Below are 56,243 nucleotides of genomic sequence, written 5' to 3'. Positions count from 1 at the left end.
TCGATGAGCGGCCCTGTCGCCTATTGCATTTCCATCATTGCTATTGGCGCTGCCGGTGCAACATTGGTCTGGGGCGGTGAGATTAGCGAAGTAACGAGGCGTCTTGTTTTCCTTGTTCTCGTTATCTCATTGATCGCTCTCGCTACGTCCGTTTACAGCACGATATTCTCTGCTGGTGCGGTATTTTGAATGTTGCGTTTTACGCCAATGTATCGGGCGCTTCATCGCCCGAACTTGCTTATGGGTGGAGAAAGAAAGCCGGTTCTCCTGCTTATAATTGTTACAGTAGGGCTTTCCGTTTCTTCTCTTAATGTCGTCGCTTTTCTCGTTTCGGCGCTGCTCTGGGTCGCCGGAATATTCTATCTGAGAATGATGGCAAAAAACGATCCATTTCTTATCGGGGTCTATATCCGGTCCCTGAAATACAAGGGCTATTATAGCCCGAGATCAAAATTTAGCTGCAAACTATAAAAGTATTAGGGTGTCCAACATGCTAAAACTACAGGAATTTCGCAGCAAAGCGAAAGGTCTTGCTGACCTGCTTGCTTGGGCAGCCCTTGTGGACGATGGGATAGTGCAATGCGAGGATGGGTCATTGCTGGCGGGATGGTCCTACAAAGGTGAGGATATGGGGGCCGCCAGTCCGGCAGAGCGAAATTACCAAACCAGTATCGTCAATGCGGCGCTTGCTCGCTTGGGAAGCGGGTGGGCTTCATGGGTTGATTCCGCTCGTGTGCCTGCCCCGCACTATCCTGCGCAGGAAGACTCATTCTTCAATGATCCCGTATCCTACGCTATAGATGAAGAAAGAAGACGACAATTTGAGGAAAACGGAACTCTATATATATCTGAGCAGGTAATTATAGTTCAATACAAGCCGCCTCTAAGAAGAAACCTAAAGGTGGTGGATTATATTTATAGCGACGACTCCAAGGAAGATAACCCCGGAAAGAAGCTGATCGAACGTTTCAAGCAAAGCCTTCAGGAAATAGAGGGCTCTTTATCTGTTCTGAGAATGAACAGATTGAGGAGCTATGAGACAAGCATTTATGGAGGCCGTACCGTATTCAGAGACGAACTCGTAAATTACCTATCGTTCTGTCTTACCGGCGATACGTCTCCGGTTAATGTACCGCCTTTTGGCGCGTATATGGACACGTATATTTGCAGCGAAGAGCTTTGGCCGGGCATAACTCCCAGAATTGGACAGAATTATATCTATTCTGTCGCCTTAGAAGGTTTTCCAGCCGAAAGTTATCCTGGGCTTTTGAACAGTTTGGAAGGTATGGCGATCTCGTTTCGCTGGTCTAGCAGGTTCATCTACCTCGATACGCATCAATCGGTGGCCGAGCTGAACACATTTCGAAAATCGTGGAAGATGAAAGAACGGGGCTTCTTCTCGCAAGTCTTCAAGACCCGCACAGGCCCGGTGAACGAGGACGCATTGTTAATGGCGTCAGAGGCACAACAGGCTTTGGCTCAGGCTGAAGGCGGTCTTGTGACTTATGGGTACTATACGCCGGTCATCATTCTCATGGGCAAGGACCGCGAAGAGGTCGAGAATTCGGCCACGAGTATCGTCAACATTCTCAAACGCAGCGGAGTGCGAAGCCGAATTGAGACGGTGAATTCTGTCGAGGCTTTCCTTGGGTCTTTGCCTGGACACACCGACAAAAACGTTCGCCGTCCCGTGGTACACACGCTGAACCTAGCAGATATGTTGCCGCTCGCATCGATCTGGCCCGGTCGCGAGTTTAATCCGTGCGATTTCTATCCTCCGGCATCCCCACCGCTATTTTTGGCGGCTACAACCGGCTCAACCCCGTTCCGGTTCAATTTTCACGTCGGTCAGCTCGGACATTCGCTTGTCTTGGGGCCAACACGATCCGGTAAATCAACGTTCCTTGCACTCTGCTTGGCGCAATTCCTACGGTATCAGGGCGCGCGCGTCACGGCCTTCGACAAAGGAAACTCCCTCTATGCGTTAACGCACGCGATAGGTCCGAAATACAACGCCCGTCATTACGAGCTGGGGTCGGACGAGGAACGTCTTGCATTCGCGCCACTTTCTCATCTTGACACGGTTGCGGACCGGCTTTGGGCAATCGAGTGGGTGAGCCAATGCGTCATGTTAAGACGGGGCTCGGGGCCAACGCCAGATGAGGCTTTAGCGATTGAGCGTGCAGTCAATCAGCTTAGCGAGGCACCTCAGGATGCTCGGTCTATCACTGAATTCTGCGGGGCCGTCCAAGACCGCGGCATCCGCGAAATCATGAATTACTACACGCTTTCGGGTCCTGGGGGGCACATCCTTGATGCTCAGATGGATGGCCTTGATGATGCTCAGCTCCGCGTGTTCGAGATACAGCATTTGATGAGCATGGAAAACGCAATATTCCTGCCCGTGATGACCTATATCATCCAGAGGTTCATTTGCTCGCTCAATGGGCAGCCCGCAATGCTCATCATTGATGAAGGGTGGGTATTCTTAAAAGACGCTACCATGCGTGCTAAAGTAGAGGAATGGCTCCGGGTTCTCGCAAAAGCGAATTGCATTGTCGTCTTTGCTACGCAAAGTCTTTCAGATGCGATTAATTCAGGTCTTATGTCGGTTCTCGTTGAGTCATGCCCTACAAAGGTATTCCTTCCAAATCCTGAAGCAAAAAACCCAGCAATAGCAGATATTTATAGAAGTTTTGGTTTCACGGATACCGAACTTGATATTGTCAGTACGGCGGAGCGCCAGAGGCAATACTACGTTAGTTCTCCTGACGGTAAGAGACTCATTGACTTGGGGCTTGGTGAACTGACACTTTCCTTCGTCGGAGCTGGATCGCTCGAAAACATATCAGAGATCAAAAAATTGCGCGTCGAGCATGGTGATAAATGGCCCCTCGCCTGGACGAGGCGGCGGAAATGCTCAGGGATACTAGAGGAAGTATATTCGGTGCTCGATAGGGAGGACGAATCTCGATGAGGTATGGCTTACTCATTGCCCTAACGGCATCCACGTCGATTTTGTGTCTCGGCATGTCCTCGTCCGCCCAAGCGCAGATTATGACTGTCTGCCCCACCTGTACTCAAGAAGTCAGCGAAGCTACGCGCTGGATCACGCAGCTCCGCAGCATGGCCGCTGAGATTGAGACGGTAAAAAGCGTTGTCATGTCGGATATTCAAGGCGTCAAGCAGATCACCAACCTAAGTAGCCTCCAAGGGCTCACCAGCGGCAATCTGGACGGCGTGCTGAACCGGCTTCAATCAGGTCTTGGGAAGGCGCAACAGCTCAACAGCCTGCCACAGACACTATCGAATGATGCCCAGACAATGAGTAGTCAGTTATCAACACTCAAGAGCCTGCTTTCGAGCATCCAATCTCAAAACCAATCAGATGCACAAAGCGTCCAGTCGATTCAAGGGCAGATCGCCACGACTGTAGGAACACATGGTGCGGTGCAGATTTCGAACCAGCTCCAAGCACAGATCGCTCAAGCTCTGATTAAGGTGAACCAGATTGAGGGCGCGATAGCACAGCAGTTGGCCACACAGGCGGCAATAGAAAATGATCGTGAGAACGCTGCCGACCAAGCCCATAATGCGATGCTGGTTGACCAATCATCTATTAATGTTGACGCGGGGGATCAGTATTAGGCCATGATCAAGGCACGAATCATATTGGCAATTATAGTCGTGATTGCCGGTGTAGGTGTATTCTTGATTTCAAAGGATTTGGACGGAAACAAACACGTCGCACGTTCGGAGAAAGCCGAAGAAATACATACGGTCGATCCTAAGAGCATAAATACCGACGCGGGAGGACGGTATTGATACCTCATCTAAGAAAGACGATTATTCTGACCGTAATCGCGATAGCAGTAACGGAAATCCCAAATGCTTACGCGGACGGACTGATAGATAGTATCGTCCAGCCATATAAGTCAGCCAGCGCCAGCACTGCCGCCAGCCTGCTTCAGTATGCAAGAACCTTATTCTGGTCTCTCGCTGCATTGCAGTTTGTTGGCGGAAGTATCAAGCTCGCTTTGCAGGGTGGCGAGATGATGGAATGGTCTGCACATATTGTTAGGCAGACAATATTCATTGGGATATACGCATGGTTCATGGAGAACAGCTATAAGTTCTCTCTGGATATAGTGGATAGTTTCAGGCAAGCCGGGTCAAACGCCAAGATAAACCCTACAGGTGTATTTGCTGCGGGTGAGTCTATTGCCAACGCAATATCGCAACACTCATCTGCCTTTCATCCATTCGATGCCACGCTTTATTCGATTGCCTGCATTGTTATCATCGTAGCGTTTGCATGGATTTCCGCGCTCTTAATCTTGGCGCTTTGTGAAATGTATGTGCTGATCTCGGCGGGCGTAATCCTCATGGGATTTGGTGGGTCCGAATGGACGAGAGACTTTGCAAACAAAAACCTCATCCTTGCCATGAGCGTAGGAACAAAGATTTTTATCATAGAAATAATAATATCTATTGGATGGCAAATAATAAGATCGTGGTCAACGAAAGCGTATGATAACAATCTTGCTGTATTTGAGGCTCTTGCAGGGTCAATCATATTTGTATTGCTTACATACCACCTACCTAACATGGCGTCCCAATTCATAGCGGGTGCAGCCACGGGCTCGACGGCAGCAGATGGGATCAAAGCGGTAACGCAGGCAGGAGCTGGTGCAGCATTGGCAGCCACAGGTATCGGCGCAGCAGTTGGCGCAGCGGCTTCCGTTGGAGCTGGTGCTAGTGCTGGCGGCGAAGCAGCCTTGGGAGCCTCAGGACAGGCAGCATCTGGCGCCGGTGCCGGAGGGGCTGCTCGGTTGGGAGGGACGCCACAGCCGCAACCTTCATCCGCAAATCAGGCTGGCCAAGCCTTGGGTCGTATCGGACATGCTTTGGCTCAAGGTGTACGGGATGAGGCATGGGGCAGGCTGACAGGGACTGGTATCAAGGGCGGGACAATGGGTGGCCGTATGGCGGCGTATATAAAGCAGAATGCACCGCCTCCACCCCCGCCACCGCAAGAACAGACAGAAAATAGCAGCCGGTCGGGAAGCATAAGCTAAATTTGGGGCAAAGCAGGTCGTCAAGGCTTGTTTTGCTCTTTTTTTTCGTGTCATTCATTATCGAATACGATAACGGTGCATTTATGAAAAACAGTGACGCTTCGAAACGTCCGCCTTCAAAAGCGGACAATCCGTATCTCCATGCGCGAGAAGAATATGCTTCGCGTTACGGTGGCTATGTCGCTGCGGCACGGAATTGGCGATTTGTGGCTGTGGGCTCTCTATTCGTCTCTGTTCTGCTCATTGCGGAAAACTGGCACTTGGCAAATAAGGCGGAAACGACGCCTTATATCGTTTCAGTTGACCGCCTGGGGCAGACCAAATTTGAAGGGGTGCCGTCTCCGGCGAGCGCCGACAATCCTTTGATCATCAAGGGAGCGCTTGAGACATGGGTGCGCAATGCGCGATCGATCATAGCTGATCCCCATGCTGAGCGGCATAATATCGATAGCGTCTATTGCTTTATCAGTAGGGGGTCGCCTGCATACCGCACCCTGACAGATTGGTATTCCACGCGCCAGCCGTTCGAGTTCGCTACCCGCGCAACGGTTGATATCACCAATCTCAACGCCCTGCCGGTCGGAAATGTGACTCAATCACATACCTGGACGGTCACATGGGATGAAACTCAAACTAACGCCGATGGTACGGTCATACCGCCAGCCCATTGGACGGCAAATATCACTTATAGCCGTTCCGCCGTGCATCTGGACGATCCCAGAAGCGCCGTTAATCCCATTGGATTACTCATTACAAACTACTCGTGGGCGAAGCAGTCCTAACATGGCAATTGGAGCCAATCATGCGAGATAAACTCGCCCTTTCGGGTCTCATTCCTGTGCTTGCGCTGCCGGGATTTGCTATGGCGCAGGTAACAGTACCGCCAATCGGGGGTGGGGCAACGCCGCCATATGCTCTCGTCAATCCGCCAACGAGTCAGTCGGTACCGGGTCTTACGCCAACTCAAGCGCCGCAACCGCTCTCAACTGGCGGGCCGTCTATAAATCCTGCGTCGGGCGCTGCGTTCTCCATTACGCCCCCTCCGGTTATAAATCCGATCAATCAGAACCCGGTGCCCTTGACCGATAAGGAGACCGCAGGAAGCAATATCACGACGCATTGGCGCAATGCGCGGTCTATGCCTTCGACTGGCTCAGACGGTGCCGTGGTTTTCTCTTATGGCGCGACACAGCCATCAATCGTCTGCGCACCACTTACGATTTGCCTGCTAAGACTTCAGGTGGGTGAAAGCGTCTTGCAGCATGGCTTGCAGATTGGTGATGGCGCTCGATGGAGAATCACGCCAACCATTGCGGGAAGTAACCAAACCGTCTTGGTAATTAAGCCAACAGATGCGGGACTCAGAACTACGCTTGCAATCATGACTAACAAGAGAGTCTATTCCATAAGGCTCGTGTCCGTTCAGTCTGAGTCTAGGTCAATGGCTATTTCTGAATTCTCGTACCCAGACGAGGAAAAGGCAGCTTGGGCGGAGTATTACGACCAGCAAAACAAGATAAAGGAAAACAACACGCTTCCTACGGGCAAAAATATAGCAAATCTGGACTTCGGATATGTTATTTCGGGTGATAGTCCCTCATGGAGACCAATGCGTGTCTATAATGACGGGGTACATACATACATTCAATTTCCGAATGCTATGCGTTCATCAGATGCACCTAGTCTCTTGACACTGGCGCATGACGGAACTTGGTTCAGCAGCCCCACAAAACAGTTGGTGAACTATAGAAAAGAAGGAGACGCTTATGTTGTTGATAAGGTATTTGATAGGGCTGAGCTAATAACGGGAGTCGGAGGAAGTCAGGAACGTGTTGTTATTGTTCACAAAGGATAATAACAGTGAATAAGAAAACCTGCTCAGCCTTAGTCTCCATATTCTTGCTATGCTCATGCTCCGGGATAGACCCTTCAGCTTCCTATGTGAGCTATAATATCGATCCTCATGTGGTCAATGTCGCCTCGGCAGATATAACGGCGTTCGCTGCGTCCATTCTGCCTCCTGGGAAGGCTACCATTTGGGTCCGGCCAGCGCAGAATGGTAGCAGATGGTTTGCAGAAGCGATTGAAGCTGACTTGCGCAGACGAGGCTTTGCCATAGCGCCATCTTCTAGCGTTCGGCCCTACGGGGCGCACGAGCTGCGCTACCTTATCGACCAAGGAGATATCGGTACAACTGTCAGGGTTTCGATTGATGAAATCAGGGCCGGACGCTTCTATGGCCCTGCACAATCAGGCGTCATTGCGCCCATCGGTCCGCTGACCGCGCTTAATCTGTGAGGGGTAATCATGAACAACGATAGATTAGACCCCAACCAGACCCCAAGCGGCCTTGATACAATTTCTCGGCCTCCAAGGCGCGGGCAAGGCGTCAAACAGGTTAACCGTGTGCCCATCATTATCGGTGGCGCGGTCGCAAGCGTGATCTTGGTAACGGTGCTTTATACGGCCCACCAAAAGAGCGTCCATAAAACGGCAACAACGGTCCCAGAAGCGCAAGAAATCGCGTCTTCAGATGCACCGACCCAGCTTCTACGCCATCCTACACCTGGTCAGATCATCCTACCTGACGGCACGCCAAAGCCACCCTCTGCCAAGCCCTCGGTCGCAGCTCCACCGCCGCCAGCAATGACGCGGGCTGATCCCCCTAATCCATATGCTCAAGAGTGGCAGCAATATCATCAGGATATGGCCTTGCTTCATCAGCAGCGCGTGCAACAGCTTGCAAGCGCCCTTACCGAAGATACGGGCGTCAAGACGAGCGAACCCCTCCCTGCCGCAAGTGTGACAGAGGGTAGAACCAGTGGGGCTGCTTCGAAACCGGTCGATACGGATTATTTGGCAGCATACCGCACGGGTGCGCGCAACGCGCTGGAAGTCAAAGAAGGTACGGCGATTCCGGCTACCCTGATTGGCGGGATTAACAGTGATAAGGCCGGTATGCTCAAGGCACAGGTGCGCCAAAACGTTTACGATAGCGCGACCGGGCAAAAGGTGCTCATTCCTCAAGGTGCATGGGTTATAGGCGAATTCAATAGTCAGGTCGGGTATGGGCAGTCCCGTATAGACGTTGTGTTTACGCGGATCATCTTCCCCGATCAGAGTTCAGTCGATCTTGGCGGAATGGAAGGCGCTGACGTTTCCGGGAACGCCGGATTTGCAGACCGGGTAAATAGTCATTGGTGGAAAATCATGGGTAACGCGCTGATGGCGGCAGCTTTTGGCTCAGCGCTTCAGTTGTCTCAGAACAGCAATACATTCGGCGGGAGTTCAAGTTCGGGCTACGGTGGTTACAATGCTCAACAGATTATCGCTGCACAGCTTGGGCAACAGACCGGCGAGCTGGGGATGGAGATAGCGAGAAGAGGTTTGCAAATACCTCCAACAATAACCATCCGACCGGGATACGAGTTTAACGTCATGGTCAAAAAAGACATGGTTCTACCAGAATATCAGGACCAGTTTGGAAATGGGTCTCTCCACACAACCGATGACGAGTGAGAATATGAAAAGAGGATGCGCGGTTTACGCCAAGGCTACTCTGGTATCGCTGGTAATAGGTGGGCTGATTGTTCCATCAAGCGCCCGAGCTGCCGACCCTTGCACAGTCCTGATGTGTATGTCTGGACTTGTCGGCAATGGTACGCCACCCCCAACCTGCCAGCCCGCCATTGATGTTTATTTCTCGATGATCGTATTTCATATTACCTACGATCCGATTTCCACTGCCGCACTTCGCTTGAAATATCTCGAAACTTGTCCTGGGTGGGCGGCGAATGCTGAGTGGGTTGCCGCGATTCAAGCGACTTGGGGCGCGGTACCCTAGTCGTTTGATTGTTCGCCTTCGTAATTGCTGATGGCTTTTGTCTTCATCAGGCGCTTGGTTCTCTTTTTGATCTCCGCTTCAATCGCCTGACGTACCATTGCATTGCGATCCTCTCCCTCATGAAGAACGGAATCAATACGCTCTTTCGCCCCAGAAGGCAGCGTTAGTTGTAGGCGTTCGGTCCATTGCTTTTTGCGTCCCATACCTCCCGGTAATCCGATAAAACTTGCCCGTCAATTGAGTTTTTCGTGTGTATGATATTGACCGGATATCATACACACGATATATTTTGATACATCACGAATGGATGGGATGTATCACCGTGAAACTTCAGAGAATATTGTATCCGGCTCTTGCGGCATCATCGGTCCTTCTGACCGCATGTGGTGGTGGGAGCACACCGCCCCCGGAACCCGTAATGTTGGGCCAATTCACCAAGGACACGGACCGCTTTGGAGTTGTCAGTACGCTCGGTCGAGCCGATGGGATGATTCATAAGGACGGACGCCCGTGCGACATTTACCGTATCTACACCTCTGGCCTGACCTCCGGCGGTCGCGCCGCCGCTCAAAGCGGGCGAGGTGCTGACCAGTGTTGCCACGCTCGGGTTGGCGCAGGTGATTTGGGCTCCGGTTAAGGCTGGAACGAGGCCGCAACAACACACAGTTCTGTTCTGCTATGGCTCGAATGATCACCTTGTCGATCTCTACGATACTGATCCGACCAGCACACATGAGCAGGATCATAAGATTTTGGATGAGGTGGCTTATGGCCAACCGGTCTCGCTTTCAGCGCCAACAGGTAATACCGAAGGGACGACGCAGCTTCTTCCTGGCGTGAATGCCTCCCCCAATGCTGACCCGAACATGGTGGTTGATGCGCCGCTTGTCTCTGCTCCTTCCGCACAGGTAATTCATGAAAAGGCCGTGACGCCGCTTCCGCCTGCTGAGTCCGGGACCATCAGCCTTGATAATGTGTCGCGAGAAGCGACGAACGGAAGAGCTACTATTTCCACAGGGAACGCAACTGTTTCTCAAGGCGCTTCATCAGATGATTTGAACGATATCAGCGCAAGCAAAGCTGAAAAAGCCAATTCAGTTCTGAAATAGATAAATGGCCTAATATCCATATCAGATAGGAAGAGGCCATTATTTAGGAGGGTCCAATCCGTTCTTGGCGCTTAATGAACCTTTTTCACAAGGGGCGTCAGGGCGGGAGCAGAGTTGGCCCAAACTGTAACGCCAAGAAGACTTGTGATACAAACTGTGTCGGCGCAGATCGCGCCAGTTTCAAGGGAATGATATGATCAAGGCTCTCGCATCACGCAGCGCAATCCTGTGCGCGCCAATGGTATTCCTCGCGGGTTGCAGTGGCCTGGAAGCTGTGTCCAATCATGGACAGCTTAATGTGCATACTCATATGTCCGAGACAGTGTTTTTGGACCCCGTTAGCTCAGCGCAGAAAACCGTATATCTCGGCATCAGGAACACATCGGATTATCCCGATCTTGATATTCGCGCCGCCCTGGCGGCAGCGCTGCAACAGCGCGGTTATACGGTGGTACCTGATGCAACATCAGCTCATTACCTGCTCCAAGCCAATGTGTTGCAGGCAGGCAAGCTCACGAAAGAGCAATCTTCAGCTTTGTTGTCCAGTAACTACGGCCAGCCTTTAGAATCCTTGGCGATTGGTGCTGCGTCTGGGGGATTGGTCGGTGGTCTGACCGACAATGCCGGAGCCGGGTTGGGGGTCGGCCTGGGGCTCGCAGCGGCATCTGCTATTGTGAACTATGCTTATCAGGACGTGACCTACGCTATCACCGTGGATATCCAACTGTCCGAGCGTCCGGCGAGTGGTGGCAAGGTGCATCAGCACACACACACACACAGGGGCACAGGCAGCACTCGTGTTCAGCAGGGGGCATCGGAAGCAACCTACCAGACCTCGGGAACAGCATATTCTGGCGACAGTAACGCAAATGTTCGCACTCAGGATTTCGACGAAGAATCCGACTTCAAGAAATACTCGATCCGAGATATCGCCTATGCGGATAAAGTGAATTTGCGTCTTGAGGAAGCGATGCCGGTGTTGACGCAACGCCTTGCCGTCTCATTCGCCAATCTGTTTGAATAGACTGTCAGACGCGTAATGTCCGTAGGGTCTGGATCGGAAAAGAGCTTGGAAACCGATCCAGACCCGATGAACGATATCACCAATTCTGTGAAACGATAGCGGAGAAATGTGCATGTCCAAAAAAAAAACGATGAGCTGAGCACGTCAGTCTCAAAGTCTGTTTACTACGCCCTTGTATTTACTATTTGTGGCATAATCGGCGGGCTTTTTTACTCCCAATACGGAATTACGAAAGAGACACTGGACTCTTTGGTAGAGTTATATGGAAAGCCCGATTCCAAAATATTCGAGATAGAATTAGAAGCCACTGTGGCCGCGTTGCTTGCTGGATTTATCGGTCTATTGGCAAAGAGATATGGTTACGACACCAAAGCAGATGGTTTTTTTTGGGAAGAACTCCCTTCAATGTGGCGCACGTTGTCTGGTAGCTATCTCGCTCTCGCGGTCGCTTTTGCGATCATATGTCCCATTGCAGCCAAAAACACACATGACGAAACCGCTAAGAAAATACTATTGGGTCAGGAATACTACCTCATTCCATATGCTATTATTTCGGTATTACTCGTTTTCGTTCCAACTCTAGCGTGTTGGCTAGAGCCGTCATTTAGAAATAGGCGCGCTACAAAGCCGAACGCAGCTCAGCCGACCCCAGCTCAGCCGACACCAGCTCAGCCGAACGCGGCTCAGCCGAACGCGGCCAAGCCGGACACCGCTCAGCCGGACGAGACCCAGACTGACGCGGCCAAGCCGGACACCGCTCAACCGGGCGAGACCCAGACTGACGCGGCCAAGCCGGACACCGCTCAGCCGGACGAGACCCAGACTGACGCGGCCAAGCCGGACACCGCTCAACCGGGCGAGACCCAGACTGACGCGGCCAAGCCGGACACCGCTCAACCGGGCGAGACCCAGACTGACGCGGCCAAGTCGGACACCGCTCAACCGGGCGAAACCCAGACCGACACGGCCAAGCTAGACGCGGCACTACGGAATGATCTGACTCAATACCTTCATAAAACACCTTCATAAAGATTTCATTTTGAAAGTGGTTTATGATACATCAGAGCTAAGGCATTTGGGGTGAGGCAAGCCCCTATCATAAACCACCGTTTTCGGAAGGGCGAGGCCGAGTATATTAATCTCATGGGTCCCAACTAAAGAGTGGGCCATTGAATGGAGCTGCATCATGTCCGAGCCGTCAAGCGAAAAGAACACGTCGATCAAGCATCGAACAACGATCAGGGATCAATTGGTCTATCGGACCATTCCCGACATTAAAGAGTTCATGGGGAACTGTTGGCTTTTGCTGCCATTTTCCTTGGCGACACTCATTATATTCACCGTAGCCATTGTTCTCACAAAGTGCGCATCTTAAATAGGAACTAAACGTTGTACCATTACTGATTGTTTTCTGGATAGGTAATGTCATTTGGATAAACAAGAAGTACAGGGATCTATAGAAAATGAAAGACGCACAATCAGCCGACAAAAAGAAGCCTAGCGAACTCTGGATCGATAAGGCACATGAGTTGGCGGCTTTGAAGCCAGACCTTCTTGAACAAACACTCGACGCCATGGAGCCAAATGCCGCGGCATCCTTCCGCGATTACCTGGGACGCAAATCCGGTGATCCTGCAAATGTCACCGCGCCAAAATCCTCCGGGACTCCCGAACTGTATGAGTATCCAAACGGGCTACAATGTGCGGCTTCGGCGGCAGTGGTGAAGCGCTTTGAACGTATAGTCCCGCCGATTTCCTTGGTATTAATGATTTCAGGGATGGCAGTTACTGCGAGTCTGCATTTGGACAACCCTTTTCTTACTATAACACTAATTATGGTTTGGATGACCGCTGTAATTCTGGTTCAGTTCTTCTTGCATGATAAAATATGCAAACCATTGAACCCACTATTTCGTAGAAGGTGACATTAATCTTTACGAGTATTTATTTGAAGAGTGCTAACGTGAGAAGGAGGGCGACAACGCCATGAAATCCAATGACTAAATATAAAGGAAAAACGTTTTGCAATTGCTTCCGGGTGAGCAACCAGCAAGGTAAGATCGATCAAGTCAAGAGATACATGGATAATGCACTTGGCGAGAACTGGAGCTATACGCTGGAAGGCAATGATATATTGGCATGTCATGCTGAAGGCGACGATTTCTCAACTGTCGCAAAGATGGCATTAAGCTAGAGGAAGAAATTATGTCGCTTGCGCCAGCTCAAATCGAAAAGCCTGACGTGATAGTGCCTGATACCGGGCCGCTCATACACTTGGCACAAGCCAACGCCTTGCATTTGCTCCATGAGGTCGGTGGCCGCGTGGTAGTGACTGACATGGTGGCGATTGAAGCAACAGCCAACCTCAAGAAACCCGGAGCCGCAGAGATACAAAACTGGCTCGATAGGGGAGCCTCGTTAGGCTCGAACGCCCCGGTTCTGATTGAGAGGACCGATGTTGGACGCGCCTTCTTGGCGTCCAGACAGGCCGATCCCACGTTCCGTTGGCGCGGGGCAGGGGAGTTGGCGATTGTAGAATGGCTACGCGACAAAGTAGATCATACGGACCAAGCGGTACTGGTCGTCTATGAAAATGGGCGTGTGCCGCGCATGGTTGGTGATTACGGCGTACATGCTGATATTGATGTGGTGACAACCCGCGCCTTCTTGGAGCTGGCGCAGCGACAGGGAATTATCGGCTCTGCCGATGACTACTGGAAGCAGGTTGTTGCGGCGGCTCCCACGGCAAATCCTGATGATGTTGTTACGATGCACCGTAAGCCACGGTCTTGCTGAAATGAGGCAACAACAGTGAAGATAGGCTATGTGCGCGTCTCACGCTCGGAACAGACTCACGCCATGCAGATCGCAGCTCTAGAAGCCGCAGGCTGCGAAAGAATTTTCAACGATACAATCTCCGGGGCCAGAGCGATCCGCCCTGGCTTCTCGGCTCTTCTCGATCATCTGCGCTCTGGTGACGAAGTGATTGTATGGAAAATGGACAGGCTCGCACGCTCTCTTGTGAGTGTGATTAGCATGATCAACCAAATTGCTGAAAAAGGAGCCTCCATAGTCTCTCTGACTGAGCCCGGAATCAATACGACAGGCCCACATGGAAAGCTAATTCTACACGTCCTGGGTGCTGTCGCTGAATACGAACTCGGACTTATCCGGGAGCGCACGCGGGCTGGACTAGAGCAAGCGCGCCTACGAAACGCCAAGCTAGGTCGTCCTCGCAAAATTAGTGCAGGGCAGTCAGTCATGATTGTAGAGTCAATCACCCGTGGTCAGCTCACAAGAGCTGAAGCAGCGCGCCGATTTGATGTGTCGCCAATGACAATCCAACGGATCATGGAACGCGCAAATTAGTGCTCAGAAAAGCACTTTAGAAAGCCCATATATAGGTGCGTATATGGATGCACAAAACAGCACCAAAAATCGCACTTATATATAGATGTTCATTGATGCACTCTATATGATAACAGGAAGGCCCTCTTTGGCTGTCCTATGCCGCCTAGTTTTCAAAGGCGAACTCATCGGAGAATTTTATGTCGATACGGGCAAGACACGCTCTGATTGCCATAGGTGTCGGGTTAACGGTTTGTGGCTCGGGAGAGGCGCTGCGATTGCAAGGCTTCCGTATCAACGCAACCCCGTCCGAGCCTCTGGGCCTTTGGCGTCAGACTGCCCTCTCCAGAATTGCTCCGGGCAAGCTCGTCTCTGCCTGCCTTCCCCTCTCCCCGCAAATTGCACAAGCGCGATTACGTGGATATCTGTTGTCGGGTCATTGTCCGGGGAAGCTCGCGCCCGTTATAAAGTCGATTGCGGCCTTGCCGGGAGATCGTGTCCGCATCAGCGCCTCAGGCGTTTATGTAAATGGGCAACTTCTGTCGAGGACAATGCTATCTCGTGTTGACTCTTTAGGTAGGCCCCTCATTCCGGCCTTTGCCGGTGATCGCCTCATCAGTGCTGGCGAAGTCTTCCTTATCTCAAACTATTCGCCTCGGTCATATGACTCACGCTATTTTGGTGTGATCCCAGTCGCGAATATTCAGGCAGAGATTCAACCTGTTTTGGTCACTAGATGGAAGCCGGAAGGGTTCTAAAATGAAAAGGCAAATCGACTACAATTGGATAATCGCTCAATTTATGATCGGATTGCGGGGATACATCGTATTGGTGAAGTGGACTGCCGTTCTTTTGGGGGTGATAGGAAGAGGCTTGTCTTTTGTAATAGTGAGCTGTTTGTTCTGTGCATTGTCGATCGGCTCTGTGATAACCTTTTTGTCCTGTGCTTTCACAAATCATTTGTTTAAGGGTATCGTCGTATCTGGCGAGCAGATGATTTTGGCGATCTTCTGTGTATCCGTCTTGGCCGCTTTAGGCGGCAAGCGCCTTGCGGACCTGGGACAGAAAATCGAACCACGGGCATTGGATATTTCATTTCGTGAAGTGGACTAACGCGGTTCCATCAAGTTTTTCCGCCTCGATTAGCGTGAGTGCGCGAGCGTCAGGTGATCCAATAGAGCCGTGCCCCAGACAGATGGACTAAACACGCCTGGGCTCAGGGTGTAGGTCAGCAAGCCAAGTATCGCCATTATGATGAGGACAGCAAGGCTCTCTCCCCCGCCTCCCGTCTTCACATTAGGCCAAACCCGGTACCGCTTTAGGCTCAGGGGATAGAAGATAGCACACCCCTCTACGGTAATCAGATCGGCACCAATATGGGCGATAAAGCCAGAGAGGAAGGCCAACCCCATGTATGCTTGCCATGTTTCCAGACCCGCGCTGACGGCCAGTGCTGCCATAATGCCCATAGCAGAGTGGGAGGCGGTTCGATGCCCTACGATGCGGTAAATTGGATGAGCCAGAAAGGGTAGCATTCTACCCATAACTGAGTGTGGCGTATCAACATCAGGCGCAAGACTGCCAAAAACTGCGCCGATGATCTCATATCTTCCCGGTGCTATGACCCCCCCGGCCATCAGCACGCCGCATACGCCAACCCCGATGACGACATGTGATCGACCCATCATTTTCTTCATCTTCCGTAACAAAAAGCGGAAAAACCGTTTCCATAGTCATTACTATATGCGATAACACGTAGTGAGGATGCTACCAACGCACGCTCACTATATGGGCGGCATGTATCGCCATATTTTTTGAAAAGCCGAGGTAATTTCATGCGTTTTTTTTCTGCCGCAAAAGGCAACAAGATCAAAGGCAACACTCAGACGCAGCCTCGGTTTTTCGCTATCGACTCAGCCGAGAAGCCAACAAATCGATGAAAAAGGCCAGCCGAAAAGGTGCGTTCGCACCGGCCCTGTATGTGGGCTTCGCAACGCTTCTATGCGGTTGCGTTTCAAATCTTCCGCGTAACAACTCATATGTTGGCGTCACGAGTGAGTCTGATAAAGCGACCCTCACAAATTCAATTGTTGACTCGCTCGGATCGACTTTTTCCCCGGAAAATACATCGATTTTTCTTCTTCCGGTTTCAGGGCGAGATAGCGAGCGCGTTCAGGCGCAGCTACGCGATAGTCTGCGCCTGCATGGGTTCGGTATTGCTCCAAATGAGGCGGGGTCTGCTGGGACGCATACGGTTGGATATTCGATGACGCCAAGCGGCAAAAACGTGAGGCTCGGCTTATCTGTCGATGATGCGTCTATGGCTTGCGATTATGGCCGGGATGGCTTTGGCGGATTGCAGCTTATCAGCCAATGCATCACTCAACCCGGCGAGCTTGTGACGCTCAAGCCTCCCCACGCGGACCTACTCAGTAAGATCGCGCCGCAAGAACCAATCAAGACCGAACCACTCCCCACGGCGTCCGGCCCGTTGGTTTTGCACCCTCTTGCAGCAGAGACGAGAAGGCCAGACCCAGAGATAATGCTTGCGCCCACGGTGTCGCCACCCGCAGTCCGGCCTATCTCTCCTTCTTCATCCGTTCCCGTAGCACCCTCAGTAGCTCCGGTTGCTCCGGCTCCGGTCGTTGCGCCCGCTAGACCGGTCGAAACATGGCTTCTAGTGGGTGGCCAGCCAATCCGCAGTCAGATGCAAGCATGGGCTGCACGCGGTGGTTGGATATTGATCTGGCCACAGCGTCTAGACTGGATTGTTCCAGCTTCCGCCTCCTTCAGCGGTGACTACGTGGCAGCTTTGACTTCAGTGATTACTGATATTGCGGAAAATGGCCGGTCGATCCGTGTCCGTTTTCATGATCCCAATCGCACAGCCGTTATCACCAATCCGGCCGGAGACCAGCTTCCACAATGAAACGTCTGCCTCTCGTACTCACCGGCCTCGTCTCTTTGACCGCTTGTGGCGACTTCCAAGATGTCACCAAAATGCAGAAAGAGAACGAACAAGCTATCAGTGACGCGAAGCTCCCTGATGCGCCGATTGCTGAGCATGTCAGCCGACCGTGGCTCCTGGGAGATTTGCTTCCAGCTCAGACGGAAGTGCCCGCAGCTCTCCGCCTGCCCGTGAACATGTTCTCTGCTCGACCAATCGGATTGCGCGATGCTGCTCTGATGGCGAGCGCAGAAAGTGGTATTCCGGTCTCTCTCGATGATGATCTGGACAGCGCCGGGACCACTTCACGCTCACAGGGGGGCAGTCAGCGTAATCCCGTCCAATTCAACGGCATTTCTGTGCCACCGCCACCGTCAGTTTCGAGCTTCACACAGCCAATCTCTACACCCAACGCGTCCGGGAGACAGAAAGGCATCGGGCCTTGGTTCTCGTATCAAGGAGATAAAGCTGGGCTCTTCGCCGCCTTGGCAACAAGGTTCGGCGTTTATCAGAAATATGAGAACGGCGAAATTCGCTTTTACCGGACTGAGACCCGCACTTTCGTAATTCCGGCGTTCGGCGGCAAGCCCGCAGAAACATCATCTGGAATCACTGCAATGACCGGCCCAAGCCAGTCGTCTGGATCGGGTGGTATGGGTATGTCTGGCGGTATGGGAGGTATGGGCGGCTCTGGCTCGAACGGTGGCAGTGCAGGAGCCTCATCAGGCAGCATGTCTTATTCGTCAAGTGCCAGCTACGACGCATGGAAGAACATTCAGGCGACAGCGGAGATGATTAGCGGGGGAGCGCAGATCGTTGCAGACCCATCCCTGGGACGGCTCTCGGCAACCGGCACGCCTCGGCAGCTCGACCGGCTTGATGAATGGGTGCGCGGCATCCAGTCCGATATGATGAAACAGGTTTCCCTCGTTCTCAAGATTTATCAGGTCAAGCTCACGCATGAGCAGAATCTTGGATGGCAACCGAAGGTAGGATTTGAAACTGCTGCGAAAGCCTACGGTCTTCAGACCACGCCGCTATCACTGCTTCACCCGCAGGGGTCAAGTTCACCTCTGAACCTTGGCGGTTCGATCCTCGACACCGCAGGGGGCACAGCCGGACAATTCAAGGGAACGAGTTTCGTACTGCAATCACTTGCTCAACTTGGCGTGGTGACTGACAAGAATGAAAGAACAGCCGTAACGCTGAATAATCACCCTGCTCCATTCAACGTTACAACCAACACCACATATGTCTGTGGGACCAATACTGTTCTTGCGACCAATGCCGGATCATCAAGCAGCATCCAGCAATGCACTACTTCTGCCGGTATCACAGGCGACATTACCCCTCGCGTAGTCGATAACCGTATTCTTCTGCATGTCTCTCTCCATCTCGCAACACTGCTGGGTTTAAAAGACGTAAACCAAAACGGTAGTTATGTGCAGCAACCGCAGACTGCCAGTGCCGTGTTTGACAACGAAGCAAGTCTGGAATCAGGAAATACTTTGGTTATTTCTGGATATATGGATAATCAGGGAAGCAAAACGAAAAACGGCGTCGGCGTGGCCGATAACTTCTTGCTTGGTGGCGCGGGAGACGCGCAGACTCAGAAGCAGATGATCTTTATTACTGTTACAGCGAGGACGTTGTGATGCGAAAGATTTACCCGGCATTCTCACGCCTGTTTGTAACTCTCGCGCTTTCATCGTCGGCCATGTATGCTGCCCCTGTCCTTGCCCAGACCTTGCCTGCCGAATGTTCCGGCATTCCAGACACGCCGGGAGGCGATCCCATTGCGGCACGGTTCGACCGCAATGCGACCTGTTACAGGCTCATGTCGCAGCTATCCGATATCGTTCATAAGGAGAGCGACATTGAACGCGCTCGACAGGAAATAAGGAAGTCGCGAGAGCCCGAACATGCACCGACATTAGCTAGGGAAGCCCCGCAAGGAACGTCGATGATACCGGGGGCAATGATGCCATCTGGTATGACGCCCCCTCCGATGATGCCGCCAATGAACCAGACAGGGCCTGCATCCAGCACGACCGAGAAAAAACCCGAACCGGCTCCGATTTTGCCGCAAGTAGAAGCAATTGGCGGACGATCCGGTAGCAATCATGCTTACTTGCGCCTGCCCGATGGTTCCTCGACGGTTGTGGTTGCCGGTGCCAAACTTGCCGGGGGCCTTGTGGTCCGCAAAGTGCTTGCTGACAGTGTAATCGTATCGTCGCCTTCCGGCGAGACAACGTTGCCTATGGCCACCGAAGATGACCAGAGCGCCGAAACGTCCTCTACGTTTCCGAACGGGTCGCCGCCGTCGCATTGGAGCAACATGCGATGACCAGTATTCTCAGGATTGATGGCGTCTCATGGCGTGCTGGTCTTACATGGCGCCATAGCTTTGGCGCAACTGAGAACTCGGCGCTTATTCGGCGCGGTCGTACTCTGCACAAGGCCACTCATGTAGCAAGCTATGTGCGCAACGGCATTCACGAATACGGTTTTTTCAATATTGCCGGGTCGAGCGCGAAGGCAGATGTTCGATTTCTTGCGCCAACCGTCGCAGCCTCATTTAGCCTGCCAACCTGCGTCTCGTGTGTCCTGAATGATAACACGATATGGTTTCTCGTCGTTGATCAAGACGGAAGCATCCGCCCTGGCACTGATCTGATTATTTCACCAGATGACCTTGCCTCGCGACGGTCGAGCTTCGGCTTAGATGCGACATTCCAAAGCATCAACCTATCTGAAGAAGGTCTAGCAGACCTGTTGCGCTCGGCTGCATCGATCTCGGTGCAGTGTAGGGCAATCACGCCTCATCGTCGGCGCGCTCAGCTTCTTGGCGCTGCGGCGCTCGTCATCGGCCTATCTGTCGGTTGGCTGTTCTGGAAATCACACCTCAACTCGTCCGCCCAGCAAGAGCGCATCCGCCAAGCCAGAGCCAACGAGGCAGAGATAGAACGCGCACGAGCTGATGCGTTGCCCAATACACCCTTAGCTAGTGACTGGTTAGCATCGTGCTACGCAGCAATCAGCAAAGTGCGCCCGATCCAAATGGGATGGTCGGAAACAGGCTGGGTTTGCACCACTGGCCATGCGATGATCCGCTTTGCACGTTCGGACTACGCTACAGTCTGGAACCGGCCTGAAGGCCGCGTGACGCAAAATGGCGATGAGACTGATGTGATGGTCGCAATTCCGGCGCTCAAGGGCCGAGGCGGACAAACACAACATACGACTTTTGCAGACGATGAGCAGTCATTGCGCGGGATCGCGCAATTCTACAAGGGCACCTTGTCTATCAAAGCGGTACCACTCCCGACGCCGGGGCAAACCTCTATCACAACCCCCGCAATGGCAGCGGCAATGGACTGGCGACCGTTCGAAATGAACCTTCCAGTCTCTCCTAACCACGTTCCTTGGTCCAAGGTTCGGGCGCTTCGCTTCCGCTCCATTGAAGCAAACGAGAGTGGTTTCAGAATCATGGGAGACCTCCATGCTCAGTAAGACAGCATTGCGCAAGCTAAAGCCCTCCACGATCAAATTCCCTCAGTTTGTTCAACGGGCGCTCTCTGCGCCGACGCGTGCGAAAACCTCGATAGACCTCCCTGTACGCACCGTACCACCATCTCTTGCGGAGGAAATTTACGTGGATTGGGACGAGCTGAAAGTCTATGGGCCTCCCGACACACTCTCACGTTCGTCTTTCAGAGAATGGATCGCCAATCTTCTTGAAGTCGCATCCCCGCCTATCATTCTCAAACCAGTGCCAACCGCCTTAACTGACGTTGCGAATAGAAGGCGCGACAGCCTGACAGCAAATATCACCGCCATCATGCCTGTTCAGGAGGGCTCGGATTCCTTCGACCGGATGATGACCTATATCCAGCAGGCCGCAGCCCTCAACAGTTCGGATTTGCACCTTCACAGAACCGCTGAAGCGGCCACGATACAGTTTCGACTTGACGGCGCAATTGTAGATACTGTGGAACTGACAACGGCTGAAGCAAACAGCTTGGCGATATCGATGATGCAAGGCATCGCAACAGATCGCACGCAGGGCCAATTCAATTTCTCAGAGTTTCAGGACGCCAAAGTAGAGGGTAGCGTACTGGATGGTACCGGTGTTCTGAATATTCGCGTCGTGCGTGGCCCGTGCCATCCGGTACAGTCGGGCGGGCACTACATGTCGCTTCGTCTGCACCTAGATAAGAATATTAAGCGGGATGGGCCTGCACCGTCACACATCACGGTGAAAACGCCTCGGGTTCCTACAGAGCCCGTCATGTTTGAGAAAATGGGATTTTCAAAAAATCAGATTAGCAAAATACATCAGATGATAACTGCCCCCCACGGCATGGTCCTGAATACAGGCCCTACGGGGAGCGGCAAAACGACAACTCAATATGAAAGCTGCAAGCTAAAAAAACAGATCGACCCTGGACGCCGCCTTATCACCATTGAACAGCCTGTAGAGATTCCAATGTTTTGGGCCACCCAGCTTTCGGCCACGGATGAAACATTTGATAGAATCATGGCCTGCGTACTTCGTTCTGATCCAGATGATATTGTCGTGCAGGAAATACAAAAGCTAAAGGTTGCTCGTATTGCAATGCAGTGCGCTTTGAGTGGGCACTTCGTCAACTCAACTATGCACGTTAATCATCCTTTTGCTTATATGGATCGTCTTGAGTCTTTCGACTCACAGGAGTTTTCCTACAAGTCTATTGTCGAAAAAAATATCATTCGTGGAGTGATAGCACAGCGTTTGATACCGGTTCTATGCCCCCATTGCTCGACACGATGGGACCCAAATGATGCCCGCATTGATGCTATTGATAGGGCGTCTTTGGCAAATTGGGGCGATATCAGAGACTTGCGCCAGACCGGCCCTGGTTGTGAACATTGCCGTCAGGGGCGTATCGGACAGCGCGCCGTTGCTGAAGTGGTCACAGTGGATAGTGCCCTGAACCGCGACTTTTTGGAGTTGGGCGTTGATCGCGCAAAAACGAAATATCGGCAGCGCGAGAATGCTGATCGCCCAATGATTGTAACTGGCCTTAATGGTGCTTTCGAGGGGCATTTTGATCCCCGCGACGTTAGGCAGAAACTCGGTATTTTTCCGGTTTCGCTAGAGCACGTAATGAGAGGGGATTTCGAAGAATGAGCATCGAACTCATCTCTGAACGTTCATCGGAAACCCGCAGCTCCCTGTGGTCATTGAGCATCCCTGACACCTTCCATATGAGGTGGTCGAAGCGCAAAGAGATGTATGCGATGATCGCTGCGCGTTTATACGGCACGCGCACAATCCCCGACATTCTAGATATGCAGGTGAGTGAGTGGGAGCGTGTGAGACAACGGGGAGCGGCCCGCGTAGGACGGTCTATTCTTGATGCCATGCGACGCGATGGACGCACATTCAGTCAGGCCATGTCACCTTACGCTCCATCAAACGAAATCATGACTCTCGCCTCCGGCGAACAGTCAGGAAATATGAAACTCTCTCTCGATCTGGTCAGAGAAGTCGCAGGTAAAAGAGAAAAGATTATCAGCAGTATAAAAACTGCATTCGCCGTTCCTTGCGCGAATATTCTGATGGGTTACGGATATTTGTATTATCTCGGAACACAGATAGTTCCGAAGATAAAAGCGTCTCTTCCGTCAGAAACAGAGATCGACGGCATAACCGCATTTACGTTCAATGCGGCATCGTTCGCCGTATCTGGTTGGGGGGCCATTATCCCGATCTTGGCAATCGTGCTCATATTTGGCGTTGCCTATAGTCTGCCTCGATACGTGGGCCGGTACAGGCTCACCCTCGAAATGCTACCGCCCTGGGCGATCTACCGCGATCTCACCGGATATGGCTGGCTCATAAGCTTCATGGCCTTGGTCGATGCGAACATGAGCGAAACCGAAGCACTGAGACGACAGGCCGAATGTGCTTCGCCATGGCTTAACAGCCGGATTACGGCACTTCTTCCGATCATGACGGGCAGAAAGGTGAAGGGGAGCCTGCTCCCCGAAGCTCTCATAGAGACCGGCTACAACTTCCCATCCCCAGAGCTGATCAGCGAGATACGAGCCGTATGGGCCTCTCCTGAAGGCTCGGACCGACTAAGGGAAGGACTGGCCGCGTGGTCGGATAAGTTTGAGGCGTATATCACTGGCCAAGCAAGGATCGTGGGATTTATCGCCCAAGCGGCGGTTGACGGAATGATCCTGCTTTTCGTCGTCAGTTCGTCCAATCTTGGCAACTCGATTGCGGCATCTGTTTCGCACTGATCACCATCAATAGTTATGGTTTCAACCCGAAAATTCCGGAATAACTTAAATCTTTCAGGAATTTTCGGGTTGAAACCGAGAAAAACGAGGAAAAAATGGGTAGTAGTCAAACTTTAGGCTGGATCATCACCGGCATTATTTCCGTTCTGGCAATTGTCGCAATTGTGTTCGGATACAGCATGTGGTCGGCAAGCGACCGCCTGGACACTGCCACGCATCAAGTGTCACTCATAGCGGCAGATATCCGCCAGTATTACGAGGGGTCTGGTGCAACCGATTTTTCGGACCTTACTACAGCAACAGCAATTAAGGCCGGTGCCAGTGATTTCACCCCAAACGGGGCTACTACAATACCCCTCCCATGGCCCGGTAGCTACATAACCTACAACGGGACGGTTGATCAGTTTTTCGGCACCGCTGTCAATGTAGTCGCTAGATCGTGCGCCGCTTTTGCACGAAGCCAGAAAACTACAGTAACCGTTAACGGACAACAATACTCACCCTCCAACACCACAGGAATTGCAAGTTCGTGTCTTTCTTCAGACACTAACACCATCACATTCGCATACAACAAGTAGCGGAATAAACAACAAGTGTATGTTATACTCTTCAGCTTGGCGCTTCTCTTCCTGTATGAAGCAATGACAACGGAAATACGCATGAGACCTCCGATTGTTATTTCGGACACATCTCAGTACGATAATATGTACGGCGCTGCATTTCTTACCTACCAAGCTGAGGTTGTGCAGTCTGTCGAAGCCAACGGTTTTACCGGCAATTCCGTTGGCATAGCCATACCCACCATTTCCGGCTCGGGCGGTACACCGCTGCCTGGTGCCGGTAATCGCGTGGTGCAGAACGGTAGCACTGTGACGGTCGCGGTCTATGCTGCCTTGTCACACGGACAAATGGCCGCAGCTCTGGCGCAATCCGGGGGTAACGCAACAATCGGGTGGTCACGAAATGGCCTATGGGCCTCCCCTATCTACGGCCAAATGGGCGCTACTCCGCTTGCCGTGCCTGACGGTGACGCAGTTTCCTTCGTCGCCCTAGAAAGACACTGAGGACATACAGATGGCATCATCTAACCTTCTGGGCGCGGTATTCATGTCCCTTGCAGCCGCAACGATCTCGATACGGTATGCGGGCTCGGTCAGTGACAACCTTGACCAGCGCGCAATGGCTCTGACTGCTGAGACATTTCAGGATTTGCTTCAGGGAGCCAACAAATTCGCGCAAGAAAATAGCGGCGACCTAGAATCATCCATTGGCCTTGGTAGTTACGCCGAATATCAGATTTCAACGCTGATCAATGCTTCTGTGCTTCCTGTGGGCTTCAGCGCATTCAACACATTCGGTCAACAGTGGCATGTTGTCTTTCAGCAGCCTCAAGCTGGCGTCATACGCTGCCTCGTATTCTCCACCGGAGGACAGGCTTATTCGGCGGCCTCAGAGGTCAATATTGCTGCCATGACCGGACATTATGGAGGGTTTGTCCCTTATGACGGGATGCGTGGCAATCTGAACAGTGGCACAGCTCAAGGATCAGGTGGCGCGTGGAGTCTGCCACTAAATACGGTACCTACCAACCCTGGGCCGGGGCATCTTTTTGGTTTGGTCACGCTCAACGGCGGTTCTCTTGTGAGTAATGATTACCTATACCGTCACGCCGTTCCCAATCATCCAGAATACACGACCATGGCGACGACGCTCAATATGGGCGGCAACGATGTCCGCAATGCAGGCAGTGGACAGTTCAATGGAGCCATTGGAACCAACGGCATCGATCCCAGTTCGCATTTTCCTGGTTGGGGCGGCGGTGTAGCAGCGAGCGAAATTGATGCTCGATGGTCAATCGGCGCAGGTGATTACGGGCAAGCGCCAGCAGCTTGGATGAACTGGAACGGCGATGCCGGTTTCAATAGAAATGTTGGTGTAGGAAATAACCTCTGGGTTAACAACACAATAGGAACGAACAAAATACAAGTAAATCCGGGGAATAACCTGTGGGTCGGAAACAACAGTATATACGGTGATGGTAGCAACATTTCATTACGCACTGGCGGGGCCGCCTTCGTGCAGCATCAGGATGGTACAGCTGCGGACATTCATTCCCAGAATGACTACATCAACACGCTTTACGCGAATGGGGCCGTCCTTCCTTCTGGCGAGAGTCTCTCTATCGGCAGCGGGGCTCTTTACGGGGATAGCCAGAATCTGGCGCTTCGCCCAGCTAACGGCACCGTCTACCTGCAAAATAGATTCGGTGGCGGAACAGCAGGTCTGTACGGCGGACAGATCGAGACGACCCAGGGCGTTGTATATGATAGGACGGATGCCAATCCGGGCTATGGGTGCTGGCCGAATGGGAGAGTCGCAGCCAAATATGACGGTAGCGGCGAGCCAATAGCCTGCATCAACGGCACATGGTCATCGATGACCGCAACATTCAACAATGGATCATGGGTTTCCGGGTGGCTGGGGTTCAATACGACGAATGGCCCGTTCACGAATTACGCCGCTTCGGCCGCCGCGCTGAATGTGATCTGCCCCCAGCGGGTGAGTGACCTCCGTATCCAAATCATCATGGACGGCACTGTTATGTGGGATAGCGGCGGCTATGTCGGTAGCGGATACAGCACCACACAATCGGGAAGTGTGATCATTCCTGCCGGGAAATCATACTATGTAATCCTGACAGGCTTTCCGAACGAAAACGGGCAATGTTACATCGCAGCAAGGTGGTGATCATGCTTCCCCCTTGCGCCCATATCGCAGAGATTGCCTATCATGTCCCACACGAAACCCTGGAGCAGGTTGCCCTTCATCGAACGGGCGGGATCGGCCCGATGGGCATACAGGAGGGCTGGCTTCCCTACCTCGCCCGGGCCGGGTTCGATGGTGCGACCGTTCGCGACAATGTTTGCTGGAACATCATCGCTGCAGCCTGGATTATCGCTGCCAGCAGGTCGCAGCAAATTACAATCCCGGCCAAGCGGCCGTTCCGCGCGCCCTCTGACCATCCCCTTTCGGCCGATATTGCTGCCTGCGTTGCAGACGCAGCGCGGACCTACAGGATACCCGAAGCGATCTACCGCGCTGTCCTCATGACAGAAGGCGGGGCGACTGGCACGGTCTCCCACAACAGTAATGGATCCGACGATCTCGGCATCGCGCAGATCAATACGAGCTGGTTGCCACGGCTGGCTGCACAGGGCGTCACACGCGCACGTCTCCTGAAGGAGGACTGCCTGAACGTCCAGGTAGGAGCCTGGATATTGGGACAGGAACTCGCAGGTGCAGACCCGCATGATGCCGCTGCCTTCTGGCGACGCGTAGGCAATTACAACTCACACACACCGGTCTACAATCAGCGCTACCAGATCAGGGTCTGGCGCAATCTCCAGCGCCTCGGCATCGGGTCGAAAAATATCTCAACGTTGAGCGAAAAATAATGCTCGCTCTCTGGATCAGCGCATCGTGAGATTGGCTCATGAAAAGCGCCTGCTCCCTCTACGCTGTTTTGCCGATAGGTTTCGCACTGTCAGCATGCGCGACCGACAAGCCTGCTGAGATACCCATCAGCCAGCAGATGCATCATATCGCGCTTGCCCTCGAGCAGTCCGGTCATCCGCGATATCCCATGTCTCGTCCAGAGGGTGTCAGAGCATCCGAACTGCAAAAGCCAGTCTCCTGGCACTGGCATGGGACGCTGACAAATGCCGCTGCGGCGATCGCGGCCGACATAGGCTGGCGCTATGTGGCATCAACACCTCCCAACTGCGATCCTGTCATCACGATCGATCTCGACAATGTCACCACCGGCGACCTGCTCGATGAAATCGACGCCGCCGGACGCGTTTTTGCGCATGTGCAAGCCGACCTTCAGACCCACACCATCAGGATTGCCTGGTATGGATAATCATGCACATTCAAAGCGGCCTCTCATGATTGGGGCAACGCTCATCGGCTTGATCGCTCTTACAGGAGCCTCCACGCCGACGCGGGCGCAGGAAGCACCGCAGGCCCTGGGGGATCAGCCCGATCCGCGCGCGACGGCCGCCTCTCTCGGCGCCGGCTCCGCACTGAACTCACCAATCCCGGGAGGACAGGTTCAGCCTCAGATCGAAGACCCTGTCGCCATTCCGTCGCTCGAGGCCATGATGGCGGCGCGGCCGGGCTATACGCCTGACCACGAGAAGAGTAGCGCCCATAACGCCGCCGTGCGACAAGCTGCCTGGCGCTATGGGGCTCAAAACGGTCTCGCTGCCGAGAACCAGGTGATCCGGCTCCTGCTCAATCGCCGCAGTCGCCAGCTGGACGAGGTGTTCGACTTTCGCTCCCTGGTCCTCCCTGTAGGCGACAGCGACATCCTGATGATTCCCCCCGTCATCTCGGAATCGGACGCCAATTTCGCCATTAGCGAGAACGGGGACTCTGCGCGCGTAACCGGACGTATCGACGAAATCATCCGCCCGGAAAACTACGTCAAGGTTCCTCCGACCTGGCGCACCTATCTTGATCGCGAGGTCACTGTGGCTCAACCCCCGACCGATGCCGTGCGCCCACAGGTCGAGGCGGAAGTCGCCGTGTGGCGGCAGGGCGTCGCCGATGGGTTTGCAGCCGGCATGCGCCAGTCCACGGAAACCTTCATGTCGGATCTGAACCGCCTGCAGCGCGACATCATGGGCATGGCCCGATACCGGATGCTGCTTGCCGCAGGAAAGGTGCACCCACCGAACATAGACATCATTCGCGCTGCTGCCTCGGGCGGACGCAACAAACTGCTCATCGACGATCAGCAGCTCCATATCCGCGATCATGCTGGTCTCGATGCCAATGCCCGTCACTGGACCGGACAGTGACTCTTATTCATCGTCGGAAGGACACGACCATAATGCCAGAGCTCCATCTGTCCAACGCCCGCGCTCGTGGGAACAGGTCAACACAGGAGATGCGCGAACTGGCCCGGTTCGCGGCGATCTGTGTGATCACTCTGCTCGTGATACGCACCCTCTTCCTCGAGCCGTTCATCATTCCAAGCGCATCAATGTTTCCGACTCTTCGGGTAGGCGATTATGTCGCCGTGACCACGTATGATTACGGCTGGTCGCGTTTCTCGATGCCGTTTTCGCCGCCTCTTTTCGAGGGTCGTATCTGGAACACGGCACCCCATCGTGGTGATGTGGCTGTGTTCCGATACACGCAGAACACCTCGATCGATTACATCAAGCGGATAATCGGGCTTCCGGGCGATCATATCCAGTTGCGCGCGGGTGAGCTCGATCTGAACGGCACCCTGGTACCGCGCAAGTCACTGGGTGCCTATTCGGTCATGAATGAAAACCGTATGCCCCAGACCGGCATACGCTATCTGGAAACCCTGCCGGGCAGCGCGGACGCTCCTCGTGTCACTCATCAGATACTGAAACTGACCGACACAGGCGAGCAGAACAACACGCGCGAATATGTCGTGCCGGACGGGTATTTCTTCGCAATGGGCGATAATCGCGACAATAGCGGCGATAGCCGCTTCCAGCGCGACAACGGGCAGGATCTTGGCTACGTGCCCATGGTCAATCTGGTCGGTAAGGCGCGCTTCGTCTTCTTCTCATGGGACGGAGCGCATCCTCTCTGGCAGTTTTGGCAGTGGCCTTTCGAAATCCGCTGGAGCCATCTCTTTGCGACCATGCATTGAGATGGCTCGTCAAATAGCACTGACAGACCGCTATGTACGCACGAGCGAAGGTTCGTGCCCCCCTGATACCCCGCCCGTTATCGAGAGCGATATCATGTTTTCCGTCTGACCTGGGCGCATCGCCTGATGTCCTTCAGATACCACGCGCTCAGATAGTCCCAGGAACTGACCGCAAGGCGCTGGATGTCCACCCGCTTTCGAACCCGACGTCACCGGGGCCAACACCCCATCGGTGGTCGCCAAGGAAAAAAACCAATGCCGACTGAGCACATAGCTATACTGCGCCTATCCTGCGGCCATGCAGCGGTCGAGTGGCATCTCGACGAGGTCGTCAAGCCTTCCTGCCTCGCAGAAATAATCAATCAGCGCGTGTCCATGAGACTGGGCGATGACAACGTCCCGCTACTCTACATCGGGGGCAAGTTTATGAGACCGTTCGCCAATGACGCTGGCTGCGGATTCTACGATCGGTTGCTATTCTGGCTGGATGATGAGGACAAATACGACGATGTCTACGATTTCGAGGCATCATCCTCCGAGCGGCACCCGCTTCTCATGGCCTACTTGAAACAGGTCGGGATCGACGCATTCACGTTTGCTGGATGCACGCTGCAAACAGAGGGACTGACGCTTGTACAATGGCCTAATGCCAAGAGAGCCGGGGCGTTGAATGGCTACGCTCTAGAGGTTTGTGATCCATCGAAAACTACCGACATCGAGGCGGCGGCCCTCCGCGGCTTGGTGAAGAGAGCGACAACGACGCCCACCCGATGTGTACTGTCGCTCGAGCACGGTCCAGCAACGGTCGAATGGCACCTCAGTGATATGACTGATGCACACGACATCGAGAAAATAGTCAGCCACAATGTCTCGATGCGCGTCACAGCCCAAAAGGAGCTTGAACTGCTCCTTGGGAACAAAGTGATGAAAATCTACGAAACCCGGATTTCGACCCTGAGAAACGATCGGATTGCGTTCTGGCTGGAAGGCGAAACCAGAAGCGACGTGGAAGACTACGTGCGCGCAACGTCGCCACTTCGTCATCCGCTATTTCGGGAGCACTTATCCCGGTACGGAGTGGAGAGCTTTAAACTGATGGCCTATCAAATCACTTCCGATAGCGAGACGCTGGATCAGTTGTTGTCCAACTGAGACGTTTAGACGCAGATTCTGGCTGCCATACCATCGATCCCGCCTATCGGTGCGAAAGACGCGATATCTACCCACAATGCAAATCCCGTACACGCTTCGTGCCTTGTGGATATCGCCTTCCTACCCCGCGAACCAGAGAAGCCCCGTTCACCTGGTTTCCTTCCTGGAAATCCGTCGAAAACACGAAATCTAAAAAAAACCATCGCTCTCTGGATCGCCATGTCGGACGATTCGGACATGACGAAGACATATCCCTTCCAGGTGACAGCGCCTCGCTCAGCTCCCCCCTGCCTGAGGCAGGGTCTCCTGTCATGATCGGTCAAGGCACCGATGGAGGCGATCGCTCCGCGCAGATCGCGTTCGGCATCCTGCTGCTCGCTGTCGCGATCGGCGCGATCGTCATCATGGCGTGGATCCGCTTTCATGCGCAGATGGCGACAGAACTGATTGCGCTGCGTCATGCAGAACTTCAGGCTGCCGTTCCCTTCTCGTCATGGGCGCACCGTCTTGATATCGCCGTCATGCAACGTGCGCCACAAGACATGTCCGCCACGACGCTATGGACCGTGCTCAGTCTGACGGGTGGCGTGTATCGACCTCTTGCAGCTGGTATTCTGGGGCTCTGTACTCTGCTTTGCTTTCTGCGTGCGGCAAACACGCGCTTCCCCGGCAGTTACGATCACGCGGCTCTTCAGCGTGAACTCGCCAGGACACACCCGATCGGTGCCGCCTGGGTCGGCCGTAAACTCCCCCCGAAAAACATCGAGCCGCAAGCGCAGCTCCTGCCGCTCGACCCACCCTTGACCCCTGCTGAATTTCTGGCGCGATACGCAGTGGCCGAGGGAAGCTTCCGGGAAATGCAGGCCGAGCACGCTCTGGGCGCGCAATGCGGCCGACCATGGCAAGGTGTCGTGAACGCGTCCACGCTTGCACAAGCGCTCGCTCTGGTTTTCGCCCTTCACGAGGACCTCCGGGGCAGTGAGGCACAGGATCTACTGGGCGCCCTGTCTCTTTCGGTTCCGCACCGCAAGCGGGACGCGCTCGAAGGTCCTTCAGCGGCCTTGCCAATTCCCGGCAGCTTCTCGCGCATGATCCGACGCCGCCTCGGCAAGGAAGAGCCCCTCAGACAGAGGATCGATGCGCTCGGGACGACGCATGGGTTTGAGACTGGAATCCTGCTGACGCTTTTGCAAAAGGCGCGTCTGCGTGGCGGGCTTCTCAATCCTGGCATGTTTTCAGCCATCCAGTTCTATGACAGATCGCTCTGGCTGGTCCTGCAGGCGGCCACCTTCCCCCGTGAGAATGGCAACTGGTGGGAGATGAGCACCACGCTCTGCGTCGAAAGTGCGGGCGCGATCGCGCACTGGCAGAGCGAGTGTGAGGCAGGCACGACGCTCTCGACGCCGGTCGTTGTTCGCCCGCTGCAGATGCTGCGTCAAATCGCCTCTTGCCAGACGCCCGCCCCCGTGGAGAGCGCCCAGCCATGAAAGCCAACGCAGAAAGCACGATGTATTGGCCCGAAGACGGGGTCACTCTCGACAAGGAGGCAATTGACCGCCTGATATCCTGGGCGTCCGGCCTCGGAGCCTCCTCCATCCGGCTCCAGTCAGATCACACGATCGGTATCGGGCTGCACGGCAGGAATTACCAGGTGACGCGGCGAAAGCTGCTCCACACCGATACCATTGCTGCCCTGCACCATTTCTTCCGCTCGAAGGACGGGGCATCCCTGATCGCGCGCAAGGAACACATCAACATCTCGCACTGCGTCTGGCCCGATCGCCGCGCGCGTCGCTACTCGTTTCGCGTACACGCCCACGGATGCCGTGTGGGTGTCAGCGAAGGAATGTCGATCATCCTGCGTCCCCTGGCCGATATTCCCCGCCCGCTCGAGGAACAGGAGGTCGAGCCTGAACTGATCGAGGCCATGAACCAGGGATCGGGCTTCTATCCGGTCTGTGGCCCGACCGGCAGCGGCAAGACAACCCTGCTGGGCGGCTTCGTGCGGGACTGGCTCGAAGACCCGAACGAGCATCGCAACATCATCGAGGGCTCCAAACCGATCGAGATCCTTTACGATCTGGTGAAGCAGCCCTCGAGCCGGATCGACCAGACCGAGATCGGCGCTCATTTTCACAGTTTTCCCGACTTCATCGAGGCGGCCGTAAGGTCCGAGCCGACCGATATCATCGTAGGCGAGTGCAACAACACACAGACGATGATGGCCGCACTTCAGGGCGGCATATCGGGTCATGCCCTGTTGACCTCGCTTCATACGAACGATCCTGCCTCGACGATGCAGCGCATCATCGGTCTATGCCCGCCTGACCAGGCCGGCTCGATGACACTGGCCGCGGCGGAGGGGATGCGTGTGATCGTCAATCAGCGCCTGCTGCCGTCAACGGACGGCAAACGCACGCCGATCCGCAGCTTCATCCGCTTCAACCACGCAAGACGCTCCCGGCTCCTGGATGCGCCGGTCGAGCGCTGGCCGGGTCTCATACGCGAAATGGTGGACAATGAAGGCCAGAGTTTCGCCAAAGCCATTGCGCGGGCGCATTCCGAGGGACGCATCTCGGACGAGGTCGCAGGGCGTGCCAGCCGGAGGGAGGACTGATGAACGTTCCTGAAACAAGATTGCCCAAGACAACGTGGCGCTACACGGCCGAACCGATCATGCTGCTTTTCGTCGATGGACGCGCCCTCATTTTTGGCAGCATCTGGTTCCTTTACCCCGCCTGGTGGACTTTCGCGATTTCGGGTACCGGGGTTCTGGTCTTCTCGATCCTGGGCTGGTTCAGGATCACGCCAGCCATTGCGCTTCGTATCATGCGTGTGTGGTGGTTTGGCCCCATACGCCCCCATATTCCCGCTTACCGGCAACGGGATGCGATCCGATGATGACGATCGCCACCAGTCACCTCTTTGACGCGATGACCGCCTATGCCTTCGAACAGGGCTACAAGGTCACGGAAGGGACACATCGCCTGCCGGCTGCACCGGAGCGGTGGTTTGCGGCTGTGCTTTGTGCCGCCGACGCACGGTTGAGACAGGAGGGCGGCGGCGGATGCCGTGTCGGGTTGCGGCGTATGCCCGTCGCTGAGGGATTATCCAACGGAACCACCGTGCCCTCGATTGTTGAGACGCCCGATCTGGGTACGCTCGTCGAGACCATGCATGACATCCTCGTCTCGTGCCGCGATCCGGAAGGCTTCATTGCCCTCGAGCGCATCCTCGAGAAAGAGCGCGCGCTGGCATGATACGTCCCCTCGTTCTCATAGCCCCCATCATTGCGGGCATCGTGTCTCTCACGACACCCGCGCGCGCCTCGACGAGCGACACCGAAGTCGCTGCCTGCCTCTACGCGGCCGCAGCCGTCCATCATGTGCCGGCGACGCTCCTCTACGCCATTCTCGGCGTCGAAGGAGGCAGGCTCGGCGCAGTGTCGCAAAATACGAATGGCAGCGTCGATATCGGCCCCATGCAGGTCAATGATCTCTGGCTTCCACAGCTCATGACGCACTGGTCCGCGTCGCGTGAGGCGGCGTTTCTGGCCTTGCGCGATAGCGTCTGCGCCAATTTCGAAGCCGGCGCCTGGATCCTGTCGAAAGGCTTTGCAGAAACCGGCGATTATTGGGACGCGGTTGCCCGATACCACTCGCATTCCGGGGCCGAGAAAGCCCGTTATCTCCGCCGCATCCTGGACCGGTTCGAGGCCATGGATCGCGCACGACAAGCATCCCCCACAACGATCGCCTCCAGATAGGGAAGACCACCATGCGCGTCACCATCCATCATCCCAATCGCGACTGCAGCGTACACTACGACGTCGAGCGCGATGTCATCAGCTTCACCTTATGGGGCGAAGCGCACGAGGGAGGCAGGGGCTATACCGAGCTTAACCTGCCCCATCTTTCCCTCAAGCGTCCCTATGAGGAAGTCCATCTTCCGAACGCCGTAGCGCAAGCAGCGGGCCTATCGGCGATGCCCCCAGTACCGCCTGCCGGGCTTGCCGGACGAATATCCGCGCGGAGCCGGTCGGCCCTCCGTCTTCTCGTTGGCGTTCCCGTCGCATTCGGTCTCTGTCTGCTGGCCATGCTGTTTCTGTTCAGGCCCGGGGACCGGGATTCACAAACTGACGCGCACCATGCTGCAGCGTTCAGTCTGCACGGCCTGGAACGGCCTACCGCATCGCGAGATCTTCCCTGGCACTCTTTTGCATCCTCATCGATCCATCCATCCCCGTTCCCGGGGCCCGACATCGATCCCTCACCTGACGCAGAGCCCCACTCAGGCCCCTACAAGCGACTGAGCGACGTCGACCGCACAGATCATGCACCAACATCGTCACCCGCGCCCGGCTTCGGCATGCCCTGAGGATAAAGCATCATGTCTGAACCGATCCTTGGGCCTCAGGACAGCCATATCGTCCGCCAGGGCGGCTTCTACCGTGATACGCGTCGGCCGGAGACACGGCTCTGGGCGTTCATGGCCGACCCGCTCTGCGCAATCGTGCCGTTCTGCCTGACAATGCTCTGCCTGTTCATTCCGGCCCTTTTCGAGCTCTGGCTGCTCATCGCGATCCCTTTTACGCTGCTGGTTGTCTGGCGCTTGCCCATGCTGCCCATGCGCATGCCTGTAGCCGCACGCCGGCGTGACCCCAATTTTCGCGATCAACGCACTAGGCGTCCCGGCAAAGCGACTGGCGACTGGCTCATGTTCGTAGACCGGATCACGCGGCAGCCTGGGTTCCCATCCACCGACGACATGCGCACGCATTGCATCGTGGCCGGCACGACCGGTTCGGGTAAGACCCGGACCCTCGTATGCAAACAGGCCAATGTCGTGGCGCAGGGATCGGGTTTCACACAGGTGGACGGCAAAGGCAGCAATTCGAACTGGAAGGATGTGCTGTCACTCGCGCGCATGCATGGTCGCGAAGCCGAAGTCAGGGTGGTGAACTTCCTGACATCCTCCGGATCGCGCGAGACGCATACATGGAACCCATTCGCCCACGCCAATGCCGACGGCATCAAGAACCTGTTGATCACGCTATTCATCGCGTCCGACGCGGGCAACGGCAAAGGCGGGTCACAACAGTTCTTCGTGGATCGCGGCATGGACCTGATCGCTACATTGAGTGAGCTCCTTGCCTGGATCCGCGACGCACGTCACCTGCCGATCAACCTGCCCACATTGCGCCGGCTGACGTCGGACTTCGACGCCCTGCGGCTCCTGGTCCTCGACCCTGATAGCGAGGAAGGGCATCCAAGGCTGGAATACTGGTCCCATGCGGAACAGCGTTTCATAGACGAGGATCTGCGCGCCCTGCCCCCAAAGGACGGGCGTTCACGTCCCGCTCTGCCAGAACCCATACGTCTGCGCATCCTCAACTATATGCGTGAAACAGGCGGATACACCCCGGGCAAGGCGGTCTCCGCACAGGAGAAAGTCCGGGAGCAGCACGGCTATGTTGTCGGTGGCTTTGGTGCGACCTTCACCCAGCTGAGCGGCACGCTCGGACACATCTTCAATGTCGATGTCGGCGATATCGATATGCACGATGTGCTGTTCAATCGTCGTATCTTGACCGTTATTCTCCCCGTTCTCGAGAACGACAAGAAGGTCAACACGCGTCTGGGGCGCTTCATTATCAATGCGATCCGCTACGGCCTGGCGCCGGGGGTCGGCGGCCAGCTTTCAGGCGACATCGACGAGGTCATCAACAACCGCTTCTCGAATGCGCCGACGGTCTATTGTCTGGATTTTGATGAGATCGGCATGTACGCCTCCGAAGGAGCACAATCCATTCTGTCCCAGGCGCGCGATCTCAATTTCTCGACGACGCTCGCGTTCCAGGAAGTCAGCTCGCTGCAGGACGCGCTGGGCAAGTCCGCTGCCGATGCGCTATTGTCCAATCCACGCCTGCATTTCATTATGTCGCTGAACGACAACACTGCCACGAAACAATGGGTGGAGAGCGCTGCACCTCGCCTGCCGGTCTCAGTGAACACGAATTATCAGGCGTCCAATGTCACGGGCGTCTATCTCGATCAAGGCCGCGCCGATGTGCGGGAAATGCCGCTCTACACCTGGCACGATGTCACCAGCCAGCAACCCGGACAGTGCATCGTTACCTTCTATGGCAGACGCATCTATGCGGAAGTTCCCAACATCCAGCTGGCCAACAAGGGCTATCTGCGCGTCCCTGCCAACCTCACCCTGCCCCGCAATAGCGAACAAGGACCTCCTGTCGTGACAACGATCCCTGCCGCCCGCACTCATGCCGCCGCCAAGCTCCTCGGGCGGGCAGACGCGCTCACCGAGAGCGATCGAGCGGGACCGCAGGGTCAGATGCGTGTTTTCTGCGACGCCTATCGTGAGGCCTTGTCGCTGGATACGGATCCCGATGCGGAACTTCGGATCGTGTATCGTGAGCTCGCCGCCGCCTTCAGGCCGAACCCGGCCGATCGCAAGCAGAATGGCTCAAAGGCCAATTCCCCACCCGCTTCGCAAAGTCCAGACGTGCCAAAGCGCGACACCAGGACCTCCGAGGCAGACACTGGGAATAAGGCCGGAACGCACCCGCTCGATACGGGCGAAGGCTCTACATCCGGCGGCGTGACACCTGACGCATCGCCGTCCCCCAATGAAGCGGCCGATCACGACCTGGATGAGAACGATCCTCTATTGGCCCCACTGCTCAGATTTGGCGTGCGTTCCCAAACGCTCCCTCCTTCTACAACAGTCAATCCGACCCTCGTCGACCCCAACCCCCACGTTCTGGAAATCGTCACGAAAATCGAGGTTTTCAAAGAAGAGAGCGATCGATCATCGAGGTTCGAAGTCTAAAGCCGCCTACCCGGATCGGGATGCTCCGGGCAACGACATTGGCACGTATGCCCGAGCGACGGTTTTTGTCTCGGGAGCCTTGTCGATGCAGTAAAAGACGGCTCCCCGGCAGGCGCCTTCCCGATCAAACCCGCTCTGGAGCGGGACATCACATCCCCGGTGCCTGGCTCGGAGCGCGCTCCCTGACGCGCTCGCGTTCCTGTCGCTTGCGCGCCTGCTCGGCCGCCTGCTCACGACGGGCCTCAGCCTGCATGGCTCGGCTTAGTTCAAAGCCCGTCTGCTTCAGCAGATAGGTCAGATCCTTCCAGTCGCCGGGTGCGGTCGCCTCCAAAACCGCATTCTCGCGCTTCCTCTGCAGTTCGGCGGCGGGACTGCGATCAGCCGTTTGAACGCGCTCGCTGTTGATCGCTGCCGCAATCGCTGTCGCCCGCAACCTCTCCAGCTCCTTCTGGCTCGTGACCAGATCCAACCCCAGCGCCTTGTAGTCATGTCTGCCCAGATCGGCCGCCACACGGTTCCACAGATCCGCCATACGGACCGGATCGGGATCGCCCAGAGCCCGTGAACGCAACTCAGCCTCCCGGACGGCGGCTTCGGAGATCATCGTCCAGCAGCGATGAACATGACGGGTCTCGGCGACATAGGCCATGAATCCGGTCATGCTCGCCGTACCGCGCGGCATGGCGTTGATATGCTCGTCCGACGTAATGCCCTGGGCCGCATCGATCGTCATCGCATGACCGAAGCCCAGCCGGATACGATCGGTATGCTTAACATCGCGCAGATCGTCCCAAGACACGAACCCTTCCCTGCCCTGCCGGTTGCGTAAAACGAGACCATTCTCCTGCACGTCGCTCACTGTTACGAAATCACCATTCGACCCCAGGGAGTGCCGTCGCACGCCATGAGGTGTCCTCACGCGGCACTCTATTCTGTCGAAGAGACGCACACGATCATCGATCGCCAGGGGCAGGTCGTATTGTTCGCCGCGCTGGTCGATCGCGCGCACGACAGCTCGATCCTCTCCGATTTCACCACGCGCCTTCAGATGGGCGCGAATGGCCTGGCTGATATCGGCCACATCGGCGTTTGTCGGCGCCGAGATCGTCACACCACGCGTATAACCGGCGGCAAGCAGCATATCGCGCCGGCGCAGATAGAGCCGCGCGATATCCTCGACCACCTCGCGATGCGAGCCTCCCACGAGACGGACGGTCCCGTCCGCCCGTTTCATGTCCAGGGCTTCTCCAGCCCGAACCACATCGGCCTCGCGCTGCTGAGCTTCGGTCTTCGATAGGTCGCGCCCGTCACTGCGAAACAAGGCAGCGATCGCCCGGTCACGCTGGAACTTCTGACGCAGGGTCGACGTGATCTGTGGAAGATGAGACGGGGGAAGGGCGCGCAGCAGGAGCTCAATGGAATCACCTGCCTCGATTGCCTGACCCTGATCGCGATCGCCCAGCATACGCATACTGAACCCCATCTTCTTCTGATGCTCGAGGAGCTCGAGAAACGGCTTAGGCGCGATCTGGCTCATTTCGTCGATCACCAGGACTGACTTGTCATCGAGGACCAGTTTCCCGGATTTGAACTCACTGAGCAGGCGGGTCAGAGCATAAGTGCGATCAATGCCCGCATCGCGCAGGGCTTCGGCCTGGCGCCAGGCGATGCCGGTGCCGACGACCTGGCGCCCCTCTTCCTTCCAGGCGCTTACGAGCGGTTTGAGAAGGGCGGTCTTCCCAGCGCCGGCCACACCCATCAGGAAAGCGATGCGGTCGGCTGCGCCCAACGCATGAATGGCCGCAAGCTGGGCCGCGCCATGCTCGGGCTCGGAGGTGAAGTCGAGCCCGGACGCCGCGATCGCGCGACGCAGCACCTCCGGATCGAGCCGCCCTGTCTTATCCTCCAGCATGCGCTCGATATGCTGCGAGACGCTCTTTTCGATCCGGATCTGCTCGCGATTGGCAATACGCATCGTGTTGTGCTGCGATCTTTCAACGATCTGGGTCTGCACTCCGTTGAAGACGATACCGCGCTTTTTGATCAGCTCTACCACACGCTCGATATCATGCTCGCCCTTGATACCGACCCCGATCAACCCGCGCGTTGCATGGACGCGCAACAGTTCCGCATCGAGGACTGCAGCACTTTTGAAGTCGTCTGCCACCAGCTTTATCGCCACTTGATAAGCCGCGTCGTGCCGCTCTTCGTCCGAGAGGCTCTGAGCCTTGTGCCTGGTCATCACACTCGATGTCTCCCAGCCCAGCTCCTTCGCCATTTCCTGCCAGATCTCCTGCTCGTTTCCGCCCGTCCATTTGGCCTGACGAAAGATCTGGTTGGTCTGGGACAGGATGCGGAATTTCTCCTCGGCCGACAGCTTCTGCCATTCCCGCCCCTGACTTGCCACGAAGTCCTCGGCGCGCTTTTGCGTGTCCTTGTGCCGCTTGGAGAAGAAATCACGCGCGTGTTCGGGCACGGCCATGACGCGGATCGCGCGATGCGTCTCGTCCACCTGAACCTCGATACCGAGCTCTCGCAGGTGTTCTGCGAGGACCGCCTGGAAATAGGCACCGAAGAGAAAAGAGGTCGTCTTCGTAATCCGGGCGCTATCCAGCGACCCGAGATGGCCGCTTTGCGTCGCAACCGCGTTGAACAGATGGTAGTGGATATGGGACTGTGGGTCGCCTGCCACCGGCACCTCGATGACGGCGGTTGCGCCGTCCGGCCCATCCTGGATCTCGAGCGTCGGTCGCGCCGTGTGGTGGCGATAGAAGACGTAGGCGGTCTCACCTTCCTCGGCATGGGCGGTTTTGCCGTCCCCGCGACGCGCGACACCGACGTGATCCATGATCATGCGCATGGTCTCTTCGCCGGCCTGATGAATGGCATGCCAGATCGCGGCGCGCTCCAGCGCGGTTCCGCAAAGCTCGGCAGCGAGGGAGACACTCTTGTCAGGGCTTGCCGTGAAGTCCCAAGCCGAAAGGTCACGCTTTTTGCCTTGACCGGCCCAGGCTTCACCCGTGTCCGCGCGCTTTGCCTCATACAGGCGGGCCAGGGCTGCATCCGTCGGCGGCGCGCTGGTATCGACGCCAAGCTGATCGGCAATGCGCGATCCCATGCCCGCCATCCAGGCACCCCGCCCGTCGCGCCCCGTATAATAGGCCACCACCCGTCCGCCGCGATCGGCAGAGGGATCCTCCTCGATCCGGACGTCTTTATCCGCCTGCGCCCTGCCTTCCTTCATATAATCGACGATAAGGGCGCCCTGCCCTTTCGCAGAGATCTTGCTGTAGGTGATCACGCGGCTGGTCCGTTCTCGGACGCCTCATGACTGGATCCTGCCATGCGTCGAAGGTCATCATGCATGCTCTTCACTGCTTCGATCAGTTCCTTGAGTAGAGCCGTCGCCGACTCACCCTGAGGAGGTTCTTCCGGGTGAAGGGCCGCGTGGATCTGGGATAGAATCCTCCCCTGAGCGAAGACTGTCTGGATCAGGAGTTCCTGCTCCAGACGGATGGTTTCGATCGTGATACCGATCGAGGACAGCGTTGGGTCTGCAAGGGACATGATGAGGGTCTTTCCAGTTCATGGTCAGGACAGCGTCCAATCGATCGATCCAGAGAGCGAGCCGATTTTTCGCGAAGCCATGATGAAAAAGGCGTCATCTTGCCGGGGGCGATTGCGCTCTGCGCAGGGGCGGCATTAGCGTTGTGCCCTACTCAGGGAGTTGGACCATGAATCTGCATGATCTCGTCACTCAGGTCAGCCAGGAAACCGGGCTGCCGATGCAGGATGTCAAACGCGTCATACAGGCGAGTTTCGGCACCATCGTGAAGGCCGTGGCGGCCGATGAAGACGTCGTTCTGGTTGGCTTTGGCAAATTCGCGGCGAAACACAATGCGGCGCGCCAGGGTCGGAACCCCGCAACAGGGGAGATGATCGATATCCCGCCCTCGCGCGGCATGCGGTTCGCACCGGGTAAGCCGGTCAAGGACGCGCTCAATCCGCCCGAAGAACCAAAGGCACTCCCGGCAGCAAAGCCGAAAAAACGAAAGACGGCATAACACGCCATCACCTGTCTCAGCCGTGGCATAATTGCCATCCGATCAGGTATCGAAAGACCTGCACACCGTGGCGCTTTGCCATGACAGCGCTCACAGAAGCGATGACGGAACACAGGTCGTGTCCGTTGATCGATCTTGCAGAAGCTAGATCTCGTACGCGGTCAGACCTGATCGAGCAACAGTCTATCAGCAGGCTTATCAAGACGAACATCGTCCAGACACTGAAAGGGTCGTTAGCCACGATGACGGATGATCGGACACCAGAGACATCGTTGGTCCGGTTACGCGAGCAAGCAGGGCGGCTGCCGCCTGTCCGAAGGTATATGGTGCGCCACTGCAGGTCGGACAGGATCCTGGGTTACGTGATGCTAACCGGACGTTTCTGGCAATGGTCGGCCGATGGGAAGACATATACCGAAGAAAGTACGACGGGAATATATCGGGTTATTCCCTATAAAAGATCCGAGTATATTCTGCTCCGATGCAGTATGGACGATGCGTGAGTGTGAACATTTATTCTCTCCGGCATCGCTCATCGGACGGGCTCAGCACTCGCAATACGCCATGACCATCAAGGCAACGCTCGAAAAAGGGGATGGCCATACGCGGCACCTGATGGAGCACAAATTCTGATCCTCCTGGAACCTGTAACCACCAGCCGCAGCCTTCCCTGTGAAAGACCGGGCCGCCTTTGCGATAGCTCACCTGTTTCCCGGGGCGCACGATACTGGGCTTTCTGAGTACCCCTGCGATATGGCGCCCACCCAGATAGAGATCACTATTGAAGCGATAGAAGGGTTCGGTCGGCGTCTCGCGCGCAGAGACAACGATCTCAAGATCGCACAGATCCTCGAACCGCTCCGGATACCCATCCACCCCCCAGATGGACATGCATATCCCACGCACATTGTGCTCGTATGCCCGCTCGAAGCTCCAGGCATTCCTGTCCGGGATCCAGCGTCCCCTATATCCTCGCGCCCGGTATGCCAGGTCGGGGTGGAACGGCGCTCTTAGGTGAACGCTTCCACCCGCTGTGACCGCCACGATAACCCCGAGTTCACTGACTTGCATATAAGGCGCAACCCTACTCAATGGTCGCCTTCCTTATGCGCGAGATCTGCAAAGGTCGCCCTCAGGTAACCTGCGACGTCGGATCGGTTTTCTGGTGGTAAGGAAGAGAGTTTTTCCGCATCCCGAGCCTCGATTGTCGCAATCTTCGCGGTTCGCACCATAGATGGCGCTGGAAGGCAAACGCCATCCGGGTCGCTGATGACGACATCTCCATGCCACGTTCGATGCGCTGCAGAAGTGATCATCAGCACCCACAATAAGGGCGGTCCGCCTTCATGGCTGTGTCGTCCGACGACGAGGGCCGGTCGTCGCTGTTGGACCGATCGATTTGTATAGGGGAACGGGACCGCAACGACATCCCACACGTCAAAGGTCACGATACGCTGTCTTATCCTCAGGGCTATCCCACTCGGAGAATGTGACGAAGGGATCATCTCCCTCTTTTCTCGCAGAGATCCGCGTCAGGATAACCCGATCATTCTCTATGGCGTACCCAACAGTGTCGCCAGCCTGCAGACCGAGCGCGATCCTCACCGACTGAGGGATCGTAGTCTGAGCCTTGGTAGAGATCTTACTCGTGATCATGAGTGAAATAGTAAGAATAATCTTTACCGGGTGCAAGAATAATCCTCAGCGCCCTGCGCAGAGTGGCTCCTTTCAAGATTAAGCAGGTGCAGCTGTCGGATTGGACCGAGCCTGACAATACCCCTGCAGAGGGAGGCTGGTTAAGCCCGGACCGCGTTGCGCTGTAGCGCTCCAAGCTGAGGTCGTGATTCGACGGACTTCAGCAGACTGAAAGTCTGCATTTGTGTGTTAGACCCCTTCGCTCCCTCACCGTGTCCCCACTTGGTATCCACTCGGGGATCATCTAGACACCATGGATGATCCACCTTGACGCCGATCCGGCAGGGCTGGTAGAGAGGCCTCATGAGCACCGTGATCGATCTTGAGGCGGGTATTGATCTGTTGCTGCGCAACCAGCGCGGGCAATGGACCCACTCGCCCATCTATCGGTTCTTCGAGGAGCATTTTGACCGGCTCAATGCAGGCTGGACTGGCAAATGCGTGCGCTGGCAGCCCTATGCGGAAATCATTGAGCGTATGGGGCTTCGTCGGATTGACGGCGGCATCGCCTCGCCCACTCTCGTCAAACGCACCTGGTATCGCGTTCGCGGCGCGATGAAGGCAGCTCAGGAAGCGCGCATCCGGGCCGAGGAAGAGGCTGAACTAGAGAAGCTGAGAAGAAAAGAGGCGCGCAAGGCAGCGCAGGCCGCGATCGGTGACATTGTAAGGCAGAGTACACGCCTGCAGGATGTGGCGCTGAAACTCCATGAAATCGGGCGTCCGGACCCTTCCGACCGTTTTCAGGGAAGGCGACCCGTCTATAGTCCGGAAGTCCTGCGTGCGAGCGCGCCGCCAGCTTATCCCATGCCTGAACCAGAGCAGCCGGTGAAAACCGATCACGCGGCGTCCATGCCCTCCACGCCGTCAGGCGGGAAGATTGAGCGACACCCATTTGCCCATCCAGACGATCCGACCATCTACTTCCGGCGCAAACCACAGCCCAAAGTGGAGTTGATGGCGGATCCGACACCGGAAGAACTCGAACGATCGGATATGGGCTGGCCGGGACAGCTACCCCGTGAGCTCTGGGGGGATGTGAAGATCATCACACAGGCATGGTGCGATGCCACGGAAAAGGATCATCGGGACTGGCGGCTCGGGCCGGATCGTTTCGACGTCCCAGGCATGGAAGCCCTGCCTCTGAAAATGACCTTCACTGATGAACGCGACTGGCTCCGCTGCTGGCGTTATCTTTTCATGCAGCGGCAACGTAATTCACAAGGCCGTGCCCCGGATGCCGAGCAGCGTCGCCTGATGGGTGCTTGGTATAGCGCTGGGCTTGAAAGCGACAGAATGGAGGACCGTCTAAAAAAAATGGAGGCGGAAGGAAAAAAACTGCCTGCTCTCTGGATCGGTCACGGATAGGCCAGAAGGGTATCCCTGTCAGTGGGACGGGGCGCGGCAAGGAAAACCCTTATGGCAGCCAGAGTGACACCCGAAGACGATACACCGAAAAAAGCGACCCTGTTCTGGCGTGACGGCCGTGGTCGGTCTGGGGCCAGTACCCTGATGGGTACAATTTCGGAAACGGCGTTCCGCGCCGGTCGCGGCGATATCGTCATCGGTGACGGCGATATCAATAACGACACCCTGACCCGACAATTCAGGGGCCGGAGCGATATCCTGCTACCTCCCCCGTCATCGCGTAATTTCGATGATATGAAGGAATGGGTGAGCGGCGCAATCGACCAGTGTATCGGTAAGCGTAATACGACGATCCTCGATCTCGGCGGCAATGATACCATGCCAAGCCGGTTGGCAGAAGAACTCGATCTTATGACCATGCTCAGGGACAGCGATGTCCGGCTCGTGGTCTGGAGCTTCATGGGCACGGGTTTTGACGATATCGAGAATGTCTATCGCAGTTTCAGAGAGGGCCCATTCGCCGAAGCGCCTCGTGTTCTTTTTCTGAATGGCGGCGTCGGTCAGACCTCGACGGATATCGATGCTGTGCAACGCCATTTTGAGACGGATTCGCGCGTGGAGACCATGATCAAGGCGGGCGCGATTACCGTGACAGTGCCTTATCTGCCCTGTCTGGCCCAGATGGAAAAGGCCAATATCTCGGTTTTCGAGGCGCTCAAAGGGGATCGCCCCAAATCCGGCACGGCGCAGAGCATTTTCTGGCGGGCCATGACGCGCAAATGGTACGAGCGCCTCATGGAGAATATCGAGATGACAGGTCATCCTGAGCTCTTTCTCTGAGTCGGATGCGTCTTTGACACCGGGCCGGTCGCTTGGCGACTGGCCTATCCCGGCTCTGTCCCTTCTCGAAAGTCGGGACTGCCCGTAATTCACCTGGTTCTGCAGGCACACCGACATCGGCCTATGGAACAGCGCAGCCTCGGGCAATCGGAGAAAACGGGGCCAGTAAGATAAGAATATCTGCGAACCACGCGTGAGTGGACGATACCATTCGCTGCGCGGTTGCAGGATCGGATGACATCATCATGAGAACAGATAATACGACCGCGAGCTCTGCTCCGGCTTCGCAGGTCCAGACACTTCAGCTCGCCCGTCGTAACCGGCTTCTTGCCTCGATGAATGAGGCAGGCATTTTCCCGCATGAGCCTCTGGGACAGGTGCTGCTCGCCATGTGCGACGACCAGGTCGAGCAGAGCGCGGCGATCGATGGGCTCCTGGAGCGGAGCATCGCGATCACCGATCGGCTCGACAAGATCGTGCCGGAAATCCGCGAGGCGGCCGATCACGAGATGGAGATCATCCGCGCGCAATCCGCGGCAGCGGTGAAACTGGCGGAGTCCGTCCGTGTCCGGACCGAGCAGTTCAGCACGGAGCAGGCGAACGTGATGGTTGGCGCGATCGTCAACGAAGCCCTTGCGTCATTGAAGGGAGCCTTCCTCTGCATGTGGAAGGGCGAGCTGGAAGGGGCGATGCTGGACATCACGCGGCCGACCACGATCCGCTGGGCGGTGACGGGTTTTATAGCCGCGGTGATTACGATCGTAGGCCTGTTGGGCCTTGGTGCGTGGTGGGAGCACAGGCACATTGGGTATCAGGCAATGGTAGGCGGCCAGTGCCTTGAGAATATGGTCGCCGATCCGAAGAGCAACGTGTTGTGGTGCCAGCTTGACTCGTCACAGGTCCACAAACAGGACCAGCCGGCCGCACAAAGCGCCGAGAGGCGCTGATTGATGGTCTCGATGCGAGCGTTGTCCCTGCTTTCCAGCCCGAAGGGCCGTAGGCGTCCCGCAAGGGACGCCGGAGCATATCCACAGCGCACGCGCTCGACCGTCAAGAGTCGAGAGCGCGTGCGCTGTGGATATGTGGCAAGTGGGGGCAACGCGGCCCCGCGAGGCGCGCGAATGCCCCGCTGCGTGATTTGTGTCCATTTTTGCGCACGGGTGACGCTGTGTGCTTTGGGCCGGATGGCACATATTAAAAAAGGCGGCTCGCGAGAGCCGCCCCGATTTTGCCCGAAGGTTACGCCGGTCTAATGCGTGATGAAGCGGGCCACGCCGGAAAAGGCGGTAGCAATAGCGATCACCGCGCCGATGATGCCGATCGTCCATTGCAGCGCGCCTATCTTGGTATCGAGCGCGCTAAGCTTGGCATCGACGCCCTCGATCCGGGCCGCGAGCGGAGCAGTAACCTCTTTCATCTTCATGGCGATGTAATCCTCGATTGAGTCGACGATCTCGGTCGCCTGCTCATCTTCTATATTGATGGTCTTTAGAGCTTTGAACAAGGGGAGTTGCATGATCGGGCGCATTTCCTTGTGAGGGGACAGGAACCGGACCCTTTCGGGTCCGGCGGGAAGGATCAGAAGCCGAGGGCTGCGGCTTCCTCTGCGGCGGCGCGCTCGGAAACGCTGCGGCGGTTGTTGGGCTGGTAGGGCTGCCAGTCACTCCCCATGAGGTCGCGATAGGCTTCGCAGGCTCCAGCAGCAAGAACGGCGAGTGAGTAAGCATGACCGGCCTTTTCGGCGGCGATGCGACGGAGGTTGGCAGCGCGGTTATCGCCTCCATCGACGCCCTGACGGTCCTCGTCGCGGTGATCGTTCGAAAAGCTGTTTGTCGCATCCCTGGCGGCTGTGCGACGACCTTCATAGTGATTTGCGGAGCCATAGGCAGCACCAATGGCGGCCCCCACAATCCGATCAAGGACCAATTTCAGAGCCGTAAAGTTTGTCTCGTGGCGGTCCTCATAGGTCAGGATAGGGACCAGTGTCTCGTACTGGTCGCGCACCAGCGACAGACCGGCGCCGAAAAGCTCGTCGTATTCACCAACCTTGACCGAAGGAAACCGCTGCGCGATCGCTGCCATCTGGGAGTCTGTGGGAACAAGCCGCTTGATCAGTTCGAGCGTGGGGGCGTTGCTGGCCTTCACGCGGGCCTCTGCTTCCTTGAACTGACGCACACGAGCAGGAGAGAGGTTGCGGGCGGTGGCGTTTGCAGCGATATTGCGGTTTGCGTCTGACATGAAAACACTCTTTCATTCTGGCGAAGTCCCGGAGTGGTGTTCGTTGCACCTTCCGGGGCGCTTTTTGTGTAGGGCGTTATTGCCTGTCCACAAGTAAAGTTATATCGGCCTTTCATAAGAAATAAAATAGACAATACTGCATGTCTATTTGCCTATCCATGTACTGACTGCATAGTAAAAAATCGTATATTCGCTCACTACGGGAGATTGTTATTTATGGTATTTACATAAATACTTCTTCTATTCATGAGCAAGCAGAAGTACGCAGCACAATACGCTCACCGCGTGGGTGCGGCGTGTGACGCCGCAGCCGTAGGCCGCGCAACGCGCGCCCATGCCGTGCCGCCGTTGCTGGGACTATGTCAGTTAATGCCGCACGCGTTTGCGGAATATGGGCGTCTATCGGAAGGGGCGCCCCTGGTCGTGAGGAGGCACCTCAGGAACACAGACTTGCAATGCCACCTGCGATCGCTGCCAAAGCAAGCATCAGCTTCACGCCCATCACAGTGCGTCGTCCAAGCCGCGACGCACGGCGCAGGATGGGGAGAAGCGCAGCCTTGCCGATTACTGTCAGAGCTAGGCCAATGCCAAGCCACTGCCATGCGCCAAAGGACAGGCGTGGCCTGGGCCAGTGGGCAGCCAACCCGCCTAGAAGCCCGGTATGGAACAGATGAGGCAGATGTGAGCATAGCCAGGGCCAGACATCCCCGCATTGATCGGCCGTCAGATACCCGTCCACGCCGGCACTGAGCAGGGCAAGCGCCAGCCCGAACCCGGCGACAAGCCTGTCGCGGCCCGTCATGGGAGGACGATCCCCACCGGATTTTGGCGAGTGCAGCTCGTACCTGGTCATCAGGACGTCGCTATTTCGTGTGAAGTGCCGGGAATAAGTAACGGTGCATCGATCGGGTGTGCGTCCATGCGCTTTGGCGAGACCTTGCCAGTGATCTGCGGCATGCGGCGGTGCTTTGCGTGTCATGTCAGGCCTGCCATCCTGCAAGACCATTCCAAGCCTGAGAAAGCGCCGCCTGGGCGACGCCCTGAGCCACAGGATTGCGAGAAAAGGATCTCGATCCGCCAAGGGCTTTCGCCCTGGCGCGCAGAACAGCGAGCCCGTCTGCTCCGTGTAGGTCAACCACCAGCAGCGATCCGTACCTTCTGAGAAACGCCATGGCACTGGTCTCGATGTCCTGGTGAACAGCCCGGTGCGCACGATAGGCCTCGAGCGATTCAAATGCCTCCGGCTCGCCCTCGATCGCCACCAGCTGCATGAGCGCCCCGAGCGCCACTTCATGCAGCGAGGGATGGTCGAAGGCTTTTGCTTTCAGGCGCGGCAGGACGCGTCTGGACTGATGAACGGCACGATGCCTCATGGTGGACTCCCTTGAACGCACGTCACGCTGCACTCGATCGCCGTGATCGAGATGCATGCAGTGTTCCAGGTTCAGGAAGACAGCTTGCGATCCAGAGAGCATGCATGAAATTTGAGGTCGGATCGATTTTTTGGGCTTTGGTGCATGATTGTGCTGGAACGTATCGAGACTATCCACAGCTTCATCCCCGGAATCTGTGGGTAAGTCGGCTAACGGGGCAGCTCGATCCGTCCCCTGTCGCGGTGGTCAGGACAGGTCCATCTCGTGACCCCACGTCTGTCGGTGAACCCAAAGCAGGCCCCTGCGCCACATAGCGCGCAGTCATGGGCCCATCCCGACCGGGTCGAGCGCGCCGCCGTTTCCTGGCTGCGAGCTTGCTGGGGCATCGAAGGATCGTTTTCGTCGATCGTCATGAGCGCTGCTCTCCGATCCCGCCTGCCTGACGCAGCGAGCCCTCGATCCTGCAGGGCGTCGGGATTTCGTCGATAAAACTGGAGGCTTCGTTCCAGCGATTGCCGCGCTTGACGGCCCAGCTGATGGTGACGCGCTCGCGTGCGCGCGTCAGCGCAACATAAGCCAGGCGACGTTCCTCATTCGCGTCAGTCCCTTCGCTGGCTTGCGGGAATAGTGTGTTCTCCCAGCCGACAAGGAAGACATGGCGAAATTCCAGTCCTTTGGCGCCGTGAATGGTCATGAGCCGCACCCGGCCGTCCAGCCCGTCCCCGGGAGCGCCCGCGCCGAGGGCGGCGTGATCGAACAGGGCTTCACTGGTCGCAAAGTTACCGGCAATGGAGATCAGCTCATGGAGGTTCTGCTGCGGATCGAGACCGTCCTCTCCTTGCCTGCGCAGCATGTCGCTATATCCCACACGCTGAAGGAGCATCTCGATGCGCTCGCCGAGCATGAGATCCTCGCCCAGCGCTACGGCTCGGATAGTAGCGAGGAATGCGTGCAAGCGGGCCATGGCACTCCCCTGCCCTTGCATCCGTTCGGCCGCGAGGAAGAGAGACACGCCCTGCTTATCGGCAGCCTGCTCGATGCGCGCGAGCGTCTTCGCGCCGATACCGCGCGCCGGCAGGTTGACGACACGTCGAAAGGCCTCGTCAGACTGACGTGATTCCATGCTTTCCATGAGGCGCAGATAGGCCAGACCGTCGCGTACCGCGCCACGCTGCCAGAACCCCGTATCGCCGACCAGGACATAGGGAATACGCTGTGCGAGCAGCTGCTCCTCGAGCACGCGGGACAGGAAATTGAAACGGTAGAGCACAGCCATATCGTGCCATGCCACACCCTCTGCCGCCCGCCGTCCTATCTCGCGGGCGAGACGCAGGGCCTCATTGGACCCATCCTTGCAGGCGATGATCTCGATCGGCAGCCCGGGGCCGGCGTCGGTATAGAGGGTCTTGGGCAGACGATCGGGATCAAGGGCGATAATGGCATTAGCGGCCTCGAGAATGACGCCGGTGCTGCGGAAATTGCGCTCAAGCGCAATCATCCGACCGCCCGGGAAGGCCGCTAGAAAATTGCGGATATAGCCGATATCGGCGCCACGCCAGCCATAGATGCTCTGCGCATCGTCGCCGACGCCGAAGAACTCGCCGTGGTCCTGCGACAGCAGCCTTAGCCAGCGATACTGGGCCAGGTTCACGTCCTGAAATTCGTCGACCATGATCGCGTCAAAGCGGCTCGCCCATTCGCGCCGATATGTTTCATCGCCTGTCATCGCCCGCGTCGGGTAGAGAAGAAGATCTCCGAAATCAGCGGCGTTGGCCCGGCGCAGAGCTTCCTGATAGATTGGGTAAAGGCGGATCGCCTCACACAGGACCCAGTCATCTTCCGACATCTCTGCAGCTGGACGTGCTGGCCTGTGAGCCCACGCCTCGTCGGGCAGGACAAGGCGATCCTTGAAGGCGCCTATGTGATGACCAAGACGCTTGGCCCGTTTGCGCATCAGGTCGGCAGCCGCATCGTCAACACTCGCCTCGCCATCCGAGCGGATTTCCGCCTTCATCAGTCTTCGCAGGATCCGCATTGAATCATCGGTCGTCAGAATGTCGAACCCGGGCCGCAGACTGGCGATACCCGGATCACGGCGCAGCATGCGGCAGGCATGGGCATGGAAGGTGCCGACCCAGTTGGGTGTCCTGTCATAGCCCACTGCGTGAGCGATACGCTCGCGCATTTCACGCGCTGCCTTGTTGGTAAAGGTCACGGCCAGAAGTCGATGGGGCGGCATGTGGCGGCGCTCGATACGATCGCAAACGCCGGCGACGAGGGTCGAGGTCTTGCCTGTACCTGCGCCGGCCAGGACCACCACCGCCCCTTCCTGGCGGGCGGCCCGACACTGATCTTCGGTCAGGGTGCTGAAAACGGGATGGGTCGTGTCTGTCATGGTATGCGGTCCGGTCGACAAGGGCGAAGCTTTCGGCCCAAGGGTCTCAGGTCTTTATCCAGAGAGCTTTCATTGTTTTTCGAGAGAGGCCCTTTTTTTGTCGGGCAGGCTTCGGGTTGCGTATGCCTTGCGAAGGACAGGGCAGAACCCGTAAGATCTGAATTCAGCCGCTAACGAGAACGGCGATCAGGTCGGGCAAGGAGCGGCGTATTATGCAAGGCGGTTTTGAAAGCAGGGATATCCTGCGCTTTCCGTTCGAGCGCCAGCATGCCCCGACGATCGGCAATCTGCGCCGCGCCCTACCGGAAGATAAAGCAATACGATCCCTGCAATATCGCTTTGGCCAGAAGCGGGTCACGCGTGCCACGATTTTCCAGATGTCTTACAAGGATGAGCTTACGCGGCTGCAGAGCGAGGAGCCTGATACGGATCTCGATGCTGCCGATTTGCACCAGGATCTTGATCCGCTCTTCGCTGATGGGGTCCATGCGGTCTTCCAGATGCTTGGCGAAGCCCAGCGTGCGCAGGACGAGCTGGCACACCTGACACGTAGAGCAGTCGATGCGATCACGGAGAAGGGCCGGTTCGACGGGCCCGATCCTTGCGTGGAGGAAGCCGATTTTCAGGCGGGCGCAACGCTTGTCAGAGCCTGGGCGGCTGGGATCGAAATGCTGGGGCGCTATCGCGCCGTCCATGACTGGCAGGCAGGGGTTGCCAATGATCCATTTCCTACGGCAAAGCGAAAGAAGTCATCAAGCACTGCGCCCAAAGCCAAGCCCACACCAAAAGGCGGCAAGAAGTAAGCCAGTTCCATCTACCCTGCGATGATGCGTTCCTGAGGTAGGGGCAGGTCTGGCATGGCCTCCCCTAGGGCAGCATTCCAGCTCCACCAATTGCCGACACCGTAGACGTCCCGATAATGCGCCTCCTTGATGTCGCGACGCGCCCTGTATTCCTCGGTATCGAAGCCGTAGACTTCCATGGGCGTGCCGCGGGGATCTCTCGTATCGAGCAGCTCGAAGTCGGGATGGACAAGCTGTGTCGTCTTGTCGAAGCGCAGCGGCTTGCGGAATATACGGTGCTGTCCCTGCAGGTGGATCAACAACGCCAGTTCATGGCTGCTTGCGACAGGCACACAGGACGGCCCAACCTCCATCAGAGCTACGCGTTCGATCCACCCTGTCGTAGCACGGCCATCAGGCGTTGGCCTGAGTTGCGCCGTCACAAGGCCGATCACCTGGGCATTGCCCCGCTCGGTTCTGGCTTGCTGCAGAATGCGCCATGCCCATGGGAATTGCGTTTCCAGCCCCTCTGCCATTTGGGGCGGTCCCATGAGATGAAGGTTGAAGGCACGGGCGCCATCAAATCGCAGGCGGATACGCGGGCCATGAGCGCGTTGCTGGGGCTTTGCCGGGTCTGCAGCGCGCCCCGCCTCGATGTCGATTGCATCGACGATCCCGCAAAGCAGGACACGACGTTCCCCCTGGGCATGGTCGCGGACCTGTTCGAACGCAGGCTGGCCTGCTTCATCATTATACCCGATCATGGCAAGGCTACGATCGAGCGTGGCGCCCCCTGAGACGATTGTCGCGGCACTGCGCTCGATCGCCTGGCGAATAGTCCCCCAGGACCAGCGTCGGCGTCTCTCTTCCGGTCGCCAGTTCGTCAGCCCGGACTGCTCCCAGAGGAGATGGAGAAGACCGAGCAGACTCATCTGGCGTTGACGATCCCCCGGTCGGGCACCGCGCGGGATTTGACGCCGAGCGCGCTCCTCAGCCTCGCCGGCTACGCCACGGATGAGCAAGCCACCTTCCAGTGCAATCCGGAGGTTGCCGTCCAGCAATGGGGTGATGACACCCTGCTCGTATCCGGATCGACCATCCCGGCGAATATCGGGTTCGTGGAAGGGACAGTTCGCGCGATGAAGGGTCCCGCTCTCGGGCATGCGTGCGAGGTGATAGCGCCGTACCCTGTTCCCGTTTTCCCGCACTTCGCGTGAGCGAACGACAAGCTGCAGGGGCGCTCCATTCGCCCAGCAATCGCAATGCGGCCGGTGGGCATGATCGCCATGCGCCTGCGACAGGAGAGCCTGCCATTGGGGCGCCTTGGCTGGATCGTGGTCCCAGTCGAGACTGGCACGTCGAGGACGACCGTCACGCAATGCGTGGGGGAACGTGATCCATGTGTTCATCGGATCGTCTCCATCGTCAGTCTTTCCGCCAAGGGACGGCATATAGATATTGGAGACACCACGGGCCGTGGCAGGTCGCGGTGTCCGTTCTCGAGCATTTCAAGCCAGCGGGACGACCGTGCGCCGAGCCTGCCGCCGCTCTCCAGCAAACGCCTCAGCTCAGTTCGGTGATAGCCAAGATGTTCGGCGAGACGACGCTCCGACCAGCCGATGATCATGAGCGCACGACCAACTGCGTAGGCATCCATGGGCGCGCGATTGCCTGCAATGGGAACGTCGCGCGAAAGCGGGGTCGCATAGCGCCGGTGAAGTGCGTGCAGGGCATCCAGCCACTTCATGAAAGACTGGGGAGGTTCGCCAATGCCATTTCGCCATCTCGCGATCCGGTCCCGCGATATCCGGCTCCGGCGGCTGGCCTGGCAGACCGACCAGCCGATGCCGTTCAGTCTCACGTCGATGAGGGACACCGCTTGATTCACTCAGCCCTCCTCCCCTTTCTAGCCGCGCCGCGCCAGACCGTCAGGTTCGACGTCGTGGATCAGCTCGATCCATGTGTCCCCGCCGGGTACAACCGAGATGATGTCACCTGTCGAAACAAAAATCTCGGTGGGCAGCTCGAGATTCCAGCCACCATGAGCATCAGTGAAGCCTTTGGTGACGAGTCCATATCGTTCGTCGTCACCGTCATGAATGCAGACGAATGCTTCGGGGAAATCCTGCGATGAGGACACGCCACCAGGAGAAACCGTACGTGCCACTGTATCGGGCAGGGCCGACCAATCAGCGGTTGCAACTGCTACGAGATTCAGAAGAGGCACGACCGCGCTGCGCGCCGAAACCGCATCCCGGCCGGGAACGGTTCCGATCTGCCGGACGGCGTATTGCGCCGGATCGATCGAGCGGAACGCGCCCGTATACAGATCTTCTCCGGTATAAATATCGAAGCGCCGTGTGAGATCCCAGCCGCCCGGGATGGGATCGGCGCACACGACGATTCCCGACACCACCTCGCCAGAAACGGGGCAGGACAGTTCGACAAGAGCCCATGGATGGGTACCGCCCAGCTCGGGGCAGCGGCGGTGGTAGTCGCTACACCGGAAATGGTTCATGAACGCTCGCCGTAGCGCTACGATCAGGTCATAGCCAGGCATCAGCAGGTCGAGATCAGTATCAGGATGATCATGTGTCATGGTCGTTTCCTCACTCTGCAGCAATTCTAAAAGAGGCGCCCTGTCGAAGGGCCAGAATTTTGGTTGTGCCGACCCAGCCATTCACGGTGATGAATTCACCGGCGTCGCTGTGGTCGGTTGAAAAAAGGGTGAATTGCCCGTCCAGATCGAAGCCCTGTTCAGGCATCATAGGATCGAGATCGCCTCTTACGGCGAGCCCGGTCGCGCTGTTGGCTATGCCCTCACACTGGATGAAGAGGAGCGGTATCGTGACACCCAGACCGGGGGCCGCCTGCAGCAATCGCGCTGCTTGTCCGCTTAGCAGGAAGGTTTGATAGCAGACCTCAGCCTCTTTCACCTGAGCGAGTACGATAATTTCATCAGTTGTCGACGCAGACGGCGAAGTCTCGTCGTGTCGAGGTCTGCGAGATATGTCGCTCATGCCACTACCGTCTGAGATGCATTGCTGGCCGCGAAGCGCTCCTGCAATGCCTGGTTGAAATCCGTCGCCTCTCCTTCCGGGAGCGCGCGCACGTAACGGACACAGTTTTCAAAGGCGAGCTCAAAGAGCATTCCGGCGTATCGATCTCCGGCCTTGTCCTTATCCGTCGCGACGATCAGATAGGATTGCTGATCGGGGACCATGGCCTCCATCTGCGCCTCAAGAGCCGCGATGGTCTCCGGTCCCATGCCGCCACCCGTAGCGACATAAAGCGTATCGTTTGCACGCTCGACATCCATGGCGGCAAAGGAGAGCGCATCGATCGGCGCTTCAGTCACGACCAGGCGGCGCACGGGCGTGCCGGGCCGGGTCTGGAAACGAAAGAGCGTCTTGACGCTGCCCGCCAGTTGCCGGCGCGTTTCAGGCCCACGCCGCTCGACGCCCGTGATCGCCCCCTGAGCGTTGCGATAACTGAACCAGGCGGCTTTGAAACCATCACGGATAGACCCGTTAGCCGAAGCCTTTCGCAGCAGCCATTCCGGCAGGCAACGTGTTTCTGTCAGATACTGCCAAGCCGTGGTTCCTTTACGCAGCGGCCTGGCCTTGGCCCAGCGCTCGGCGGGAGGCGGATAATCGGATGAAGCCTTCTGTGTGTTCACCCACGGGGTCGAAGCAGGCTCAACACCGACCATCTTGCCCAGATCGCTACAGACATCCCGCCACCAAAGCGTGGGCTCGAAATGCTTGACGAGATCGAAGACGTTCCCCTTGGCCTGGGAACCCGTATCCCACCAGCCCTTGCCCTGATGGGACACGATGTATGTCTCGCCCTTACCACGACGGTATTTGAGCGAATTGCGCGTGCTCTCTTTCTTGTCGAGGGCAAAGCCATAACGCTCCAGAAGGGCCGCACACGATACGCCGGAAGTAATGGCAGCGCGATCAGCTTCAGATAATTCGAAACGTGCCATGATCATTACTCCTCAACGAAAGCCGTGAAGCCGTGAAGCCGTGAAGCCGTGAAGCCGTGAAGCCGTGAAGCCGTGAAGCCGTGAAGCCGTGAAGCCGTGAAGCCGTGAAGCCGTGAAGCCGTGAAGCCGTGAAGCCGTGAAGCCGTGAAGCCGT

At 56.5% G+C, this 56,243-nt stretch carries 59 protein-coding genes (1 of these 59 running past the window's edge); 42 read left to right on the top strand and 17 right to left on the bottom strand.

What is annotated here, in order from left to right:
* The 9 genes from ACWNRM_RS10070 to ACWNRM_RS10030 form a co-directional block, all read left to right on the top strand.
* On the top strand, positions 1–189 hold the 3' portion of the coding sequence (locus tag ACWNRM_RS10070; RefSeq protein WP_485170665.1) for a TrbC/VirB2 family protein. The gene continues 165 nt to the left of window position 1, outside the view; 189 of the gene's 354 nt are visible here — the last part of the coding sequence; its start codon lies beyond the left edge, outside the window; it ends in the stop codon at positions 187–189.
* On the top strand, positions 190–471 hold the full coding sequence (gene trbD, locus ACWNRM_RS10065) for a conjugal transfer protein TrbD (RefSeq protein ID WP_485170666.1): 282 nt from the start codon (positions 190–192) through the stop codon (positions 469–471).
* Between the two features lie 19 nt (positions 472–490).
* Positions 491–2,977 carry a VirB4 family type IV secretion/conjugal transfer ATPase gene (locus ACWNRM_RS10060; protein WP_485170667.1) on the top strand — a complete coding sequence of 829 codons (2,487 nt, stop codon included), beginning with the start codon at positions 491–493 and terminating at the stop codon, positions 2,975–2,977.
* Positions 2,978–3,126: 149 nt separating this feature from the next.
* Positions 3,127–3,648 carry a hypothetical protein gene (locus ACWNRM_RS10055; RefSeq protein ID WP_485170668.1) on the top strand — a complete coding sequence of 174 codons (522 nt, stop codon included), beginning with the start codon at positions 3,127–3,129 and terminating at the stop codon, positions 3,646–3,648.
* Positions 3,649–3,821: 173 nt separating this feature from the next.
* The gene (gene trbL / locus ACWNRM_RS10050; RefSeq protein WP_485170669.1) at positions 3,822–5,078 is read left to right on the top strand and encodes a P-type conjugative transfer protein TrbL; all 1,257 of its coding nucleotides are present in this window, start codon (positions 3,822–3,824) and stop codon (positions 5,076–5,078) included.
* A 47-nt stretch (positions 5,079–5,125) separates the two neighbouring features.
* Positions 5,126–5,860, top strand: a complete 735-nt coding sequence (locus tag ACWNRM_RS10045; protein ID WP_485170670.1) for a VirB8/TrbF family protein — start codon at positions 5,126–5,128, stop codon at positions 5,858–5,860.
* A 20-nt stretch (positions 5,861–5,880) separates the two neighbouring features.
* Entirely contained in the window at positions 5,881–6,933 is a 1,053-nt protein-coding gene (trbG, locus tag ACWNRM_RS10040; protein WP_485170671.1) for a P-type conjugative transfer protein TrbG, read from the top strand.
* 5 nt (positions 6,934–6,938) lie between these two features.
* Positions 6,939–7,376, top strand: a complete 438-nt coding sequence (locus ACWNRM_RS10035; RefSeq protein WP_485170672.1) for a hypothetical protein — start codon at positions 6,939–6,941, stop codon at positions 7,374–7,376.
* A gap of 9 nt (positions 7,377–7,385) precedes the next feature.
* A complete protein-coding gene (locus ACWNRM_RS10030) occupies positions 7,386–8,597 on the top strand; it encodes a TraB/TrbI/VirB10 family type IV secretion system protein (protein WP_485170673.1) in 1,212 nt (403 codons plus the stop codon).
* A gap of 321 nt (positions 8,598–8,918) precedes the next feature.
* On the opposite strand, the gene ACWNRM_RS10025 is transcribed toward ACWNRM_RS10030, so the two are convergent.
* Positions 8,919–9,125 carry a YlcI/YnfO family protein gene (locus ACWNRM_RS10025; RefSeq protein ID WP_485170674.1) on the bottom strand — a complete coding sequence of 69 codons (207 nt, stop codon included), beginning with the start codon at positions 9,123–9,125 and terminating at the stop codon, positions 8,919–8,921.
* A gap of 378 nt (positions 9,126–9,503) precedes the next feature.
* On the opposite strand from ACWNRM_RS10025, the gene ACWNRM_RS10020 reads away from it, so the two are divergent.
* The 8 genes from ACWNRM_RS10020 to ACWNRM_RS09985 all read left to right on the top strand — a co-directional run bounded on the left by ACWNRM_RS10020 (position 9,504) and on the right by ACWNRM_RS09985 (position 15,516).
* Entirely contained in the window at positions 9,504–10,031 is a 528-nt protein-coding gene (locus tag ACWNRM_RS10020; protein ID WP_485170675.1) for a hypothetical protein, read from the top strand.
* Between the two features lie 193 nt (positions 10,032–10,224).
* On the top strand, positions 10,225–11,055 hold the full coding sequence (gene traT / locus ACWNRM_RS10015; RefSeq protein ID WP_485170676.1) for a complement resistance protein TraT: 831 nt from the start codon (positions 10,225–10,227) through the stop codon (positions 11,053–11,055).
* Between the two features lie 108 nt (positions 11,056–11,163).
* Positions 11,164–12,084, top strand: coding sequence for a hypothetical protein (locus tag ACWNRM_RS10010; protein WP_485170677.1), 921 nt, complete (start codon positions 11,164–11,166; stop codon positions 12,082–12,084).
* 434 nt (positions 12,085–12,518) lie between these two features.
* A complete protein-coding gene (locus tag ACWNRM_RS10005; protein ID WP_485170678.1) occupies positions 12,519–12,980 on the top strand; it encodes a hypothetical protein in 462 nt (153 codons plus the stop codon).
* A gap of 280 nt (positions 12,981–13,260) precedes the next feature.
* On the top strand, positions 13,261–13,851 hold the full coding sequence (locus tag ACWNRM_RS10000; protein WP_485170679.1) for a PIN domain-containing protein: 591 nt from the start codon (positions 13,261–13,263) through the stop codon (positions 13,849–13,851).
* A 15-nt stretch (positions 13,852–13,866) separates the two neighbouring features.
* Positions 13,867–14,424, top strand: a complete 558-nt coding sequence (locus ACWNRM_RS09995) for a recombinase family protein (RefSeq protein ID WP_485172203.1) — start codon at positions 13,867–13,869, stop codon at positions 14,422–14,424.
* A 179-nt stretch (positions 14,425–14,603) separates the two neighbouring features.
* Positions 14,604–15,161, top strand: a complete 558-nt coding sequence (traF, locus tag ACWNRM_RS09990; RefSeq protein WP_485170680.1) for a conjugative transfer signal peptidase TraF — start codon at positions 14,604–14,606, stop codon at positions 15,159–15,161.
* A 1-nt stretch (position 15,162) separates the two neighbouring features.
* Positions 15,163–15,516 carry a hypothetical protein gene (locus ACWNRM_RS09985; protein WP_485170681.1) on the top strand — a complete coding sequence of 118 codons (354 nt, stop codon included), beginning with the start codon at positions 15,163–15,165 and terminating at the stop codon, positions 15,514–15,516.
* Between the two features lie 29 nt (positions 15,517–15,545).
* Here the strand turns inward: ACWNRM_RS09985 and ACWNRM_RS09980 are convergent, their stop codons facing one another.
* Positions 15,546–16,100 (bottom strand): metal-dependent hydrolase, encoded by a 555-nt coding sequence (locus ACWNRM_RS09980; RefSeq protein ID WP_485170682.1) that lies wholly within the window; start codon positions 16,098–16,100, stop codon positions 15,546–15,548.
* A 239-nt stretch (positions 16,101–16,339) separates the two neighbouring features.
* Here ACWNRM_RS09980 and ACWNRM_RS09975 point away from each other — a divergent pair, with 239 nt between their 5' ends.
* From ACWNRM_RS09975 to ACWNRM_RS09880, 20 genes are all read left to right on the top strand, one after another.
* Positions 16,340–17,332, top strand: a complete 993-nt coding sequence (locus ACWNRM_RS09975; protein WP_485170683.1) for a toxin co-regulated pilus biosynthesis Q family protein — start codon at positions 16,340–16,342, stop codon at positions 17,330–17,332.
* Positions 17,329–19,005 (top strand): pilus assembly protein PilN, encoded by a 1,677-nt coding sequence (locus tag ACWNRM_RS09970; RefSeq protein ID WP_485170684.1) that lies wholly within the window; start codon positions 17,329–17,331, stop codon positions 19,003–19,005. The genes ACWNRM_RS09975 and ACWNRM_RS09970 overlap by 4 nt, the downstream gene beginning before the upstream one ends.
* A complete protein-coding gene (gene pilP, locus ACWNRM_RS09965; RefSeq protein WP_485170685.1) occupies positions 19,005–19,697 on the top strand; it encodes a type IV pilus biogenesis protein PilP in 693 nt (230 codons plus the stop codon). Before ACWNRM_RS09970 ends, pilP begins: the two co-directional genes overlap by 1 nt.
* Positions 19,694–20,863 (top strand): type 4b pilus protein PilO2, encoded by a 1,170-nt coding sequence (gene pilO2, locus ACWNRM_RS09960; RefSeq protein WP_485170686.1) that lies wholly within the window; start codon positions 19,694–19,696, stop codon positions 20,861–20,863. Before pilP ends, pilO2 begins: the two co-directional genes overlap by 4 nt.
* The gene (locus ACWNRM_RS09955; RefSeq protein WP_485170687.1) at positions 20,853–22,523 is read left to right on the top strand and encodes a GspE/PulE family protein; all 1,671 of its coding nucleotides are present in this window, start codon (positions 20,853–20,855) and stop codon (positions 22,521–22,523) included. Before pilO2 ends, ACWNRM_RS09955 begins: the two co-directional genes overlap by 11 nt.
* Positions 22,520–23,644 carry a type II secretion system F family protein gene (locus ACWNRM_RS09950; protein ID WP_485170688.1) on the top strand — a complete coding sequence of 375 codons (1,125 nt, stop codon included), beginning with the start codon at positions 22,520–22,522 and terminating at the stop codon, positions 23,642–23,644. Before ACWNRM_RS09955 ends, ACWNRM_RS09950 begins: the two co-directional genes overlap by 4 nt.
* Positions 23,645–24,303: 659 nt before the next feature.
* Positions 24,304–24,708, top strand: coding sequence for a type IV pilus biogenesis protein PilM (locus ACWNRM_RS09945; protein WP_485170689.1), 405 nt, complete (start codon positions 24,304–24,306; stop codon positions 24,706–24,708).
* 10 nt (positions 24,709–24,718) lie between these two features.
* Positions 24,719–26,392: a shufflon system plasmid conjugative transfer pilus tip adhesin PilV gene (pilV, locus tag ACWNRM_RS09940; protein WP_485172202.1), complete on the top strand. Its 1,674-nt coding sequence runs from the start codon at positions 24,719–24,721 to the stop codon at positions 26,390–26,392.
* Positions 26,368–27,099 (top strand): lytic transglycosylase domain-containing protein, encoded by a 732-nt coding sequence (locus tag ACWNRM_RS09935; protein ID WP_485170691.1) that lies wholly within the window; start codon positions 26,368–26,370, stop codon positions 27,097–27,099. Before pilV ends, ACWNRM_RS09935 begins: the two co-directional genes overlap by 25 nt.
* A gap of 38 nt (positions 27,100–27,137) precedes the next feature.
* Positions 27,138–27,566 carry a DotD/TraH family lipoprotein gene (locus ACWNRM_RS09930; protein ID WP_485170692.1) on the top strand — a complete coding sequence of 143 codons (429 nt, stop codon included), beginning with the start codon at positions 27,138–27,140 and terminating at the stop codon, positions 27,564–27,566.
* The gene (locus tag ACWNRM_RS09925) at positions 27,559–28,509 is read left to right on the top strand and encodes a type IV secretory system conjugative DNA transfer family protein (RefSeq protein ID WP_485170693.1); all 951 of its coding nucleotides are present in this window, start codon (positions 27,559–27,561) and stop codon (positions 28,507–28,509) included. Before ACWNRM_RS09930 ends, ACWNRM_RS09925 begins: the two co-directional genes overlap by 8 nt.
* 32 nt (positions 28,510–28,541) lie before the next feature.
* A complete protein-coding gene (gene lepB, locus ACWNRM_RS09920; protein ID WP_485170694.1) occupies positions 28,542–29,342 on the top strand; it encodes a signal peptidase I in 801 nt (266 codons plus the stop codon).
* Between the two features lie 255 nt (positions 29,343–29,597).
* Positions 29,598–30,494 (top strand): hypothetical protein, encoded by an 897-nt coding sequence (locus tag ACWNRM_RS09915; protein WP_485170695.1) that lies wholly within the window; start codon positions 29,598–29,600, stop codon positions 30,492–30,494.
* Positions 30,495–30,805: 311 nt separating this feature from the next.
* Positions 30,806–31,981, top strand: coding sequence for a secretion/conjugation apparatus DotM-related subunit (locus ACWNRM_RS09910; protein ID WP_485170696.1), 1,176 nt, complete (start codon positions 30,806–30,808; stop codon positions 31,979–31,981).
* Positions 31,978–33,111, top strand: a complete 1,134-nt coding sequence (locus tag ACWNRM_RS09905) for a type IV pilus twitching motility protein PilT (RefSeq protein WP_485170697.1) — start codon at positions 31,978–31,980, stop codon at positions 33,109–33,111. The genes ACWNRM_RS09910 and ACWNRM_RS09905 overlap by 4 nt, the downstream gene beginning before the upstream one ends.
* Positions 33,111–33,395 (top strand): IcmT/TraK family protein, encoded by a 285-nt coding sequence (icmT, locus tag ACWNRM_RS09900; RefSeq protein WP_023977715.1) that lies wholly within the window; start codon positions 33,111–33,113, stop codon positions 33,393–33,395. Before ACWNRM_RS09905 ends, icmT begins: the two co-directional genes overlap by 1 nt.
* Positions 33,392–33,754: a hypothetical protein gene (locus ACWNRM_RS09895; protein WP_485170698.1), complete on the top strand. Its 363-nt coding sequence runs from the start codon at positions 33,392–33,394 to the stop codon at positions 33,752–33,754. Before icmT ends, ACWNRM_RS09895 begins: the two co-directional genes overlap by 4 nt.
* Positions 33,751–34,260 carry a lytic transglycosylase domain-containing protein gene (locus ACWNRM_RS09890; RefSeq protein WP_485170699.1) on the top strand — a complete coding sequence of 170 codons (510 nt, stop codon included), beginning with the start codon at positions 33,751–33,753 and terminating at the stop codon, positions 34,258–34,260. The genes ACWNRM_RS09895 and ACWNRM_RS09890 overlap by 4 nt, the downstream gene beginning before the upstream one ends.
* An 11-nt stretch (positions 34,261–34,271) precedes the next feature.
* A complete protein-coding gene (locus ACWNRM_RS09885) occupies positions 34,272–34,871 on the top strand; it encodes a hypothetical protein (RefSeq protein WP_485170700.1) in 600 nt (199 codons plus the stop codon).
* Between the two features lie 12 nt (positions 34,872–34,883).
* Positions 34,884–37,346 (top strand): type IV secretory system conjugative DNA transfer family protein, encoded by a 2,463-nt coding sequence (locus ACWNRM_RS09880; RefSeq protein WP_485170701.1) that lies wholly within the window; start codon positions 34,884–34,886, stop codon positions 37,344–37,346.
* A 148-nt stretch (positions 37,347–37,494) separates the two neighbouring features.
* Here ACWNRM_RS09880 and mobF read toward each other — a convergent pair whose 3' ends face one another.
* Together mobF and ACWNRM_RS09870 are read right to left on the bottom strand one after the other, a co-directional pair.
* On the bottom strand, positions 37,495–40,647 hold the full coding sequence (mobF, locus tag ACWNRM_RS09875; RefSeq protein ID WP_485170702.1) for a MobF family relaxase: 3,153 nt from the start codon (positions 40,645–40,647) through the stop codon (positions 37,495–37,497).
* Entirely contained in the window at positions 40,644–40,913 is a 270-nt protein-coding gene (locus tag ACWNRM_RS09870; protein ID WP_485170703.1) for a hypothetical protein, read from the bottom strand. Before ACWNRM_RS09870 ends, mobF begins: the two co-directional genes overlap by 4 nt.
* A 167-nt stretch (positions 40,914–41,080) precedes the next feature.
* On the opposite strand from ACWNRM_RS09870, the gene ACWNRM_RS09865 reads away from it, so the two are divergent.
* Positions 41,081–41,410 carry an HU family DNA-binding protein gene (locus tag ACWNRM_RS09865; RefSeq protein WP_485170704.1) on the top strand — a complete coding sequence of 110 codons (330 nt, stop codon included), beginning with the start codon at positions 41,081–41,083 and terminating at the stop codon, positions 41,408–41,410.
* A 513-nt stretch (positions 41,411–41,923) separates the two neighbouring features.
* Here the strand turns inward: ACWNRM_RS09865 and ACWNRM_RS09860 are convergent.
* The 3 genes from ACWNRM_RS09860 to ACWNRM_RS09850 all read right to left on the bottom strand — a co-directional run bounded on the left by ACWNRM_RS09860 (position 41,924) and on the right by ACWNRM_RS09850 (position 43,066).
* On the bottom strand, positions 41,924–42,301 hold the full coding sequence (locus ACWNRM_RS09860) for a hypothetical protein (protein ID WP_485170705.1): 378 nt from the start codon (positions 42,299–42,301) through the stop codon (positions 41,924–41,926).
* Between the two features lie 197 nt (positions 42,302–42,498).
* Complete coding sequence (locus ACWNRM_RS09855; RefSeq protein ID WP_485170706.1) at positions 42,499–42,915, bottom strand: type II toxin-antitoxin system PemK/MazF family toxin; 417 nt, start codon at positions 42,913–42,915, stop codon at positions 42,499–42,501.
* Positions 42,848–43,066, bottom strand: coding sequence for an AbrB/MazE/SpoVT family DNA-binding domain-containing protein (locus ACWNRM_RS09850; RefSeq protein WP_485170707.1), 219 nt, complete (start codon positions 43,064–43,066; stop codon positions 42,848–42,850). The genes ACWNRM_RS09855 and ACWNRM_RS09850 overlap by 68 nt, the downstream gene beginning before the upstream one ends.
* A 342-nt stretch (positions 43,067–43,408) precedes the next feature.
* On the opposite strand from ACWNRM_RS09850, the gene ACWNRM_RS09845 reads away from it, so the two are divergent.
* The 3 genes from ACWNRM_RS09845 (at position 43,409) to ACWNRM_RS09835 (ending at position 46,257) form a co-directional block, all read left to right on the top strand.
* Positions 43,409–44,470, top strand: a complete 1,062-nt coding sequence (locus ACWNRM_RS09845; RefSeq protein WP_485170708.1) for a hypothetical protein — start codon at positions 43,409–43,411, stop codon at positions 44,468–44,470.
* Between the two features lie 51 nt (positions 44,471–44,521).
* On the top strand, positions 44,522–45,310 hold the full coding sequence (locus ACWNRM_RS09840; protein ID WP_485170709.1) for a death domain-containing protein: 789 nt from the start codon (positions 44,522–44,524) through the stop codon (positions 45,308–45,310).
* A 197-nt stretch (positions 45,311–45,507) separates the two neighbouring features.
* A complete protein-coding gene (locus ACWNRM_RS09835) occupies positions 45,508–46,257 on the top strand; it encodes a hypothetical protein (RefSeq protein ID WP_485170710.1) in 750 nt (249 codons plus the stop codon).
* Positions 46,258–46,559: 302 nt separating this feature from the next.
* Here ACWNRM_RS09835 and ACWNRM_RS09830 read toward each other — a convergent pair whose 3' ends face one another.
* The 5 genes from ACWNRM_RS09830 to ACWNRM_RS09810 form a co-directional block, all read right to left on the bottom strand.
* Positions 46,560–46,826, bottom strand: a complete 267-nt coding sequence (locus ACWNRM_RS09830) for a hypothetical protein (protein ID WP_485170711.1) — start codon at positions 46,824–46,826, stop codon at positions 46,560–46,562.
* Between the two features lie 62 nt (positions 46,827–46,888).
* Positions 46,889–47,548, bottom strand: a complete 660-nt coding sequence (locus ACWNRM_RS09825) for a hypothetical protein (RefSeq protein WP_485170712.1) — start codon at positions 47,546–47,548, stop codon at positions 46,889–46,891.
* 436 nt (positions 47,549–47,984) lie between these two features.
* Positions 47,985–48,527, bottom strand: a complete 543-nt coding sequence (locus tag ACWNRM_RS09820; RefSeq protein ID WP_485172201.1) for a hypothetical protein — start codon at positions 48,525–48,527, stop codon at positions 47,985–47,987.
* A gap of 1 nt (position 48,528) precedes the next feature.
* Entirely contained in the window at positions 48,529–48,921 is a 393-nt protein-coding gene (locus ACWNRM_RS09815) for a hypothetical protein (protein WP_485170714.1), read from the bottom strand.
* Between the two features lie 409 nt (positions 48,922–49,330).
* Entirely contained in the window at positions 49,331–51,316 is a 1,986-nt protein-coding gene (locus tag ACWNRM_RS09810; protein WP_485170715.1) for an ATP-dependent helicase, read from the bottom strand.
* 212 nt (positions 51,317–51,528) lie between these two features.
* On the opposite strand from ACWNRM_RS09810, the gene ACWNRM_RS09805 reads away from it, so the two are divergent.
* A complete protein-coding gene (locus ACWNRM_RS09805) occupies positions 51,529–52,119 on the top strand; it encodes a hypothetical protein (RefSeq protein ID WP_485170716.1) in 591 nt (196 codons plus the stop codon).
* Between the two features lie 11 nt (positions 52,120–52,130).
* On the opposite strand, the gene ACWNRM_RS09800 is transcribed toward ACWNRM_RS09805, so the two are convergent.
* From ACWNRM_RS09800 to ACWNRM_RS09780, 5 genes are read right to left on the bottom strand one after another with little or no spacing between them, the layout of a single operon-like run.
* Entirely contained in the window at positions 52,131–53,507 is a 1,377-nt protein-coding gene (locus ACWNRM_RS09800; RefSeq protein WP_485170717.1) for a DUF1173 family protein, read from the bottom strand.
* Complete coding sequence (locus tag ACWNRM_RS09795; RefSeq protein ID WP_485170718.1) at positions 53,504–53,986, bottom strand: transcriptional regulator; 483 nt, start codon at positions 53,984–53,986, stop codon at positions 53,504–53,506. The genes ACWNRM_RS09800 and ACWNRM_RS09795 overlap by 4 nt, the downstream gene beginning before the upstream one ends.
* Positions 53,987–54,004: 18 nt before the next feature.
* On the bottom strand, positions 54,005–54,697 hold the full coding sequence (locus ACWNRM_RS09790) for a hypothetical protein (protein ID WP_485170719.1): 693 nt from the start codon (positions 54,695–54,697) through the stop codon (positions 54,005–54,007).
* 10 nt (positions 54,698–54,707) lie between these two features.
* Positions 54,708–55,118: a hypothetical protein gene (locus tag ACWNRM_RS09785; protein WP_485170720.1), complete on the bottom strand. Its 411-nt coding sequence runs from the start codon at positions 55,116–55,118 to the stop codon at positions 54,708–54,710.
* The gene (locus tag ACWNRM_RS09780; protein WP_485170721.1) at positions 55,115–56,089 is read right to left on the bottom strand and encodes a DUF3991 and toprim domain-containing protein; all 975 of its coding nucleotides are present in this window, start codon (positions 56,087–56,089) and stop codon (positions 55,115–55,117) included. The genes ACWNRM_RS09785 and ACWNRM_RS09780 overlap by 4 nt, the downstream gene beginning before the upstream one ends.
* Positions 56,090–56,243: the final 154 nt, after the last annotated feature.

The sequence above is a fragment of the Asaia sp. A2 genome (assembly GCF_057319415.1).
This window is presented reverse-complemented; position numbering and strand designations above follow the sequence as displayed.

Excerpts from the sequence above, each read along its gene's own strand:
- trbD (WP_485170666.1), top strand. The coding sequence starts at position 190 with ATGTTGCGTTTTACGCCAATGTATCGGGCGCTTCATCGCCCGAACTTG.
- ACWNRM_RS10060 (WP_485170667.1), top strand. The coding sequence starts at position 491 with ATGCTAAAACTACAGGAATTTCGCAGCAAAGCGAAAGGTCTTGCTGAC.
- ACWNRM_RS10055 (WP_485170668.1), top strand. The coding sequence starts at position 3,127 with ATGGCCGCTGAGATTGAGACGGTAAAAAGCGTTGTCATGTCGGATATT.
- trbG (WP_485170671.1), top strand. The coding sequence starts at position 5,881 with ATGCGAGATAAACTCGCCCTTTCGGGTCTCATTCCTGTGCTTGCGCTG.
- ACWNRM_RS10030 (WP_485170673.1), top strand. The coding sequence starts at position 7,386 with ATGAACAACGATAGATTAGACCCCAACCAGACCCCAAGCGGCCTTGAT.
- ACWNRM_RS10025 (WP_485170674.1), bottom strand. The coding sequence starts at position 9,125 with ATGGGACGCAAAAAGCAATGGACCGAACGCCTACAACTAACGCTGCCT.
- traT (WP_485170676.1), top strand. The coding sequence starts at position 10,225 with ATGATCAAGGCTCTCGCATCACGCAGCGCAATCCTGTGCGCGCCAATG.
- ACWNRM_RS10005 (WP_485170678.1), top strand. The coding sequence starts at position 12,519 with ATGAAAGACGCACAATCAGCCGACAAAAAGAAGCCTAGCGAACTCTGG.
- ACWNRM_RS10000 (WP_485170679.1), top strand. The coding sequence starts at position 13,261 with ATGTCGCTTGCGCCAGCTCAAATCGAAAAGCCTGACGTGATAGTGCCT.
- traF (WP_485170680.1), top strand. The coding sequence starts at position 14,604 with ATGTCGATACGGGCAAGACACGCTCTGATTGCCATAGGTGTCGGGTTA.
- ACWNRM_RS09985 (WP_485170681.1), top strand. The coding sequence starts at position 15,163 with ATGAAAAGGCAAATCGACTACAATTGGATAATCGCTCAATTTATGATC.
- ACWNRM_RS09980 (WP_485170682.1), bottom strand. The coding sequence starts at position 16,100 with ATGAAGAAAATGATGGGTCGATCACATGTCGTCATCGGGGTTGGCGTA.
- ACWNRM_RS09975 (WP_485170683.1), top strand. The coding sequence starts at position 16,340 with ATGAAAAAGGCCAGCCGAAAAGGTGCGTTCGCACCGGCCCTGTATGTG.
- ACWNRM_RS09970 (WP_485170684.1), top strand. The coding sequence starts at position 17,329 with ATGAAACGTCTGCCTCTCGTACTCACCGGCCTCGTCTCTTTGACCGCT.
- pilP (WP_485170685.1), top strand. The coding sequence starts at position 19,005 with ATGCGAAAGATTTACCCGGCATTCTCACGCCTGTTTGTAACTCTCGCG.
- pilO2 (WP_485170686.1), top strand. The coding sequence starts at position 19,694 with ATGACCAGTATTCTCAGGATTGATGGCGTCTCATGGCGTGCTGGTCTT.
- ACWNRM_RS09955 (WP_485170687.1), top strand. The coding sequence starts at position 20,853 with ATGCTCAGTAAGACAGCATTGCGCAAGCTAAAGCCCTCCACGATCAAA.
- ACWNRM_RS09950 (WP_485170688.1), top strand. The coding sequence starts at position 22,520 with ATGAGCATCGAACTCATCTCTGAACGTTCATCGGAAACCCGCAGCTCC.
- ACWNRM_RS09945 (WP_485170689.1), top strand. The coding sequence starts at position 24,304 with ATGAGACCTCCGATTGTTATTTCGGACACATCTCAGTACGATAATATG.
- pilV (WP_485172202.1), top strand. The coding sequence starts at position 24,719 with ATGGCATCATCTAACCTTCTGGGCGCGGTATTCATGTCCCTTGCAGCC.
- ACWNRM_RS09935 (WP_485170691.1), top strand. The coding sequence starts at position 26,368 with ATGTTACATCGCAGCAAGGTGGTGATCATGCTTCCCCCTTGCGCCCAT.
- ACWNRM_RS09930 (WP_485170692.1), top strand. The coding sequence starts at position 27,138 with ATGAAAAGCGCCTGCTCCCTCTACGCTGTTTTGCCGATAGGTTTCGCA.
- ACWNRM_RS09925 (WP_485170693.1), top strand. The coding sequence starts at position 27,559 with ATGGATAATCATGCACATTCAAAGCGGCCTCTCATGATTGGGGCAACG.
- lepB (WP_485170694.1), top strand. The coding sequence starts at position 28,542 with ATGCCAGAGCTCCATCTGTCCAACGCCCGCGCTCGTGGGAACAGGTCA.
- ACWNRM_RS09915 (WP_485170695.1), top strand. The coding sequence starts at position 29,598 with ATGCCGACTGAGCACATAGCTATACTGCGCCTATCCTGCGGCCATGCA.
- ACWNRM_RS09910 (WP_485170696.1), top strand. The coding sequence starts at position 30,806 with ATGATCGGTCAAGGCACCGATGGAGGCGATCGCTCCGCGCAGATCGCG.
- ACWNRM_RS09905 (WP_485170697.1), top strand. The coding sequence starts at position 31,978 with ATGAAAGCCAACGCAGAAAGCACGATGTATTGGCCCGAAGACGGGGTC.
- icmT (WP_023977715.1), top strand. The coding sequence starts at position 33,111 with ATGAACGTTCCTGAAACAAGATTGCCCAAGACAACGTGGCGCTACACG.
- ACWNRM_RS09895 (WP_485170698.1), top strand. The coding sequence starts at position 33,392 with ATGATGACGATCGCCACCAGTCACCTCTTTGACGCGATGACCGCCTAT.
- ACWNRM_RS09890 (WP_485170699.1), top strand. The coding sequence starts at position 33,751 with ATGATACGTCCCCTCGTTCTCATAGCCCCCATCATTGCGGGCATCGTG.
- ACWNRM_RS09885 (WP_485170700.1), top strand. The coding sequence starts at position 34,272 with ATGCGCGTCACCATCCATCATCCCAATCGCGACTGCAGCGTACACTAC.
- ACWNRM_RS09880 (WP_485170701.1), top strand. The coding sequence starts at position 34,884 with ATGTCTGAACCGATCCTTGGGCCTCAGGACAGCCATATCGTCCGCCAG.
- ACWNRM_RS09870 (WP_485170703.1), bottom strand. The coding sequence starts at position 40,913 with ATGTCCCTTGCAGACCCAACGCTGTCCTCGATCGGTATCACGATCGAA.
- ACWNRM_RS09865 (WP_485170704.1), top strand. The coding sequence starts at position 41,081 with ATGAATCTGCATGATCTCGTCACTCAGGTCAGCCAGGAAACCGGGCTG.
- ACWNRM_RS09860 (WP_485170705.1), bottom strand. The coding sequence starts at position 42,301 with ATGTCCATCTGGGGGGTGGATGGGTATCCGGAGCGGTTCGAGGATCTG.
- ACWNRM_RS09855 (WP_485170706.1), bottom strand. The coding sequence starts at position 42,915 with ATGATCCCTTCGTCACATTCTCCGAGTGGGATAGCCCTGAGGATAAGA.
- ACWNRM_RS09850 (WP_485170707.1), bottom strand. The coding sequence starts at position 43,066 with ATGATCACGAGTAAGATCTCTACCAAGGCTCAGACTACGATCCCTCAG.
- ACWNRM_RS09845 (WP_485170708.1), top strand. The coding sequence starts at position 43,409 with ATGAGCACCGTGATCGATCTTGAGGCGGGTATTGATCTGTTGCTGCGC.
- ACWNRM_RS09840 (WP_485170709.1), top strand. The coding sequence starts at position 44,522 with ATGGCAGCCAGAGTGACACCCGAAGACGATACACCGAAAAAAGCGACC.
- ACWNRM_RS09830 (WP_485170711.1), bottom strand. The coding sequence starts at position 46,826 with ATGCAACTCCCCTTGTTCAAAGCTCTAAAGACCATCAATATAGAAGAT.
- ACWNRM_RS09825 (WP_485170712.1), bottom strand. The coding sequence starts at position 47,548 with ATGTCAGACGCAAACCGCAATATCGCTGCAAACGCCACCGCCCGCAAC.
- ACWNRM_RS09820 (WP_485172201.1), bottom strand. The coding sequence starts at position 48,527 with ATGACACGCAAAGCACCGCCGCATGCCGCAGATCACTGGCAAGGTCTC.
- ACWNRM_RS09815 (WP_485170714.1), bottom strand. The coding sequence starts at position 48,921 with ATGAGGCATCGTGCCGTTCATCAGTCCAGACGCGTCCTGCCGCGCCTG.
- ACWNRM_RS09810 (WP_485170715.1), bottom strand. The coding sequence starts at position 51,316 with ATGACAGACACGACCCATCCCGTTTTCAGCACCCTGACCGAAGATCAG.
- ACWNRM_RS09805 (WP_485170716.1), top strand. The coding sequence starts at position 51,529 with ATGCAAGGCGGTTTTGAAAGCAGGGATATCCTGCGCTTTCCGTTCGAG.
- ACWNRM_RS09800 (WP_485170717.1), bottom strand. The coding sequence starts at position 53,507 with ATGAACACATGGATCACGTTCCCCCACGCATTGCGTGACGGTCGTCCT.
- ACWNRM_RS09790 (WP_485170719.1), bottom strand. The coding sequence starts at position 54,697 with ATGACACATGATCATCCTGATACTGATCTCGACCTGCTGATGCCTGGC.
- ACWNRM_RS09785 (WP_485170720.1), bottom strand. The coding sequence starts at position 55,118 with ATGAGCGACATATCTCGCAGACCTCGACACGACGAGACTTCGCCGTCT.
- ACWNRM_RS09780 (WP_485170721.1), bottom strand. The coding sequence starts at position 56,089 with ATGGCACGTTTCGAATTATCTGAAGCTGATCGCGCTGCCATTACTTCC.